A 56,819-nucleotide genomic window follows, 5' to 3' on the forward strand; every position below is an offset into this window, starting at 1 on the left:
GCCACCCTCGAGCATTCCGGCGCGGCCGGCAGCCGCCTCGGCGCTCGACATGCCAGAACTTCTGGCATCTCGGCATCCGTTGACCGGAACTTCTGGCGTCTCGGCGGCGGCGAGCGGATGCTGGGAGCCCGGGAGCCTCAGACCGCGAGGTCGCGCAGCTCGTCCCACAGCTCGGCCGGGATCGGCGCAGCGGCGTTCGCGACGAGCTCGTCGACGCGCTGGGGCGACGAGACGCCCACGACGGTCGAGGAGACCCGGGGGTCGCGCGTCGAGAACTGCAGCGCCACGGCGGGGAGCGAGACACCGTGCGCCGCGCACAGCGCGCGCAGCCGCTCGGTGCGCTCCACGATCTCGTCGCTCGGCATCCCGTACTGGTACCGCGGCCGGTCGGCGGCGGGCTTGGCGAGCATGCCGCTCGCGAACGGCGCCGCATTGACGTATACGAGGCCTGCGGCCAGCGCGTGGTCGATGAGGGCGTCGGCGCTGCGATCCAGGAGCGTGTAGCGGTTGTGGTTCAGCAGGATGTCGAAGGCGCCCGTGTCGACGTACCGGCGCATCGCGCCGAGGTCGCCGCCCGCGACGCCGATGCGATCGACGGCCCCGCGCCGCTTGAGCTCGACCATGGCGTCGACCGCTCCGCCGGGGGCGGACAGGTCGTCGAAGTCGAAGTGCTCGGGATCGTGCAGGTAGAACACCGGCACGCGGTCGAGCCCGAGGCGCTCCAGGCTCTCCTCGAACGACGCGAGCACGCGGTCGCCCGTGAACTCGCCGTCGCCCGGCACCGGGTCGGCCTTCGTCGCGACGACGAACCCCTCGGGAAGGCCGCCCGCGCGGCGGATCGCCTCGCCGATGCGCTTCTCGCTCTCGCCGCCGCCGTAGTTGTTCGACGTGTCGAGGAAGCCGATGCCGGACTCGAACGCGCGCAGCACCGTCGCGATCGCGCGCTCGGCCTCGACGTCGTAGCCGTAGATCTGCGGCATGCCGCCGAGCGGGCTCGTGCCGACGCACAGCTCGGTGACGACGGGCCCGCCGGGCCCGAGCTCTCTCGTGGTCATGTCGGGTCGTCCTCTCCGGCGCGCGGCGGCGCCGAGGTCGAGGCGCGCGGCGGCGCCGAGGTCGAGGCGCGCGGCGGCGCCGAGGTCGAGACGCGCGGCGGCGCCGAGGTCGAGGCGCGCACGACGAGTACGGGTCGCGCGGGCGGGGTCGGATCGGGCAGGCCCAGCACCTCGGCGACGCAGCGGCGCGCCTCTCCGGCCAGGTCGAGGTGCACCGTCGTGAGCGCCGGCCGGTAGAACGCGGCATCCGGATTATCGTCGAAGCCCGCCACACTGATGTCGCGCGGCACGTCGAGGCCCGCTTCGCGCAGCCCAGCGATGAGCCCCAGCGCCATCTGGTCGTTGGCGACGAAGACGGCTGTGGGTCCCAGCGGACCGCGCACGGCGTCGACGATCTCGGGAGCGAGGGCTGCGGCGGTGGCGGCCGACCAGTCGCCCTCCCAGCGCCCCGCTGCCTCGAGCCCGCGTGCCGACAGCGCCTGGCCGAACCCGCGCTCGCGGGCCGTCGCCTCGAGCCAGTCGGCGGGGCCCGCCAGCAGTGCGATGCGCCGATGCCCGAGCTCGGCGAGGTGCGCGACGGCGAGCGCCGCGCCGTCCTCCTGCACGCCGCCCTCGTGCGAGCCGTGGAGCACGCCGAGAGGCACGCCGAGGGGCCGCGCTGCGAGGCCCTCGAGCGACCTGGCGTGCGGCGCGAGCACGACGATGCCGTCGACACCCTGCGCGAGCAGGCGCTCGGCCGCGTCATCGACGGATGCCTCGTCCGCCGCATCGGCGTAGGCCGTCGCGACCCACCGCCCCGACTCGCGCGCGGCGGCCTCGAGCGCCGCGATGCCGACCGACGGGCCGTAGAGCGTCGCGTCCGAGGCGATGACGCCCAGCGTCCGCGTCGTGCGCGTCCCGAGGGCGCGCGCGGCGTTGTTGACGCGGTAGTCGAGCGCCTGCATCGCCTCGAGCACTCGGCGGCGGGTCTCAGGCCGGATGCTGGGATGCTCATTGATCACGCGCGACACCGTCTGCGACGACACGCCGGCCAGCTGCGCGACCTCGCGCACGCCGACGCGGCTCGTGCGCGTCCCGGCATCGCTCATGGGGTACACCGTAGCCGGGGCTGAAGGCGCCGAGATCGCGCGATCTGCGATCCCGTCGGGATCGGGACGGTCGTCCACGCGTTCTCGAGCCGGTCTGGCCTCGTCGCATGCGAGGCTGGGGGCATGGGCTCCCCCGCGCTCGATCCGGTCCGGCCGTCACGGCTCGCGGCGCTGCGCGCGCGGCTGCTCACGGCGGTCTCGGGCGACCCCGATGGGGCACCCAAGTGGGTGCTGGCACTCGCCGAGGGCGACGACGACGGGTACTTCGCCGAGGACGGGCCCGCCTGGACGGTCCACGAGGGGATGGCGACGTTCGTCGCCGGCATCCGGGCGCTGCTGCTCCAGGCCCTGCACCCCGGACCGATGGCCGGCGTCCACGACTTCTCGCGCTACCGCGACGATCCGCTCGGGCGGCTGTCAGGCACAGTCCGCTGGATCCTGTGCCTCACGTACGGCTCGCGCGCGCAGGCGGATGCCGAGACCGCGCGGGTCGCCCGCTTCCACTCCCGCGTCGAGGGCAGCTACGTCGACGCCGCTGGGACCGAGCGCGCCTACTCCGCCGCCGACGCGGAACTGTCGGACTGGGTCCACCTCGCCTTCACCGACGCGTTCCTCACGGCGCACACGACGTGGGGAGGGCCGATCCCGGGCGGACCCGATGCATACGTCGCCGACTGGGCGCTCGCGGGACGGCTCATGGGCGTCGCCGAACCGCCGGCGACCGTGGCCGAGCTCCACGCCCGCATCGACGGCTACCTCGAGCGCGGCGAGCTGCGCGGCGACGAGCGCGTCCACGACGTCGTCCGGTTCCTGCGCCGCCCTCCGTTCGAGGGACGGATGGGACTCGCCTACCGGATGCTGTTCGCCGCCGCCGTCGCGACGATCCCGCGTCGCTACCGACGCCTCCTCGGGGTGCGTCGCGCTCCCCTGCCTGTCGTGACCGCGACCCGCGTCGTGCTCGCCGTCGCCGAGCGCGCGCTCACGTCGGGCGGACCGCGCGCGAACGACCGCGCCCGCGAGCGGCTGCGCAGGCTCGAGCGCGAGGCGCGCGCCGCCGCGCCCTGAGCGACAGCATCCCGCCCCGCCGATCGGGACGTCCACCCCAACACGGGGCGACCAGTGGTCGGCTCCGTTCGGCGGAAGCGGCGCTTCCTCACCCCGAAACACTGTTTGCGGCGCACTCCGGGGTCGCGAACGGCTGCTTCACGCGCGGCGAACCCACCACATGCGACCCCGAACCTCCCCAACCCTCGAGATCGGGGTCGCGGACGGCTGCTTCACGCGCGGCGAACCCACCACATGCGACCCCGAACGATCCCGCGTGCCCGGAGGGACAGCATCCCGTCGCCCCCGCCCGGGCACACTGCAGCCGTGACAGGGTGGAGACATGCGCATCGCCCTCACCGGCTCTTCCGGAAAGCTCGGTTCCGTCGTCCTCCGCGAGCTGCGCGAGGCCGGTCACGACGTCGTCGGGATCGACGTCGTCGGAACCCGCGGGCCCGGCTTCCTCCAGGTCGACCTGACCGACTACGGCGCCGTCGCCGACGCTCTGTCGGGCGTCCACGGCGAGTCGGGCGGCTTCGACGCAGTCGTGCATCTCGCGGCGATTCCGGCGCCGAGCATCCGCAGCGACATCGCCACGTTCCGCAACAACATCCTCACGACGTTCGACGTGTTCTGGGCGGCGGTGCGGCTCGGCATCCGTCGCATCGTCTACGCGTCGAGCGAGACGGTCCTGGGGCTCCCGTTCGACGTCGACCCGCCGTACATCCCGGTCGACGAGGAGTATCCGGCGCGTCCCGAGTCGGTGTACTCCCTCGTCAAGCACCTCGAGGAGCAGCTCGCGATCGAGCTCGTGCGCTGGCATCCCGATCTGTCGATCACGGCGCTGCGCTATTCGAACGTCATGAATCCGGACGACTACGCCGAGTTCCCGTCGTTCGACGCCGACGCCCGCAAGCGCAAGTGGAACCTGTGGGGCTACATCGACGCGCGCGACGGCGCGCAGGCGGTCCAGAAGGCGCTGGATGCTGCTCCCCCCGGCTTCGACCGCTTCATCATCGCGGCGGCCGACACCGTCATGACCAGGCCCAACGCCGAGCTCGTCGCCGAGGTATTCCCCGGCGTGCCGCTCAAGCGCGAGCTCGGGGTGAACGACACGCTTCTGTCGATCGACAAGGCGCGGCGCCTCCTCGGGTTCGACCCGCAGCACTCCTGGCGCGACCACCGGAGCTGATCGGTCGGCTCGGCGTCTGGCCGGCGTCGAACATCCCGAAGTTCTGGCCTCTCGACGCCGAGATGCCGGAACTTGTGGCATCTCGCGCGGAACGCGGTGCTCCTCGGCGGGCGGATCCGATGCTCCCCGCGGCTGGGGCTGAGCTCCTCGGCGGGCCGGGCGCGACTCCGCGCGCACACCGCGGGATCGCTCCCACCAGCAATGTGATCGCTAACGTTCCAATCCGGGTTCACGCCGGGATCGAAACCGCAGATAGCGGCGATATCACGCCGCCGTTACCCAAATGTTATCGCTCACATATTGCGCGACCCTGAAATGTGAAGGCTAACATTCTGGTCATCGAGCCTCCCCCGACGGCTCGCATGGAAATCGCCGGCGCAGATGCCGGTCCCGAACAAGGAGGTTTTGGGTGAACAAGAAGTTCATGGCCGGCATCGCACTTCTCGGTGCGCTCGCACTCGCGGCCACGGGCTGCTCGAGCAGCTCGGGCACGGGCGGCGACGGCGGCGACGGCGGCGACGACGGCCCCGTCACCGTCGGCTTCGCGCAGACCGGCTCCGAGTCCGGCTGGCGCTCGGCGAACACCGAGTCGATGAAGGAGGCGTTCTCGGCCGAGAACGGCTTCGACCTCATCTTCAACGCGGCCGACAACGACCCCGCAGCCCAGATCGCGGCGGTCCGCGACTTCATCAACCAGGGAGTCGACGCCATCGTCATCGCCCCGATCGTCGAAGACGGGTGGGATGACGTCCTCCAGGAGGCAGCGGATGCCGGCATCCCGGTCGTCCTCGAAGACCGCACGGTGACCTCGCCCGAGGATCTCTACGCGAGCTGGGTCGGCCTCGACTTCAAGAAGGAAGGCACGACGGCCGGTGAGTGGGCCGCCGAGAACTTCGGCGACACCGCCACCAAGATGGTCGTGCTCGAGGGCACGACGGGCTCCGCGCCCGCCAACGACCGCGCGGAGGGCTTCGACGAGGCCATCGCCGGCACGTCCATCGAGAAGATCGACTCGCAGACGGGCGACTTCACGCGCGACGGCGGCAAGACGGTCATGGAGGGCTTCATCCAGAAGTACGGCATCGACGGCATCGACCTGCTCTACGCCCACAACGACGACATGGCGCTCGGCGCCATCGAGGCGATCGAGGCGGCGGGCGGCGTCCCGGGCGAGGACATCAAGATCATCTCCATCGACGCGGTGCACGACGGCATGCAGGCCCTCGTCGACGGCAAGATCAACTACATCGTCGAGTGCAACCCTCTGCTGGGCGAGCTCGCAGCCGGCCTCGTCACCGATGTGCTCGCGGGCACCGAGGTGGAGAAGAAGTACTACGTCGAGGACCAGAGCTTCACGCAGGAGCAGGCGGCCGAAGTCATCGACGAGCGCGCTTACTGAGCCTCAGCAGCACCAGGACGCACGCCACGTCCGCCGGGGGTGAGACCGTCACCCCCGGCGGACGTGCCGACGAGACCGAAAGGCCACCCGATATGCCCGCGGACGCCGCAGTCCTCCCGGTCGTCGACATGACCGGCATCACGATCCGCTTCCCCGGAGTCCTCGCCCTCGACGAGGTGGACTTCCGCCTGTTCCCCGGCGAGGTGCACTCGCTCATGGGCGAGAACGGCGCCGGGAAGTCGACCCTCATCAAGGCCCTCACCGGGGTCTACCCGATCGACCAGGGCGACATCGTCGTCGCAGGCAGCAGCCGCGTCTTCGGGTCGACCGCCGACGCGCAGGCGGCCGGCATCTCGACCGTGTACCAGGAGGTCAACCTCTGCTCCAACCTCTCGGTCGGAGAGAACGTCATGCTCGGCCACGAGTCGCGCACCTCCCGCGGCATCGACTGGAAGGCGAGCCACCGCGCCGCCGCCCAGCACCTCGAGAGCCTCGGATTGCACATCGACACCCGCTCGACTCTGTCGACGCACTCGATCGCGATCCAGCAGCTCGTGGCGATCGCCCGGGCGATGGTGCTGGACGCCAAGGTCCTCGTCCTCGACGAGCCGACCTCGAGCCTCGACCGCGGCGAGGTCGAGCGGCTCTTCACCGTCATCCGCGATCTCCGCGGCAAGGGCGTCGCGATCCTCTTCGTGAGCCACTTCCTCGACCAGGTCTACGAGATCTCCGACCGCATCACGGTGCTGCGCAACGGCCGGCTGATCGGCGAACACCTCGCCTCTGAGCTGTCCCGCGGGGAGCTCGTGACGAAGATGATCGGCCGCGAGCTGGACGAGCTGACGGCGCTGTCGTCGGTCGCCGACCGCGACATCGCGCGCGACGGCATTCCCGTGCTGCGCGCGACGGGCATCGGACGGCGAGGGATGCTGGAACCCCTCGACATCGAGGCCTACGAGGGCGAGGTCGTCGGCATCGCGGGCCTCCTGGGCTCGGGACGGACCGAGCTCGTGCGCCTCCTCTATGGCGCCGACCGGGCCGAGACGGGCGAGATCGAGGTGAAGGGGGTGTCGACGCGGATGACCTCCCCGAGGCAGGCGATCCAGAGCGGCATCGCCTTCTCGTCCGAGAACCGGCGTGCCGAGGGCATCATCGCGGACCTCACCGTCGCCGAGAACATCGTCCTCGGAATCCAGGCCCGCCGCGGTTCGATGCGGCCGATCCCGCGCGCGGAAGCGGAATCTATCGTCGTGGACTACATCGAGGCGCTCGGCGTGCGCCCGGCCGACCCCGGGATGCTGGCCGGGAACCTGTCCGGCGGCAACCAGCAGAAGGTGCTGCTGGCGCGCTGGCTCGCGACGGCACCCGCGCTGCTCATCCTGGACGAGCCGACGCGAGGCATCGACGTCGGCGCGAAGGCCGACATCCAGCGCAAGGTCGCCGAGCTGAGCGCTCAGGGCCTGTCGGTCGTCTTCATCTCGTCCGAGCTCGAGGAGGTGCTGCGCCTCGCGCAGCGCGTCGTCGTCATGCGCGACCGCCGCAAGATCGGCGAGCTGTCATCCCGTGACGTCGACCTCGACGGACTCATCGACTACATCGCGAACAAGACCGAGGACCCCGCGGCATGAAGAAGCTCATGAGACACCGGCTGTTCTGGCCCGTCGTCGCCCTCCTGACCCTCATCGTGATCAACACGATCGCCCGGCCGCAGTTCATCCTCGTGACGGTGCGCGACGGCGAGCTGTACGGCGCGCTCATCGACATCCTGCGCAACAGCGCTCCCCTCATGCTCGTCGCGCTCGGCATGACGATCGTCATCGCGACACGCGGCATCGACCTCTCGGTCGGCGCCATCATGGCCGTCTCGGGGGCCGTCGCGCTTACGATCATCGACGCCTCCGAGGATCCGGGAAGCCTCGGGACCGTCGCGGTCGCGGTGCTCGCCGCGATCGGCGTCTCGCTCCTCCTGGGCTCCTGGAACGGCCTGCTCGTCTCGGTCGTCGGGATCCAGCCGATCATCGCGACACTCGTGCTGATGCTCGCGGGGCGCGGCGTCGCCCTGCTCATCACCGGCGGCTTCATCACGACGGTCAACAGCGCTCCGTACTCGTTCATCGCGACGGGGTACCTCGTCGCCCTCCCCGTCGCCTTCCTCATCACGGTCGTCGCGATCGCGGTCCTCGCGCTCGTGGAGCGGCGCACGGCGCTGGGCGTCCTGACGGAGGCGGTCGGCATCAACCCCGAGGCGAGCCGGCTCGCGGGCGTCCGCGCGCGCGGCATCATCTTCAGCGCCTACGTCCTCTCGGGCGTGCTCGCCGGTGTCGCCGGGATCATCTACAGCGCGAACATCCGCGCCGCCGACGCCAACGCGGCAGGCCTGTTCATCGAGCTGTACGCGATCCTCGCCGTCGTGCTCGGCGGCACGTCGCTCCTCGGCGGCAAGTTCACGATCGCCGGCACCGTCGTGGGAGTCCTCACGATCCAGACATTGGAGTCCACCATCCTGTTCCTCGGCGTCCCCTCCGCCCAGAGCCCCGTCTTCTTCGCGATCGTCGTCATCGTCGTGGTCGTCGTGCAGTCCCCCCGGCTGCATGCGTGGGCTCGCAGCATCCTGAGATCCCGCTCGCGCGCCGGCGCTCCTCGCAAGGTGGAGGTGGCGTCGTGACCGCCGTCGACGCGCCCGTGCGCGGGGGTGCGACGATGTCGTCGCGCTACTCGACGTTCATGAGCCGCCACTCGTCGATGGTTCCGACGTTCGCGGCCGTCGTCATCCTCATCGTCCTGCTCGTCGGTGCCCAGCTGCGGTTCGAGAACTTCCTGACTCCGCGCAACCTCTCGGCGCTGCTCCTGGACAACGCGTACCTCGTCGTCCTCGCGGTCGGACTGACGCTCGTGATCGTCACGGGCGGCATCGACCTGTCGGTGGGCTCGGTCATGGCCTTCACCGGCATCCTGTGCGCGAGCCTCCTCGCCAGCGGCATGCCCGCGTACCTCGCGATCCCGATCATGCTCATGGGCGGCGCCGCGATCGGCCTGCTCGTCGGCATCCTCGTGCAGTACTTCAACGTGCAGCCCTTCATCGCGTCCCTCGCGGGGCTGTTCCTCGCCCGCGGCCTCGCGTTCGTCGTGAGTCTCTCGTCGATCCGCGTCGAGGACCCGGCCGTGCTGTGGCTGCAGCGCACGCGCTTCACGGTGGGCGACTGGTACATCACGCCCACGGGGATCATCGCGCTCGCCGTCGTCGCGCTCGGCGCGTTCGTCATGCAGTGGACGCGGTTCGGCCGCACGATCTACGCGATCGGCGGCGCGGAGCAGTCCGCGCGGCTGATGGGCCTGAAGGTCGGCCGGACCAAGGTCGTCGTCTACGTCGTGAGCGGAGTCTGCGGCGGGCTTGCGGGCCTGATCCTGACGGCGTACTCGGGTGCGGGCTATCCGCGCAACGGCATCGGCACCGAGCTCGATGCGATCGCCGCGGTCGTCATCGGGGGCACGCTCCTCACGGGCGGTGTGGGCTACGTGCTCGGCTCCCTCGTCGGCGTGCTCGTCTACGGCACGATCAAGAAGCTCATCTCGTTCATGGGCGCCGAGCAGTCCTGGATGCAGATCATCATCGGGGCGATCCTCCTGATCTTCATCGTCGTGCAGCGTGTCATCGTCGCCCGGTCGCAGCGTCGCACCTAGTGCTCGCACGTCGGGAAAGGCGGCGCCGCGCACCTGGGGTGCGTCGGCGCCGCGCTCTGCGCGCAGCGCTCGGGATAATGGCGTGATGGACACCGCCCCGCTGCTGCAGCTCATGGGCGGAACGGTGCGGTTCGGGGCGGATGCCGCGATCGACGGCGTCGACTTCCGCCTGTTCCCCGGCGAGGTGCACTCGCTCATGGGCGAGAACGGGGCCGGCAAGTCGACGCTCATCAAGGCGATCACCGGCGCGCTCCCCCTCGATGAGGGGGTTCTGATGCTCGGCGGGCAGACGGTGCGCTTCGCGACGCCGCACGAGGCGCAGCAGGCGGGCGTCAGCACCGTCTATCAGGAGATCGACCTCCTGCCGAACGTCTCGGTCGCCGAGAACATCTCGCTCGGGCGCGAGCCGCGCCGGTTCGGGCGCATCGACTGGCGCGAGATGCGCCGGCACGCGCGCGAGGTGCTGGGCGACCTCGGCCTCGACATCGACCCCGCCTCGATCCTCGACACGCACTCGCTCGCGGTGCAGCAGCTCGTCGCGATCGCGCGCGCCATCTCGACCGACGTCAAGGTGCTCGTGCTCGACGAGCCGACCTCGAGCCTCGACCTCGACGAGGTCGCCGAGCTCTTCCGGGTCGTGCGCGACCTCAAGCAGCGCGGCGTCGCGATCCTGTTCGTGTCGCACTTCCTGGACCAGGTCTACGAGCTGTGCGACCGCGTCACGGTGCTCCGGGACGGCCGGCTCGTCGGCGAGTACCTCACGCGCGAGCTGCTGCGCATCGATCTCGTCCAGGCCATGCTCGGCCGCAGCGCCGCGGCGCTGCAGACTCCGACGAAGGCCGAGCCTGAGGAGCACGGGATGCCGCTCCTCAGCGCGCGCGGCATCACGGTGCGCCCCGGCATCGCCGACGCCGACATCGACCTCTTCGATGGCGACGTGCTCGGCGTCGCCGGCCTCCTGGGCTCGGGCCGCAGCGAGACGGCGCGCGGGCTGACCGGGATCGACCGGCTCGACGCCGGTGTCATCCACCTCGAGGGCCGGGCGACGTCGTTCGGCAGCCCCCGCAAGGCGATGTCGCTCGGGGTCGTGTACTCCTCGGAGAACCGCCGCGCGGAGGGCATCATCGGCGACCTCAGCGTCGAGGAGAACATCACCCTCGCGCTGCAGGCCGACCGCGGCGTCTTCCGCCGCCTCCCGGCCGCCCGCCGTCGCGAGCTGGCGGCGAGCTGGGTCGAGGCCCTCGACATCCGCCCGCCTGACCTCGACCGGCCCGCCGGCACGCTCTCCGGAGGCAACCAGCAGAAGGTCCTGCTCGCGCGGCTGCTCGCGCTGTCGCCGCGCGTCCTCGTGCTCGACGAGCCCACGCGCGGGATCGACGTCGGCGCGAAGGTCGAGATCCAGAACCTCGTCGGCGAGATGGCCCGCAACGGCCTGTCGGTCATGTTCATCTCCGCCGAGCTCGAGGAGGTCCTGCGGGTCGGCAGCCGCGTCGCGATCCTCCGTGAGGGCCGCATCGTCGAGACGCTGGACTCGGACCAGCTGACGGTGGACTCGCTCCTGGCCCTCGTCGCGCGGCCGGAGGACACCGATGGCTGAGCCGCGCGGCACGGGCGCGGACGACGCGGCGGCCCGGCCCTCGAACATCTTCGACGTCGCGCGGCTCGCCGGGGTCTCGCACCAGACCGTGTCGCGGGTGCTCAACGATCTGCCGAACGTCCGCCCCGCGACCCGTGCGCGCGTCGAGCAGGCGATCGCGCAGCTGCGATACAGCCCGTCCCCCGCGGCGCGGGCGCTCGTGACCCGGCGCACCCGCACGATCGGCCTCGTGGCCCCCGGCGTCTCGGACTACGGCCCGACGTCGATCGCGATGAACTTCACGTTCGCGGCGCGTGCCGCGCGCTACAACGTCGAGACGGTGAGCTCGCTCGACGCCGACGTCGCGAGCGTCCGCGAGGCCGTCGAGGGCCTCCTCCGCCAGCGCGTCGACGCGATCGTTCTCGTCGTCGTCGACATCGCGGTGCTCGAGGCCGTCCGCGCCCTGGATCTCAGCATCCCCGTCGTCGCCGCCGCCTCGACTGCGCGCCGGAGCCCGCTCATCGTCTCGATCGACCAGTACCGCGGCGCGCGCTCGGCCGTGCGCCACCTCGCAGAGCTCGGCCACGAGCGGATCCTGCACCTGGCAGGACCCGCGCAGGCCTCGGACGCGTTCGAGCGCGTGCGCGGCTGGCGCGACGAGCTGGCGGCGCGTCGCCTGGCCGTCGTCGAGCCGCACCACGGCGACTGGAGCGCCGCGAGCGGGTACCGTCTCGGTTCGACCCTCGACATCGAGCCCGGGTCGGCGATCTTCGTCGCGAACGACCACATGTCGATCGGCGTGCTCTCGGCCCTGCGCGAGCGCGGACTGCGCGTCCCCGACGACGTCAGCGTCGTCGGCTTCGACGACGTCCCCGAGGCCGGCTACCTCTACCCGCCGCTCACGACCGTGCGGCAGGACTTCGCGGCCCTCGGCGAGCTCATCATGCAGAAGGTCCTCATCGCCGTCGAGGAGCCCGACAGCGCGACCGAGGACACGCCCCTCCCGACGCACCTGATCGTCCGCCAGTCCACGAGCGCTCCCCGCTGAGCCGCGCCCATGCTCCGAGGCGCACGTAGGCTCGGTGGCATGGGACGGATGCTGCGCCCATGAGCGACGATCCGCGCGAGGCCGCCGAGCGCTACCGCCTCGAGAAGTGGCAGCGCGAGCACGGGCTCGAGCCCGATGCCGCGCCGGCCGCTCCCGCGCGGGGTGCGACGGCGGCCGATCGCGCCGCGTTCGTCGAGACGGCGATCCAGCAGGCGATCCGGCGCGGCGAGTTCGACGACCTCCCCGGTGCCGGCAAGCCGCTCGAGGGACTCGGCGAGCGCCACGATCCGGACTGGTGGATCCGCCGCAAGATCGAGCAGGAGCAGCTGCGCGGCCTCGGTCCTCCGGCGCTCATGCTGCGCGTCGAGCACGCCGAGCTGGAGGCGCGCCTGGACGCCCTGTCGCGCGAGGACGAGGTGCGCGAATACCTCGACGACTTCAACCGGCGCGTCATCGAGGCGCGCCGGCAGCTCCTGGGCGGTCCGCCCGTCGTGACCCCGACCCGCGACGTCGACGCCGAGGTCGCCGCATGGCGCGCCCGCGCCGCCTCCCGCCGCGCCGCCGAGGCCGCCGCCCGCGCCGAGGCCGAGGCATCCGCCCCCCGCCGTCGCCGGCGCCGCCGCACCTGACGCGGTCGACGGCGGTTCGGTGGTCGCAGATCCACCGCATTCCCGCGGTTCACCTGGATCCGTGACAACCGAGCCGCACATCCGGTCGTTGAGCCAGGCCGCGCGAAGCGCGCCCGAGACGAAACGTCGGAGCCTTTCGGTCGCCCCGGCCTTCGTCCGCGCTGGGACGTTTCGTCTCGCTTCGCTCGCTCAACGACCGGGCTGGGTCGAGGAGCTGCTCGGCGGGGCGGCGGGATCAGGGGCGGGCGAGCCAGCGGGCGAGGATCGCGTCGGCGATCGTCGCGGCGGGGGCGTCGATGTCGACGATGAGGCCGTTCTCGTCGGGCTCGAGCGGCTGCAGCGTCGCGAGCTGGGAGTCCAGGAGCTCGAGGGGCATGAAATGCTCGGCGCGAGAGCCCATGCGCGACGCGAGGAGCTCGCGAGTGCCGTCCAGCTGCGCGAACAGCACGTCGCCGGCCCGCTCGCGGATCGTGTCGCGATAGGCGCGCTTGAGCGCCGAGCACGCGATGACGACCCGCTCCTCGGCGTGCTTCGCGATGACGTCGCCGACGTCTCGGAGCCACGGCATCCGGTCCTCGTCCGTCAGCGGGATGCCGGCGCGCATCTTCTCGACGTTGGTCGCGGGGTGCAGGTCGTCGGCGTCGATGTACGTCGCACCTGCGCGCTCGGCGACGAGCGCCGCGATCGTCGACTTCCCCGACCCGGACACACCCATCACAACCAGCGACACCCCTTCACGGTAGCCGACGACCGCGCGCCCCGACCGCCGCATGACGCACGGGTAGGCTCGCGGCATCCGTTCCTGCGAAGGGAGCCGCCGTGTCCGCAGCCGTCCCCGCCGAGGGCGCCCCGCACGACGACCTGGAGGCGCGCCGCGAACGGGCCGACCGTCTCAAGGAGCGCATCTACCTGTCGTTCGCGGCGCTCGCCGTCGTGCTCGCGATCAACGCGCACGGGCACGCCGACCCGCTCGACGCGTTCCTCACTCTCCTCGTCACCGTGCTCGGCACCCTGCTCGCGGTCTTCGTCGCCGACATCATCTCGTTCACGGTCGCGCACGAGCGGCCGATGAACCGCGCGGAGTTCCGGCACGCCGTGTCGGCGAGCTTCGGCACGCTCGGAGCCATCGCGGCGCCGTTCGCCTTCCTCCTGCTGGCCGTCGCGGGCGTGTGGGAGATCGAGACGGCGCTGCGCGCTTCGGCGATCGCGCTCATCGCGGCACTCGTCGTGATCGGGTGGGTCGCCGTGCGGAGGGTCAAGCTGACGTGGTGGCAGCGCCTCGTCGCGCTCGGCGGCGAGGCGGTGCTGGCTCTCGCTGTCATCGGGCTCCAGCTGCTCGCCCACGGCTGATCGCGACGAGTAGCCTTCGGAGCACACAGGACGGAGGACCGCATGAAGACGAATCCGAGCGGCGGGGTCGTGCTCGTCGGGGTCATCGCCTGGGTCTCGGGCATCCTGCAGCTGTTCTCCGGCGCCGTCATGCTCATCGCGGGCGAGTCCCCCGTGACCGGGTGGACGCACATCGTCGTCGGGCTCGTGACGTTCCCCGTGTGTCTCGGGCTCTTCCGCGCACGCAGGAGCGCCCGGCTCGTCGTGACGCTCGTGTTCCTCCTCGAGATCACGGCGGGCGTCATCGCCGTGATCGACCTGCAGGGGCTCGCCTATACGGCCGTCACCTCGGCGATCCTCGCCGTCTTCGGGCTCGTGCTGCTCTACACGCCGGCCGCCAACGCATCGTTCCGCGACGCGGCGACGGCACGGCGAGCCGCGAAGGCGACGGCGTAGCCAGGCCGTGACGCCGGGGCATCGGACTTCGGCCAAGGTGGATACATGTCGATCAAGGTCGCCCTCGAGCACACCACGACGTACGAGTTCGCGCGACCCGTCACCGTGATGCCGCACGTCGTGCGCCTGCGGCCGGCTCCGCACTCGCGCACGCCGATCGAGGCGTACTCGCTGGAGATCACGCCGAAAGAGCACTTCGTCAACTGGCAGCAGGACCCGTTCGGCAACTGGCTCGCGCGCATCGTCTTCCCGGAGAAGGTCTCACGGCTCGAGATCACCGTGGGGCTCGTCGCCGACATGATGGTCGTCAATCCGCTCGACTTCTTCATCGAGACGTATGCCGAGCGCTTCCCGTTCTCGTACGCGCCGGCCCTCGCCGCCGACCTCGCGCCGTACCTCCGGCCCGTCGCCGACAGCGACCGCGTCGAGGCGTGGATGGCGGGGCTCCCTGCACTCCCCGACGCCGGCGTGCCGACCGTGCAGTTCCTCGCAGACCTCAACCGGGCGGTGTTCCGGGATGTCGCGTACAGCCTCCGCATGGAGGCGGGCGTGCAGACCCCCGACCACACGCTCGAGGCGGGCATCGGCTCGTGCCGCGACAGCGCGTGGCTGCTCGTGAGCATCCTGCGCCGCTACGGCCTCGCCGCCCGCTTCGTCTCGGGCTACCTCGTGCAGCTCGCACCGGACCGCCCCGCGCTGGACGGAGCGGCCGGACCCCGCGAGGACTTCACCGACCTGCACGCATGGACCGAGGTCTTCGTCCCGGGCGCCGGCTGGGTCGGCCTCGACCCGACGAGCGCGCTCTTCGCCGGCGAGGGCCACATCCCGCTCTCCGCGACGCCGCACCCGAGCAGCGCCGCCCCCATCTCGGGAACGACCGAACCCGTCGAGGTGTCGTTCTCGTACCGCAACGAGGTGCGACGCGTGCACGAGGATCCGCGCACGACGCGCCCCTACACGCCGCAGCAGTGGACCCGGATCGACGCGCTCGGCGAAGCGGTCGACGAGCGCCTGGAGGCCAGCGACGTCCGGCTCACTATGGGCGGCGAGCCCACCTTCGTCGCCCTCGACGACCCCCGCTCCGCGCAGTGGCGGACCGCCGCCGACGGCCCCCACAAGCGCGAGCTTGCCAACGCCCTCGCAGAACGGCTGCGCGGCATCTACGCCCCCGGCGGCGCGGTCCACCGAGGGCAGGGCAAGTGGTACCCCGACGAGCCCGCACCGCGCTGGAGCATCGCTCTGCAGTGGCGCACGGACGGCGAGCCGCTGTGGGACGACCCGGCTCTCTTCGCCGACCCATGGGGACCGGATGCCGATCCCGACGCGACCGCGAACGCCGAGCGAGTCGCCGCACGCATCGCGGCGCTCCTCGGCCTCCCCCGCGCCCAGCTGCTCCCCGCCTTCGAGGACCCCCTCGCCGAGCTCTCGAACGACCTCCGCCGCCCCGAGGGCCCGCGCCCGGGCCTCGACGGGTTCGACCGTGCGGGCGTGGACACCGCGGCGTACGAGCCGCCCGCGCCCGCCGGCTGGGTCCTTCCGCTCACGACGCACGGCGAGTGGACGAGCCCCGCGTGGCGCTTCCGTCGCGGCCGGCTCGTCCTGCTGCGCGGCTCCAGTCCGCTCGGACTGCGGCTGCCCCTGGACTCCGTGTCGTGGCACGATCCCGAGCCCACCGGCGAGCCGTCGTACCTCGAAGCCGGTCCCCCGCTGGATGCCGGCATCCCGTCCGTCACGATCGTCGATCCCGAGGGCGCCCAGACGACGGCGCTCACGGTCGAGGCGCGCGACGGCCACGTCCACGTCTTCCTCCCGCCGACGCAGGAGGTCGAGGCGTACGTCGATCTGCTGCACCTCGTCGAGCGGGCGGCTCGGGATGCTGCCTGCCGCATCGTGCTCGAAGGCTACGGTCCCCCACCCGACGCGCGGCTTCGCCAGCTCGTCGTGACACCGGATCCCGGCGTGGTCGAGGTCAATCTGCAGCCGACGTCATCGTGGGCAGAGCAGCGCGACCTCACGACGACGCTCTACGAGACGGCGCGCGAAGTGCGGCTGACGAGCGAGAAATTCGACGTGGACGGCACCCACACCGGCACGGGCGGCGGGAGCCACATCACGCTCGGCGGCTCGCAGCCGATCGACTCGCCGCTCCTGCGCCGGCCCGATCTGCTGCCGAGCCTCCTGACCTACTGGCAGCGGCATCCGAGCCTGTCGTACCTCTTCTCGGGACGGTTCGTGGGCCCGACCAGCCAGGCGCCGCGCTTCGACGAGGGCCGCCCCGACGCCGTCTACGAGATGGAGATCGCCCTCGCAGAGATCCGGCGCCTGACCGACGAGGCCCAGGGCGGGAGCCTCCTGCCGTGGGTCGTCGACCGCTCCCTGCGCCACCTCCTCACCGACCTCACGGGCAACACGCACCGCTCCGAGTTCTGCGTCGACAAGCTCTACAGCCCGGACTCGTTCCGCGGCCGGCTCGGCCTGCTCGAGCTGCGCGGCTTCGAGATGGCGCCGCATCCGCAGCTGGCCCTCGTCCAGCTCCTCCTCGTGCGGAGCCTCGTCGCGATGTTCTGGGAGAAGCCGCTGACCGCTCCCCTCATCCGGTGGGGCACGCGCCTGCACGAGGACTTCCTGCTGCCCGAGGGCGCGATCCGCGACATCGGCGAGGTCGTCGGCGACCTGCGGGCGCACGGCATCGCCTTCGAGGAGACCTGGCTCGACGCCTTCACCGAGTTCCGGTTCCCGCGGATCGGGATGACGCGGATCGACGCGGGGGCGAACGGAGCGAGCGGTCCCGACGCCGAGGCTGCCTCCCCGACACGCCGGGTGATCGAGCTGGAGTTGAGGCATGCGATCGAGCCGTGGCACGTCCTGGGCGAGGAAGCCGGCAGGACGGGGACGGCGCGCTACGTCGACTCGTCCGTGCAGCGGCTCCAGGTGAGGGTCCACGGCATCGATCCGCACCGCCACCTCGTGACCTGCAACCAGGTCCCTGTCCCGCTCGCGCCGACGGGGCGTCTGGGCGAGTACTACGCGGGCGTGCGGTACCGCGCGTGGCAGCCGTGGTCGGCCCTTCACCCCATGATCCCGGTCCACGCTCCGCTCACCTTCGACGTCATCGACGCGGATGCCGCGGCCAGCCTCGGCGGGGCCACCTACCACGTCGTGCACCCGGGCGGGCGGGCGTACGAGCATCCGCCCGTCAACGCGAACGAGGCGGAAGCCCGTCGCGCCCGCCGCTTCGAGCCGCACGGGCACACATCCGGTACCGTCGACGTGGCGGCCCTGCGTGAGAAGGCCCGGCGCGCAGCCAACCCCGACTATCCCCGCACCCTCGACCTGCGGAGGGTCCCCTCCTCGTGACCGTTCTACGCGACTACGCCACCGCCCTCGCCCAGCCGACACTGCCCATCGGCGGCACCGAGGTGCGCTACGACGAGGTCGTCAGCCCCGACGGTTCGCTGCGGCCCGGGTGGAAGAGCCTCGCCGAGGCAGCGCTCGGGCTGACCCCTGAGGAGCTCAAGCGGGTCGGCGGCGAGATCTCGCGCTTCCTCGCCGACCACGGCGTCACCTACGTCCCGCGCGGCGCGACCGCGCAGCCGTGGCACCTCGACCCCATGCCCCTCGTGATGGAGGCGGCCGGGTGGTCGCGGCTCGAAGTGGGCCTCGCCCAGCGCGCCGAGCTGCTCAATGCCCTGCTCGTCGACCTCTACGGCCCCCAGGAGCTCCTGCGCGACGGCATCCTCCCCTCCGCCATCGTGTTCGGTCACTCGGGGTACGCGCGCCCGCTCGCCCGGCCGAGCGCCCACGATCCCCAGCCGCTCCTGCTGTCTGCGACGGACCTCGGACGCGACGCGGAAGGCGAGTGGCACGTCCTGGCCGATCGCGTGCAGGCGCCGTCGGGCCTCGGCTACGCGATGCAGAACCGCCGCGTCCTGTCGCAGGTCATGCCGGAGCTCTATCAGGAGACCGACCTGCACCGCATGGAGCCGTACTTCGCGGCTCTGCGATCGGCGCTGCTCAACTCCGCGCCGGAAGGCGTCACCGAACCGCGCGTCGTGGTCCTCTCACCCGGCACGCACTCCGAGACGGCGTTCGACCAGGCGTTCCTCGCATCGACCCTGGGCTTCCCGCTCGTGCAGGCGAGCGATCTCACGGTGCGCGGCGGCTGGGTGTGGATCAAGCCCCCGGGCTGGCCGAAGACCGGACCCGGCGAGCGCGTCGACGTCATCCTCCGGCGCGTCGACGCGGACTGGTGCGATCCCCTGGAGATGCGCGGCAACTCGCGCCTCGGCGTCGCGGGCCTGAGCGAGGCGGTGCGCCGCGACCGCGTCCGGGTCGTCAACGGCCTCGGCGCGGGCGTGCTCGAGAACCCCGCGCTCCTGCCCTTCCTGCCCGCGATCTGCCAGCACATCCTCGGCGAGCAGCTCCGGCTCCCGGCGGTGCCGACCTGGTGGTGCGGTGATTCCGAGGGCCTGTCGACCGTGCTCGACCGGCTCGGCGAGGACGAGGGCGACTTCATCGTCCGCCGCATCGACGAGCCGCGCAGCGCCTCCGCCGCGCTCTCGACGGAGGAGCTGCGCCGCCGCATCCTGGCGGGGCCGCACCGCTACGTGGGCCAGCAGCGCCTTCCGCTCTCGCAGGCGCCCGTGTGGTCGCCGGAAGGGCGCGCGGATGCTCATCCCGTCGTCATGCGGGCCTTCACGGTGCGTTACCGGTCGGCGTTCCGGCCGCTCCTGGGCGGGCTCGCGACCGTCATGACGCCCGCCGCGACGCCCGTGACGAAGGACGTGTGGATCGTCAAGGGCGCGCCGGAGGACCCCGACCAGGGCCTCGTCGACGTCGCGCCGCTCGACTTCCGCCCCAGCATCCCGGCCCTCGCGCCCCGCTCGCTCGAGGACATGTACTGGGCGGGCCGCTACGCCGAGCGCGCCGAGGACCTCCTTCGGCTGCTGATCACGGCCGACGCCCATCTCGAGGAGCTCGCAGCGCCGATCGAGTCCGAGCAGGCGGTCGCGGCACGCGCGCTCCTCGAGCCCCTCCGGCACCTCGCCGGCCGGCGGCCGGGCGATCCGCAGGCGGAATTCCGCTCGCTCCTGCTCGACCGCGCCCGCCGCGGCTCCGCCGCGTACTCGCTCGAGCGGCTGCGCGACGCGCTGGAGGGCGTGCGCGACCAGCTCTCCGACGACACGTGGCGCGTGTTCGCGCACACGGATCGGGCCATGAAGGCGCTGCGCGGGTCGGAGCGGCCGCACCGCATCACGGAGTCCGCGGGCCGCATGCTGACGGCGGTTCTGTCGCTGCAGGGTGTGACGGCGAGCATGATCCGCGACCCCGGCTGGCACATGATCGAGGCGGGCCGCTGCCTCGAGCGCGCGCTGCAGGTGTGCATCCTCCTGGGATCGACCACGACCGAGCGCCTCGGCATCGCCGCCGACCGCGACGTGCTCGAGGGCGTGCTCGTGGCGGCCGAGAGCTCGGTGACCTTCCGCCGCCGCTATCGCGGCAACGTCCGCACGAGCGGCGTGCTCGAGCTCCTGCTCGTCGACCGCGACAATCCGCGGTCGCTCGCCTTCGCGTTCCGGGAGCTCCGCGGCCACCTCGCGGCGATGCCCGCCTCGACCGGATCGACGCGGCCCGAGCGCCTGCTCGAGCACCTCGAGACGGCGATCGACAACCTCGATCTCACGGCCCTCGCGACGCCGTCCGGCCCGCGGCGCCCGCGACTGCAGCGCTTCTTCGACAGCACGCGCTCCCAGATCGAGCAGCTCTCCGACGCGATCGCCGACGTGCACTTCGCGAGCGGCCCGCCGCCGCAGCCGCTGTCGTCCATGTCGGTCATCGAGCTCTCGGGGGTGAACCCGTCGTGAAGTACGTCGTCTCGCACCGCACCGCGTACACCTACAGCTCACCGGTCCGCGACAGCCGCGGGCTCTACCATCTGTCGCCGCGGCCGCTGCCGTGGCAGGAGGTCGCGACCCACACAGTCACGGTCGAGCCGCTGCCCATCGATCTGCACCGCGATACGGACTGCTACGGCAACGCCGTGACGTACTTCCAGGTGACCGACGCGCACCGCGAGCTCGTCATCGAGTCCACGAGCGACGTCACAGTCGTCGAGCCGCGCTACGACGAGGACGCACTCGCCGTGCCATGGGAGCGCGCGCGCCCTCTTCTCCACGCCGACGCCCCGGATGCCTGGGCCGCCGTCGAGTTCGCCCTCGAGTCAGCGCGCGCGGCGCACGCGGACGGCGTCGCGGAGTATGCCGCGGCATCCCTCACCCGCGGTCGCCCCATCGGCGAGGCGGCGACCGACCTCATGCAGCGGATCTACCGCGACTTCGACTACGACAGCACCGCGACGACCGTCACGAGCACCGTCGACGATGTGCTGCGCAAGCGCGCCGGGGTCTGTCAGGACTTCGCCCACTTCGCGCTCGCGTGCCTGCGCAGCCACGGCATCGCGGCCCGCTACGTGAGCGGATACCTCGCGACGCAGCCGCCGCCCGGCAAGGAGCGCGTCGTGGGCGCCGACGCGTCGCACGCGTGGCTGTCGGTATGGATGCCGGGATCCTCGGACTGGCTCGCGATCGACCCGACGAACAACCAGTGGGCGAACGAGCGCTACGTGACGGTCGCCTGGGGCCGGGACTATGGCGACGTCTCGCCGGTGAAGGGCGTCATCTTCACGAAGTCGAAGAAGTCGACGCTCCGCGTCAACGTCGACGTCGCGCCCGTCGGCTGATCCCGCGCCCCGCTGTGCTCCCCCGGCGCCGAGATGCCAGAAGTTCCGGTATCTCGAGCCCCGGATGCCAGAAGTTCGGGCATCTCGCGGGGTCGCGGTGAACCGGGGCGGCGGGATGCTGGGCGGTCAGGCGGTGTCGAGGGCGTAGCGGTCGAGCCCCAGCATCCCCTCCACGGCGCGGTGCAGGACGGAGCCGCGCGCGCGGTCGGCGCTCCAGCGCACGAGGGCCTGCGCGTTGAGGCCGTCGATCATGCCGAGAAGCTGCCACGCGACGTCGGCCGCGTCGTCCACGGCGAACTCACCCGCCTCGACCCCGTCCTCGACGAGCCCGCGGACGACGAGTTGCCAGGCATCCATCTCCTGCCGCACCGCCACAGCCAGCGTCTCGTTGCGGCGGCCGAGCGCCCACGCCTCGACCCAGACGAGGGTGACGTCGTCGCGCGTGCCGTCCAGGAGCGTGTCGACGAGCGCGGCGACCCGCGCCGTGGGCCGAGTCTCGGCCGCGAGCACGCCGCGGATGTCGTCGAGCTCCGCCGCGACGACGGTCGCGAACGTCGAGGCGACGAGGGCGTCCATGTTCGGCTCGTAGTGGGCCACGAGCGCAGGCGCGACGTCGATGCGCGACGCTACGGCACGGAGCGTCACGGTCGAGAGGCCCTGCTCGAGCGCGAGATCCCGGGCCGCGTCGGCGATCTCGGCGGCGCGCTCGGCGGGCGACTTGCGGGCGGCCTTCTTCCGAGTGCTTGACATGGTCATCTCCGGGAGGATATCGTCGCGGAATCTTATTGATCGCTTGATCAACAATATCCATCCCGACATCGACGAGGAAGTCCCATGCGCGAAGAAGCCATGACAACCGCCCCTCCCGAGCCCGCCGCCGACCGCGCGGGGCACATCGAGACGCACGGCGCCGACTACATCCCGCCCGCCGACCGGCACGGCCGTCCGCGCGAGCTCTTCTGGGTCTGGATGTCGGCGAACGTCATCTACCTGTACTTCGTCATCGGCGGAGTCCTGATGCTCCTGGGCCTGTCGCTGTGGGAGGCGCTGGCGATCACGATCGTCGGAAACCTCTGGTGGGCGGCCGTCGGGTGGCTCGCGATCAGCGGTCCGGCATCCGGGACCCCGTCCGTCGCGATCATGCGCGCGATGTTCGGCGTCCGAGGCAGCCGCGTCTTCGGCGCGGGCCTGGGCGTCGTGATCGGAGTGTTCTACGAGATCATCAACATCGCCTTCGCGACCCTCGCCGCCCTCGCCCTCGTCGAGTGGTTCGGGATCGCGCTGCCCGCGGGCGCCGAATGGATCGTGCTGGCCGGGATCGGCATCCTGAGCTTCATCATCAGCGTCTACGGGCACGCGACGATACTCAAGCTCGCGCCGTGGTTCTCCGCCGCGCTCGCGGTCGTCTTCATCGTCCTCGCCGGCTTCGTCTTCGGCGCCGCGGACTTCGCCTACGCACCCCCGCCGCTGGACCCGTCCGAGCACATCGCGATGATCCTGCTGGGGTTCGCCGTCGTCGCATCGAGCCCGCTGTCGTGGGGCACCGGCGCGGACTACGCCCGGTACCTGCCCGAGAGCGTCTCGAAGGCGCGCGTCGCGCTGTGGACGGCACTGGGCGGGTTCGTCCCGGCCGTCGCGATCGGCGTGCTCGGCGTCGTCGCCGGCACCGCGATCGACATGACCGACCCGCAGCTGACCGTCGCCGAGATCGTGCCCGCGTGGTTCATGCCCGTCTTCCTCGGGATGATCGTGCTGTCGAGCGTCGCCAACAACGTCCTCGTCGCGTACTCGACGGGCCTGTACGCGCTGGGGCTCGGCTTCCGCGTCTCGCGCGTCGCGACGATCGTCATCACGGGCGTCGTGTCGACGGCCGCAGCCGCGTGGTTCCTCTTCCTCGCGCCGGCCTTCCTCGACACGCTCAACTCGTCGCTCGAGCTGGCCGTCACGGTGCTCGGCCCGCTCGTCGCGGTCTACGCCGTCGACATCCTGCTGCGCCGCAACCGGTACGACGGCCGCGCCCTGGCCGACGAGCGCCGTGACGGACCGTTCTGGTACACGCACGGCGTCTTCTGGCCGGGCGTCATCGCGATGTCCGTCGCGACGACGACCGCCGTTTTGATGGCCAACACGACGCTGTACGTCGGGCCGCTCTCCGTCGCACTCGGCGGCGCCGACCTCTCGGCGATCGTCGGTCCCCTGCTGGCCGGCGGCCTGTACGCCCTACTGTGGCTCACGTGCGCGCCGTACCGCGATCCGGCGGCACGACCGACCGCCCACGCGCCCGCCGAAGCGCGGGCGATCCACGAGGAGGTGCCGGCGTGAGCTGGACGATGCCCGCCGAGACCGCTCGGCACGACCGCACCTGGATGGCCTTCCCGCGCGAGGGGATCACGCTGGGCGACACGGATGCCGAGCGCGAAGAGGGCTACGCCGCCTGGACCGCCGTCGCCCACGCCGTGGCCGAGTTCGAGCCCCTCACGATGGTCGTCGATCCGTCCGAGGCAGACCGCGCGCGACGGATGCTGGGCTCGCACATCGACGTCGTCGAAGCCCCGCTCGACGAGTTCTGGATGCGCGACGTCGGCCCGAGCTTCGTGCTCGACGCCGAGCGGCCGGGCGTTCTGGGCGCGGTGGACTGGACCTTCAACGGCTGGGGCGCGCCCGCCTGGGCCGAGTGGCAGTTGTCCGCCGAGCTCGGCCGCGTCGTGGGCGCCGCCGCCGGCGCCGAGGTGGTCAGCTCGCTCCTGGTCAACGAGGGCGGCGGCATCCACGTCGACGGCGAGGGCACGGTCCTCGTGACCGAGACCGTGCAGCTCGATCCGCGCCGCAACGCCTTCGCCGACAAGGCGCGGGTCGAGGCGGAGCTCGCCCGCACGATCGGCGCGACGCGCGTCGTGTGGCTCCCCCGCGGCCTGACGCGCGATTACGACGACTTCGGCACGAACGGCCACGTCGACATCGTCGCGACGATCGCGTCGCCCGGCCGCGTTCTGCTGCACGCGCAGCAGAACGCCGCCCACCCCGATTTCGAGGTCACGCGCGAGCTGCGCGCGCACCTTTCGGAGCAGACGGATGCTGTCGGCCGCCGCTTCGAGATCATCGACCTGCCGGCGCCCGAGACCCTTAAGGATCACGAGGGGTTCGTCGACTGGAGCTACGTCAACCACTCCGTCGTCAACGGCGGCGTCGTCGCGTGCGGCTTCGGCGAGGAGAAGGCGGATGCCGCGGCCCGTGAGATCCTCGCCGACGCCTACCCGGGCCGGCGCGTCGTGACCGTCGACGCGCGGCCCATCTTCGCGCGGGGCGGCGGCATCCACTGCATCACGCAGCAGCAGCCGGCGGTGACCCCGTGACCGGGGAGGCTCGGCGCGTTTCGTCTCGCTTCGCTCGCTCGACGACCGCGGCTGCGTGGATCTCGGCCGCTGAGCGAGGGAGCGCAGCGACCGAGACGAAACGCACTGAACTCGGAGGAAACCAATGATCGACGTCGTCGCCCTTCGATACGGCCGCTTCGCCGCCTACTCAGGAACCGCCGCAGCCCAGCTGATCGGGAACACCGATGTTTGAAGTCACTGAATGTTCCATCGCCGAGCTCCGCCGCGCGCTCGAGTCGGGCGACGCGACCGCCGTCGGGCTCGTCGAGGCCTACCTCGCCCGCATCGACGCGTACGACCCGCCGAGCACCGAGACCGCACTCAATGCGGTCGTCGTGCGCAATCCCGACGCGATCGCGGAGGCCGCGGCATCCGATGCCCGCCGGCTCCGCGGCGAGACGCTCGGGCCGCTCGACGGCATCCCGTACACCGCGAAGGACAGCTACCTCGTCACGGGGCTCACGGCGGCCGCGGGGAGCCCCGCCTTCGCCGACCTCGTCGCGCAGCGCGACGCCTTCACGATCGAGCGGCTGCGCGGCGCGGGTGCGATCTGCCTCGGCCTCACGAACATGCCGCCCATGGCCAACGGCGGGATGCAGCGCGGCGTCTACGGCCGCGCCGAGAGCCCCTACAGCGCCGACTGGCTCACGGCGCCGTTCGGATCGGGATCATCGAACGGCTCGGGCACCGCGACGGCCGCGAGCTTCGCGGCCTTCGGCCTCGGTGAGGAGACGTGGTCGAGCGGGCGCGGCCCCGCCTCGAACAACGCACTGTGCGCATACACCCCGTCGCGGGGTGTCATCTCGGTGCGCGGAAACTGGCCGCTCGTGCCCACCATGGACGTCGTCGTGCCGCACACGCGGACGATGGCCGACCTCCTCGAGGTGCTCGACGTCATCGTCGCGGACGATCCCGAGACGCGCGGCGACTTCTGGCGCGCGCAGCCCTGGGTCGCGCTGCCGGCGGTCGCCGACGTGCGGCCTGCGTCCTACCCCGCGCTCGCCGGCGGCGAGGCCCTCGCCGGCCGGCGGATCGGCATCCCGCGGATGTACGTCGATGCGGATCCGGATGCCGGCACCGGAACCGGCATCGGCGGCCCGACGGGCGAGCGCATCCAGACGCGCGAGTCCGTCCTCGCACTGTGGGAACAGGCGCGGCAGGACCTCGAATCCGCCGGCGCGACGGTGGTCGAGGTCGACTTCCCCGTCGTCTCGAACTACGAGGGCGACCGCGCCGGGGCTCCGACGATCGCGACGCGCGGGCTCGTGACTCCCGGGTACCTGCACCGCGAGATCATCGACCTCTCGGCGTGGGGCTGGGACGACTTCCTCGCCGCGAACGGCGACCCCGCGCTCTCGACCCTCGCCGACGTCGACGGCGCCCGGATCTTCCCGCACCCCGAGGGCGCGGTCCCCGACCGCTACACGGGCTTCGACGACGACATCGCCGAGTACCCGGGCTGGGTGCGCGATCACCCGGGTGCGACCCCCTGGACCGACATGCCCGAGCTCGAGGCGGGCCTGCGCGGCCTCGAAGAGACGCGTCGCCTCGATCTCGAGGAGTGGATGGACGGCCTCGGGCTGGACGCCGTCGTCTTCCCCGCCGTCGCCGACGTGGGCCCCGCAGACATGGACCGCGTCGAGACGTCCGCCGATCTCGGCTGGCGCAACGGGGTGTGGGTCGCCAACGGCAATCTCGCGATCCGGCATCTCGGCATCCCGACCGTCACGGTGCCGATGGGGACGATGGCCGACATCGGGATGCCGGTGGGCCTGACCTTCGCGGGCCGCGCGTACGACGACTCGGCGCTGCTGCGGCTCGCGGCGGCGTTCGAGGCGACGGGCGACCGACGCACCGAGCCGCCGCGGACTCCGCGCTTGCCGTAGCGTCGAGCCGTGCCGTCGCTCGACTTCTCCCGCGCCCTGGATCGCCCCGACCTGCTGTCCGAGCCGGTCCGGCGCGGGCTCGAGGCCCTGCCGCCGGGCATGGCGGCGACCGTCCGTGTGACGCCGATCGACCCGTCGCTCGCCGACACGGCGGCGTTCTGCGAGGCCTACGGCGTCGGGATGGACGAGGGCGCGAACTGCATCGTCGTCGCGGGCGCCCGCGGCGAGGTCACGACCTACGCCGCGTGCCTCGTGCTCGGCACGACGCGCCTGGACGTCAACGGGATCGTCCGGAGGTTCCTCGGCGCACGGCGGGCGAGCTTCGCGCCGATGGACGACGCCGTCGCCCTCACCGGCATGGAGTACGGCGGCATCACGCCGATCGGCCTGCCTGACGACTGGTCGATCCTCGTCGACGCGAAGGTCGCCGAGCTGCCCTGGGCGATCGTGGGTGCCGGCATCCGCGGTGCGAAGCTGTCGCTTCCCGGCGCGGTGCTCGCCGCGCTCCCCGGAGCCGAGGTCATCGAGGGCCTGGGCCGCGAGGTTTCCGCGGCGTCCTGAGGTCGCCCGCGGGCTCGCGCTCCACGCTCCGCCGTCGGTTCGTCTCCGTCGAATGTCGACTTTCCGTGGCGGAAGTCCGGCGTTCGACGGAGACGAACTCAAGGGCAGCGGGGGCCGAGGACCAGCCTCAGCGGGCGACGGCGTGCTCGCGGATCCCCCAGGGCTGGCCGTAGCCTCCCTCGGCCGCGGGGCGGGCCATGAGGTCGAGGAAGGGCACCGCGTCGAAGGCCTCGGGCCCGAGGACTCCGGCGCCCGACCATGAACCCGCCGCGAGGAGCTCGAGTGCGATGACGGGGTTGAGCGCCGTCTGCCAGACGACGCACTGGGCCTCGTACTCGGCCATCGTCCACTCGTTGTCGGACACGTGGTACAGGTACGTCTCGCGGGGCTGCCCGTCCTTGCCCGTGCCCGTGACCCACAGGCCCGCGCACGTCTTGCCCGTCATCCGCGGGCCGATCGTCGCAGGGTCGGGCAGGGCCGCTGCGACGACGTCGCGCGGCGCGACCTCGACGGGGCCCGCGGCCGACCGGACGCGCACCGGCGCCGTCCTGTCGAGGCCGAGCAGATTGAGCATCCGCAGAACGTTGATGAACTCGGCACCGAGCCCGTACTTGAACGTCACGCGCTTCGCGTCGACCCAGCGCGGCATGAGGAGGACCTCCTCGTGCTCGACGTTGACGCACTCGACCGGACCGATGCCCTCTGGGAAGTCGAACACTTCGGGCTCGCTGAACGGCGGCGTCGTGAACCAGCCGCGTCCCTCCTCGTACACGACGGGCGGGTTGAGGCACTCCTCGATCGTCGTCCAGATCGAGAAGGACGGCGCGAAGATCTCGTTCCCGTCGTCGTCGCGGACGACGAGATTCGCGCCGTCGCGCACACCGAGCTCGTCGATCTCGCTGAAGAGGTGGTCTGCCGCGTACCGGGCGAACACGTCCGACAGGCCGGGCTCGACGCCCATGCCGACGAGGGCGAGGCGACCGGCATCCCTCCAGTCCTGCTCCTGCGCGAACTGCGCGTCGCCGAGCTTGACACCCGTCTGCGCGTAGGGCTGGTCGGGATGCCGCTCCGACAGGCTCATCGCCATGTCGAGGTAGTCGCAGCCCGCCGCGAGCGCACCCTCGAAGATCGTCGGGACGAAGCGCGGCTCGACCGCGTTCATGACGTGCGTCGCGCCGTGCTCGCGCGCGACGGCGGCGACGGCCGCGGCATCCGACGCGTCGACGCGCGCACTCGCGAACCGCTCGGCGACCTCCTCGCCGTGACGCGCACGGATCCACGCGACGGTGCGCGCCGCGCGGGCCTCGTCGTAGTCGCTCACGATGATGCGCTCGTAGAACGACCGCCGTGCCGCGATCTTGGCAATGGCGTCGCCGACGCCGCCGGCGCCGATCAGCAGGACTCGCATGATGCTCCTTCGGGCGCGCTCGGCGCCACGTCGTGGGGTGGGGTCGATGAGGGGCCTCGGAGAGGCGGCCCGGAGCGGCGCGCTCAGGAAGGGTGGACGTCGACGCGATCGGCGAGCGCCTCGGCCGCCGTGCGGTCGGGCTGCGCGCCCACGCCGCCTGCGCCGCGCGTCGATGCGGTGCCGCACGCGACGCCGAGCGCGAGCGCGCGCTCGACCGGCTCGCCGGAGAGGAGCCCCGCGAGGAAGCCGGCGGCGAGGCTGTCGCCCGCACCGACCGTGTCGACGAGCCGGCCGTCCAGCTCCGGCACACCCGCGTGCACGCGCACCGTCGCGCCGCCGTCGCGGCGGGCCGCGACGGCGCCGTCCGCGCCGAGCTTGCAGACGACGACGGCGCCCGCCGGCATCCGGTCCAGCAGCGACTCGACGGCGTCGTCGGCCGTCGCCGTGCGTGCGATCCCGGTCAGCTCCTGCTCGTTCGCGAAGAACACGTCGGTGTGGACGAGGACGCTCAGGATGCCGCGATCCCACTCCTCGTCGGGGTCGAAGTTGCCGTCGAGCGACGTCGTGAGGCCCGCGGCGCGGGCGTCGGCATAGAGCGCCGGCGCCTCGGCCCACAGCGACCGCTGCAGGAAATAGCTTCCGATGTGCAGGTGCCGAGCCGACGCGAGCGCGTCGGGAGAGGCATCCGCTCGGCGCACTTCGCCGATGGAGCCCATCGCGGTCAGGATCGCCCGGTCGCCGTCGGGGCGGGTCAGGTGCGTGGACGAGCCGGTCGGCAGCGATTCGTCGATGCGGATGCGCGACGTGTCGACACCGCGGGACGCGAGCTCGCGCACGATGTAGTCGCCGAAGTCGTCGCGTCCGACGACGCCGACCATCGTCGTGCGCACGCCGGCGGCGGCCGCGCCGCACGCCGTGATCGCCGACGAGCTGCCCATCGTGAGCGTCGTGGACGGGACGAGCTGCTCGTGCTGGCCGAATCGGAGTTCGCCGTCGAGCGCGACGATGATGTCGACGCACAGCTCGCCGACGACGAGGAGGTCGGTCATGCGACCGCCGGCGTCGACGTCAGCCATTCGCTCCACACTCCTTCGTGCTCCACGGCGTGCGCGCTCATCCAGGAGCGGACGGATGCCTCGGTCGCCGCGCGTGCCGCATCCATCTTCGCCGTCCCGCGGTCGCTGCCGTGGATCGTGACGACGGGCCACGCGACGGCAGCAGCGGCGGATCCCGACACGGCCGTCGGGCCGGCGGAGACGAACGTCGCGATGACGTCGCCGTCGCCGAGGCCGAGCGCCTGCGCGACGGCGTCGGCGACGGCCGAGACGAGCCCTGCCGCATCGGGATGCGGTTCGGCGAGCACCGTGACGACGGGCATCAGCCGGCCGCGAGGACGGAGCGGTTGAGGAAGGGAGGGCTGTCGGGGTTGCGGCCCGCCTCGCGAGCGAGCGCGAGGGCGAGGCGGTGCACGAGGACGAGGTGCGCCTGCGGGTCGAGGTCGTCGACGTGGATGACGGCGCCCGTCGCCCGGATGTCGGCCGCGACGACCTCGGGCAGCGGTCCGAGCGACCACACGAGCGAGCCGGGGCCCGCGCACGAGATCGGGCCGTGCTGGTACTCCCACACGGGGTAGGCCTCGGTCCAGGCTCCCGCTGACTCGCGGATCTTCAGCGCCGCCTCCTGCGCGAGGCCGACGGTCCACCGGTGGCCGAGGAAGACGACCTGCCGGACGCCCGCCGGGTCGGCGGGCAGGTCTCGCTCGAGCGCGGCGCGGGCATCGGCGACGAGCTCGTCGGGCGCGAGACCGATCGAGGCGCGCAGCGTCGTGAGCACCGTGGTCGCGAAGCGCGTCTGCACGATGGAGGTCTCATCGGCGAAGCCGAGGTGCACGATGCGCTCGCACAGCTCGCCGAGCGGCGTGTCGACGTCGCCGAGGATCGCCGTGATCCGGTGGGACCCGCGGTACCGCTCGACGATCTCGACGACGTCGGCCGTCGTGCCGGAGCGCGAGATCACGACGATGTGCTCGTCGTCGTCGACCCACGTGAGCTCGGTCGGGATCGCGGCGCGCGTGCGCCCGATGCCCGCGTCGTTGCGCAGGTACGCGTACGCGTCGCCGATGTAGTACGACGTGCCGCAGCCGACGACGAGCACCTTCTCGCCAGCGGCGGGGAGCAGTCCCAGCTGCTCGGCAGGGAGTGCGAGTGCCGTCGACCACACATCGGGCTGACTCGACAGCTCTCTCTCCGTGACGATGCCCAGCTCGGCGCGGTCGTTCATGCGGTTCCTCCAGGTGTAGACCTCGAGACGTCGTCCCGAGTGAAGTAAGCACATTCAATCAGAAATGAGCAGAGTATGGAAGTTCTTGACTATTTCGGTGATGATGTTGAATACTTTCCTCACCAAGAGGCGCGACGCAGCACCGCGGAGGCGCCCCACGAACCCGAAGGGATCGCAGCGTGATTCTCAGCACCAAGCGCGTGTTCGGCGCCACCGTCGTTCTCGGCGCAGCCACCCTCGCCCTGGCCGGCTGCGCCGGCTTCGGCGGAGGCGGAAACAGCTCCGGCGACGACAGCGACGGCGGGTCGCAGACCCTCACGTTCACGACGTGGGCCAGCGAGAGCGAAGAAGCCGCCTTCACCGAGCTCATCGACCAGTTCGAGTCCGAGCACGACGGCGTGACCGTGGACCTCAACGTCGTCCCCTACGACCAGATGTTCTCGAACATCGACGCGCAGCTCTCGTCGGGCGACGCGCCCGACATCTTCCGCGTCGACTACGGCAACCTCGGCGTCTACTCGAGCCAGGGCCAGCTTCTGGACCTGTCGTCCTACTTCAGCGACGACGAGATCTCGGCCTTCGTCCCCGCCATGTGGGAGGCCGTCTCGTACGACGGCACGCCCTACGGCGTCCCCCACCAGACGGACGTCTCGGCCCTCCTGGTCAACCTCGACATGCTCGAGGAGGCCGGCTTCGACACGAGCACCCTCCCCACGTCGCAGGACGACGCGTGGACGTGGGAGGAGTTCGCCGACGTCGCGACCGAGCTGCGTGCGGCGCTCCCCGACGACAAGTACCCCTTCGTCTACAACTGGCAGCAGTTCGGCGCGGCCCGCTGGCTCAGCTGGCTGTTCCAGGCCGGCGGCAGCTTCCTCGGCGAGGACGGCACGACCGCGACGATCGACTCGCCCGAGGGCGAGAAGGCGCTCGACTTCACGAAGAGCTTCTTCGACAACAACTGGGTGCCGCCCACGAGCTCGACGAAGGCGACCGCCTACGCGGACTCGCTCTTCGCCGAAGGCACGACGGCGATGGCCTTCGTCGGCTCGTTCCTCGTGCCCGACATGGACTACTTCAACAAGTTCGAGTGGACCAGCATCCCGATGCCCCGCGACGAGCGCGGCGCGACCGACCTCGGCGGCAACGCCCTCGTCGCGACGAAGGACGCCTCGAACCCCGACCTCGCGGCGGAGTTCCTGAAGTTCATGGTCTCGGCCGACGCGATGACGTCCTTCGTCGCCGCGACGAACGAGCTCCCGACGCGCACCGACATCGCGGCCGACTCGATCGACTTCGCCGTCCGCCCCGACGTCATGCCCGCCTTCGTCGAGCAGGCCACGACGATCGAGCCCGAGGACGTCAAGCAGCTGACGTCGCCGGCCATGGCCGCGATCAACACGGCGCTGCAGGATCAGCTCGAAGCCGCCTTCATCGGCGGCCAGTCGACCGCCGACACGCTCGCCAACCTGTCCGCGGCGATCGAGGAAGCAGCCAACTGATGACGACGACGACCGCACGCGGCCAGGAGAGCGCGCTCGCCGCGCCCTCCCGGCCGCGGGCGGCGCGCCGCGCGGCGCGGATGCGAGAGGGCCTGGTCGGCTGGGGGTTCCTGACCCCGAACCTGATCTTCCTCGTGACGTTCCTGTTCGTGCCGATCGTGATGGCGATCCAGCTGTCGTTCCAGGAGACCCGCGGGTTCGGCGACCCCGAGTGGGTCGGGCTCGACAACTACGTCAAGCTCGTGAACGACCCTGTGTTCTGGCAGAGCCTCGGCAACACGATCGTCTTCACCGTCGTCACGGTGCCGATCGAGCTCGCCGCGGGACTCGGTCTCGCGGTGCTCCTGAACTCCGTGCTGCCGGCCCGCGGCGTCTGGCGGACGATGATCGTCCTGCCGATGGTCATCTCGGGCGTCGCGTCGGGCATGATCGCGGTGATCATCTTCTACCAGACCAACGGCATCATCAATAAGGTGCTCGCGGCGCTGGGTCTCCAGCCCATCGCGTGGCAGTCCGACCCCGTCCCCGCGATGGTGTCGGTCATGATCGTGTCGATCTGGCTCCGCGTCGGCTTCAACATGATCATCTACCTCGCCGGCCTTCAGAGCATCTCGCCGGAGCTGTACGAGGCCGCGAAGATCGACGGCGCGAACCGGTGGCAGCAGTTCCGCTCGGTGACCGTCCCGCTCGTGGGCCCGAGCACGTTCTTCCTCCTGATCATGAACGTCATCGCGTCGTTCCAGGTCTTCGACGTCATCTTCGTCATGACCGGCGGCGGCCCCGGCAACTCGACGTCCGTCCTCGTGACGTACGCGTACCGCAACGGCTTCCAGATCCGCGAACCCGGCTACGGAGCCGCGATCGGCGTCGTCATCCTTCTCATCACGCTCGCCTTCACCTTCATCCAGTGGAAGACGAGCCGCACCCGCGACCTCGTGGGCTAGGAGCACCCCATGGCACAGACCACGACACTCCTCGCGATCGCCGAGGCCGACGAGCTGGGCGAGCGCAGAGCCGCCCGGCTCCGTCGCCGGCGGGCGTCGCGCATGGGCGATCGCAAGGGCATCGTGTGGCGCACGATCCTCGCCGTGATCGTCTGCGCGATCGTGATGTTCCCGCTGTACTGGATGATCGTCGTCGCCTTCTCGCCGCGCGACGAGGTGTTCGACACCGAGCTGCGCTTCTGGCCCAGCACCTGGACCACCGCGAACTTCGTGAAGCTCTTCGAGCAGTACCCCATGGTCACGTGGTTCGGGAACTCGGTCGTGATCGGCATCTTCGTCACAGTGCTCACGGTCATCGTGAACCTGCTCGCCGGCTACGCGTTCGCGCGGCTGCGCTTCCGCGGACGCAACGCGATCTTCCTCCTCGCCCTCGCGACGATGATGATCCCGGTGCAGGCGATCATGGTCGCGCAGTTCAAGCTCGTCGCGGGCCTTGGCATCTACGGCACCTACTGGGGCGTCATCCTTCCCGGTGCGGCCGCGGCGTTCGGCATCTTCCTCGCGCGGCAGTTCTTCATCGGCATCCCGGACGAACTGATCGAGGCGGCGCGCATCGACGGCGCGGGGCACGTCCGGATCTTCCTCCAGGTGGTGCTCCCGCTGTGCAAGCCGCTCATCGCGGTGCTGACGCTCCTGACGCTCATGGGCAGCTGGAACGACTTTGCGTGGCCGCTCATCGCACTCAAGCAGAACGACCTGTTCACGCTGCCGATCGGGCTGCTGTACCTCAAGGGCCAGACGGCTCCCGACTACAGCGCGATCATGGCGATGGCGCTCGTGTCGGTCATCCCGATGGTGCTGCTGTTCCTCTTCTTCCAGCGGTACTTCGTCCAGGGCTTCGCCCGGAGCGGCATCCGATGACCCTCACCTACCTCTGCACCCTCGACCTGCCCGAGGAGTGGTTCGCCGAGCTCGCCGAGCGCGTGCCCGACGTCGAGGTGCACCGCGTGACCGGCGGCGGCTCCCCCGAGCCCGACGTGCTCGCGCGCGTCGACCTGCTGCACACGAGCGAGTGGTTCCCGGATGCCTCGGCAGCCCCTGCGCTGCGCTGCGTGCAGCTGGACACGTCGGGTGTCGACCACGTGCGACGCACGTCCCTGTGGGAGACCGGCATCCCGATCGCGACGCTCGGCGGGATCGCACCCGTGCCGATGGCGGAGTACGCGCTCATGACGGTGCTCGAGCTCGCGCACCGGATGCCCCGCATCCAGCAGCTGCGCGACGGCCGCGAATGGCCGTCCGACGCGGAGCGGCTCGCGACCCTCACGCCGCGACTGCTGTCCGGTGCGACGCTCGGCATCGTCGGGTACGGGCGCATCGGCCGCGAGATCTCGCGGCTCGCGTCGGCGTTCGGGATGCGGGTCCTCGGCCTCAAGCGGTCGATCGAGGCTGCCCCCGCCGGCGCCGAGAAGTTCGACACGGGGCGTCTCGGCGCGGCCGACGACCCGACGGAGCTCTTCCCGATGGACCGCCTGGACGAGGTGCTCCGGCAGAGCGACATCCTGGTCGTCGTCGTTCCGCTCACGGATCTGACGCGCGGCATGATGGGCGCAGCGCAGCTGGATCTGCTGCCCGCGGGCGCCCTCTTCGTCAACATCGCGCGCGGCGGGATCGTCGACGAGGCGGCCCTGCTCGAGCGCCTGCGCGACGGACGGATCGGCGGAGCCGCCCTCGACGTCTTCGACGACGAGCCGCTCCTCGCGGACTCGCCGTGGTGGTCGGAGCCGCAGGTCCTCGTCACGCCTCACGTCGCGGGGCTCGCGCCGCAATATCATGCACAGACGCTCGACCTCGTGGTCGAGAACCTGACCCGGCTCGCCGAGGGGCGTCCGGTCCTGAATGAGGTGGATCGTGTCTCCGGCTACTGAACCCCTGCTCGGCCCCAAGCGGCAGCGCGAGCTGCTGAACTACATCCGCGCGTACGGCACGAGCTCGGTCAACGAGATGGCCAAGCTCCTCGGCGTCAGCACCTCGACGGTCCGGCGCGATCTGAACGAGCTGCAGGACCGCGGCCTCATCGAGCGCATCCACGGCGGCGCCGCGCACGTGAGCGACGACGTCGAGCCGCTGCGCCCCCTCCGCGAGGTCGCCTTCGCCGACGAGAAGCGGCGCATCGGCCAGGCCGCCGCGACCCACGTCGCCGACCACTCGACCGTCCTGATCCTCGGCGGCACGACGACCGAGGCGATGCTGCCGTTCCTCGGCACGGTGCGCGCGCTCACGGTCCTCACGAACAGCCTCATGGTCGTCAACCGCCTCTCGCAGATCAGCGACATCGAGATCATCGTCCTCGGGGGTCTCCTCCGGCGGACCGAGATGAGCCTCCTCGGGCACCTGACGATCGCGGGCCTGGACGAGTTCGGAATCGACCAGGTGTTCTCGGGCGCCTTCGGCATCGACCCCGAGATCGGAGTGACGGGCACGAACCTGAGCGAGACGCAGACCGACCGCTCGCTCGCCTCCTCGGCGCGCGAGCTCGTCATGCTCGCCGACCACAGCAAGCTCGCGCAGCGCGGGCCCGCCCGGCTCGTCCCGACGACGGCGATCTCGACCCTCATCACGGACGACGACGCGGACTCCGACGTCCTCGCCCAGTTCCGCGCGGCGGGGGTGAACGTCGAGACATGCTGACGACAGCATCCCGCCTCCTGGGAGGCGGGGCAGGCGGGAGCCTGCCCGCAATCGGGGCGTTCAACGTCATCACCCTCGAGTATGCAGAGGGCATCGTCCTCGGCGCCGAGCGCGCGGGTCTTCCCGTCCTGCTCTCAGTGAGCCACAACGCGGTGCGCTTCCACGGCGCGCTCGCCCCCATCGCCCGGGGAAGCCTGGCCCTGGCGGAGGCGGCATCCGTCCCCGTCGGCCTGCATCTGGACCACTGCGAGGATGCCGCGCTCGTCCTGGAGGCCGCGCGCCTCGGGTTCGGCTCGGCGATGTTCGACGCCTCGACGCTGCCCTTCGAACAGAACGTCGCCGAGACCGCCGACGTCACGGCACGCGGCCACGAGCTCGGCATCTGGGTCGAGGCCGAGCTCGGCGAGATCGGCGGAAAGGACGGCGCGCACGCCCCGGGTGTGCGCACCGATCCCCGCGAGGCCGCGGACTTCGTCGCGGCTACGGGCGTGGACGCGCTGGCCGTCGCGGTCGGGACGTCCCACGCCATGACGCACCGGACGGCCCACCCCGACCTCGACCTCATCGCGAGGCTGGCGCACGCCGTCCCCGTCCCGCTCGTGCTGCACGGCTCGTCGGGCGTCGCGGACGACGGCCTCCGGGCCGCCGTCGGCGCCGGCATCCGCAAGGTCAACGTCGGCACCCAGCTCTCGATCGCGTACACCGACGCCCTGACGGCGGGCCTGGGCGGCGGCCCCGACCCCCGCAAGGCACTCACCTCCGCGCGCGAGGCTGTCGCGGCATCCGTCGAGCGACTCCTGCACGCGATCTCGGCACCCGTGCCGTCCCTCACCTGAAACTCCCGGAAGGAGTCCCATGTCTGCGACCGTCTCCGGTCCGTCCTCGCACGAGGGCGAGCCGACGCCGGCCGAGCTGCTCGCCGCGGGCGACATCGTCGGCCTCATGCGCGCGTGCCACGACCGCCGCCTCGAGCGCGAAGGCATCCCCATGGTGCTCGGGTTCGCCGACGAGCGCGGCCCCATCCCCGTCAACGCGGATCCCGCGCAGCGCGCCGAGGGCCAGACGTTCCTCGACGTGTTCGACCGCTACTCCGCGGCGCTCGTGCCATTCGCGCGCGACGACGACGAGGGTGCCGTCATCACGGCGATGCAGGTGCTCGCGTACACGCACTTCGCGCCGGGCGCGGCGCCCATCGGATCGGTCGCCGCGGCGGCTTCGGAGGAGGACTGACATGACCCAGCCGTCGTTCACGACGCAGCGCGAGCAGCTCGCCCGCGGCCACTTCATCCGCGTCGTCAACTACCACTCGACGCCCCACGGCGCGCGAGACGAGCTCGCCCGCGAGCTCGCGGGATTCGCGCGGGACTACGCACCGGTGACGCTCGAGGACCTCGACCGCCTCTTCGAGACGGGCACGTGGCACAAGGACAAGCCCGGCCTCATCCCCGTCTTCTACGAGGGCTACCGCAACTCGGCGACCGTCGCCGCTCCCCTGTGCGACGAGTTCGGGCTCACGGGCTGGTTCCCGATCGCGACGTCGTTCGTCGACTGCGACCCCGAGTACCAGGAGGCCTTCGCGCGGGCCCACTGGATCTCGCTCGTCGAGGAGGACACGAAGGGCGGCCGCATCGCGATGGACTGGAACGAGGTGCACGACCTCTCGCGGCGGCACGTCGTCTACCCGCACACGGCCCACCACGAGGGGTTCGACACGGTCTTGTCGGATGCCGACATCGAGCGCGAGGTCGTGGAGTCGAAGCGGCAGCTCGAGGCCGTCACGGGACAGCCTGCGCCCGCCTTCGTGTGGCTGCACGGCTCGTCCTACGGGCAGAGCCCGCGGCACGACGCGGCCGTCAAGGCGGCCGGCTACCGCTACCAGTTCGCCAACACGATGATCCACCGGGTCAACTGAGGGGCGGCGCAGCGGCTCGCCCGTTGGTCGGAGCTTCGCCCGATCGTCGGAGGATCGCACGTCGATCCTCCGACATCAGGGTGATCCTCCTTCGGCGGGATGCTGGGCGCGACCGATCAGGCCGGTGCGTAGCGCAGCAGCACGACGCCCTGCGGGAGCTGCTCGGAGCCGACGAGCGCCAGGTCGGGCCGGAAGCCGGCGGCGAAGTAGGGCCTGCCCGTGCCGAGCACGACGGGCTGCACGTACAGGAGGTATTCGTCGATGAGCCCCGCGGCGCCGACCGCCGCGGCCAGCTGCGCGCCGCTCACATCGATGTCGCCCTCCGTCTCGGCCTTGATCCGACGCACCGCCTCGACGGCGTCGTCCCGGATCAGCGTGACACCTGGCGGAACCTCCGTGAGCGTCGTCGACACGACGACCTTCGGGGTTTCCTGCCACAGCGCGGCGAACTCCTCGCCGACGGCGTCGCGATCGGGATCGGGTTCGCCCCAGTACTGCATCACCTCCCACATGCGCCGTCCGTAGATGCTCAGCGCCGTGCGCCGCATCACGTCGTTGAAGTGCCGGTGAAGCTCGGCCTCGGGCACGGGCAGCGTGATGTCACCGCCCTCCTCGGCGATGAAGCCGTCGAGCGACAGGAGCATTCCGTAGGAGAGGCGACCCATCGCCCCATCCTCGCGGCGACATCAGGCGAAGGGAACCCCGAGATGACGGATGCTGCCATCCGCGCCGCGCCACGTCAGCTCGGTCATGCCGCCGCTGCGGGTCGAGACCGTGCTGCGTGCCGTGCCGGGTTCGACCGTCTCGGCCGGGACGCCGGCCGCCGTGACGGCGTCGGCGGCGTCGATCCCGAGCGACGGGCCGCCCTCGGCCGGCAGCCACACGCGCGAGGGATAGCCGCGCGGCGGCGAGACCAGGCCGCGCATCGCACCCTCGACGTCGCGGATCGCGACCCGGACGGTGCCGCGGTCGTGATCGGCGGCGAACGCGGCGACGCCGGTCGCGGCATCCGTCACGCGGCGCTGGAACCCGGGTCCCGGCGACCAGTACCAGCTCTCCAGGATGCCGCCCGCGGCGAGCGCGAGCACCTCCAGGTGATCGGGGCCGAGGGTCGACTGCAGGATCTGCGCCTCGACGTACCGCCTGCCCGCCGCGAACCGCAGGCCCGCGCTCCACGAACCCGGGGGGACGTCCGGTGTCTCGAGCGGGTCCGTGTCGAGGTCGGCGTTGAACCAGAAGACCCAGAGTCCGTCGGCGGCGTCGCACGCGACGAGCTCGAGGTTCCCGCGAGCGCCGTACGCGCCCTGGGTGAGGCTCGGCACACCCGAGGTGTGGATGTGATCGGCACCGACGACGGCAGGTTCTGAATGCATGTGCTTATTCTTGCTCATTTCTGCACACTTGTGACAAGATGCTGAGAGCGCTGATCCGAAGGAGAGTCATGAGAATCGCCCGCACCGTCGTGGACGGCACCCCCCGCATCGTGGTCAAGGACGCGGCATCCACCCGGATCGCCCCCGTCGACCACCCCGACGACGCGCTGGCGGCCATCGACTCCGTGCGCTCCGGTGCGTCCGCGGGATGGGATGTCGCGGACGAGGCATCCCTCTCCCTCGTCTCGCCCGTCCGCACCGCCGGGAAGATCGTCGCCGTCGGGCTCAACTACGCCGACCACACGAGCGAGACCGGGTTCACGCAGCCCGAGCGCCCGCTCACCTTCGCGAAGTACTCGACGTCGATCACGGGGCCGCAGGGCGACATCGTCATCCCCGGCGGGATCACGCAGCAGGTCGACTACGAGGCCGAGCTGACCCTCGTCATCGGCCGCCGCTGCGGCGGCGCGACGCCCGCGACGATCGACGACGTCGCCGGCTACACGGTCGGCAACGACGTGTCGGCCCGCGATGTGCAGTTCGGCGACACGCAGTGGACCCGCGGCAAGTCGTTCGACACCTTCACGCCGCTCGGCCCGTGGCTCGTGACGGCCGACGAGCTCGGCGATCCCGCCGGCCGCCGGATCTACACGGCCGTGAACGGCGAGACGCTGCAGGACGACACGACGTCGTCGCTCATCTTCGACATCCCGAGCCTCCTCGCCTTCATCTCGGACGGCGTGACGCTCGAGCCCGGCGACCTCATCATGACGGGCACGCCCGCAGGCGCGGGCGCGTTCCGCTCCCCCGCGCGCTACCTTCAGGACGGCGACGAGGTCGTGTGCGGCGTCGAGGGCATCGGCGAGCTGCGCAACCGCGTGGTCGTGCGCTGAGCGGAAAGGACCCACTCATGACCGACAACCGCGTCCTCGTCCTCATCGGCGCCGGCTCCGCCGTCTTCACGCGAGGCCTCCTCGCCGACCTCATCGGAGCCACCGACCTCGGCGCGTGGGACATCCGCCTCGTCGACGTCGATGCCGAGAACCTGAACATCGCCGCCGATCTCGCCGAGGCCATGGTCGCCGCGCGCGGGGTGGGCGACAGCATCCGGGTCACCCGCTCGACGGACCGGCGCGCCGTGCTCCCCGGAGCCGACTTCGTCGTCACGTGCGTCGGCGTCGGCGGACGCCCCGCCTGGCAGCTCGACCACGAGATCGTGCAGCGCCACGGCATCCACCAGCCCGTCGGCGACTCGATCATGCCCGGCGGCATCTCCCGCCTGCTGCGCACGACACCGGTGCTCGTCGAGATCGCGCAGGACATCGCCGAGCTCGCGCCCGACGCGTTCTTCTTCAACTACTCCAACCCCATGACCGCCAACGTGCAGGCGATCCACCAGCAGACGGGTCTCGACGTCGTGGGGCTCTGCCACGGCATGCACCACATCCAGCGCGAGCTCGCACAGCTCATCGACGCGCCGTTCGAGCGCACGTCGACGCTCTACGCCGGGATCAACCACCTGACGTTCATCTACGACTTCCGCCTGGACGGGAAGGATGCCTGGCCCCTCGTCCGCGACCGCGTGCGGCGCGAGCTCGCCGAGGCGCCGGACCCGGCCGACATCGGCAACATCTTCTACGACACCCCGACGGCGTGGCACAACCCGTTCGCGTGGGAGCTGTTCGAGCGGTACGGCGCCTTCGCGGCGGCCGGTGACCGGCACGTCGTGGAGTTCTTCCCGGAGCGCTTCGCGAACGGCGACTACTACGGCAAGAAGCTCGGGATCGACGCCTTCTCGCTCCCCGAGATCCTGGAATGGGGCGAGAACCGCTACCAGGGGATGCGACGCCAGGCGACGGGCGAGGAGCCCCTCGACCAGTCGATCTTCGAGCGCTCCGGCGGCGAGCAGGAGCAGCTCATCGCGATCATCCGGTCGATCACGTTCGATTCGCGCGAGATGTTCTCGTGCAACGTCGTCAACAACGGCCTCGTGCCGGGCCTGCCCGACTGGTCGGCCGTCGAGATCCCCGGCGTCGCGACGGGCCGCGGCATCCGTCCCGTCTCGGTCCCCGACCTCGGCAAGCCGCTCACCGCGATCCTCGCCCGGCGCCTCAGCTCGGTCGACATCGCGGTCGAGGCCGCGTTGAAGGGCGATCGCGACCTCGTCGTCGAGGCGATGATCGCCGACGGTGCGGTCTTCAACGCCGACAAGGCGGCCGCCCTCACCGACGACCTCATCGCCGCCCAGGCGCAGCACCTGCCGAGGTTCGCATGAGCGCGCGGAACCTCGGCAAGGAGGAGCGCGAGGCGGCCGCTCGGGCCGCCGCCGACTCGGGCGCGGCGCCGGTGGATTCGGCGACCGGCGTCCCGACGAGCGACTGGGGCGAGGGACTGCGCAGCCAGGTCTGGTTCGCAGACCCCGGCAAGACGGGGTTCATGCACCGATCGTGGCTGCGCAGCGAAGGGCTGCCGGACGACACGTTCGAGGGCCGGCCCGTCATCGGCATCGCGAACTCGTGGTCCGAGCTCACGAGCTGCAACATCCACCTGCGCGCCCTTGCGGAGCACGTCAAGCGCGGCATCTGGCAGGCGGGCGGTGTGCCCTTCGAGTTCCCGACGACGTCGGCCGGCGAGCCGCTCGTGCGCCCGACGGCGATGCTCCTGCGCAACCTCATCGCGATGGACCTCGAGGAGACGCTGCGGATGAATCCGCTCGACGGCGTCATCCTCCTCGCGGGCTGCGACAAGACGACGCCCGCGTACATGATGGGCGCGGCATCCGTCGATCTGCCGACGCTGCTCATCACGGGCGGCCCCATGCTCAACGGCAAGTACCGCGGCACCGACATCGGCTCGGGGACTTCGGTGTGGCGCTTCACCGAGGCGTATCGCGCGGGCCGGATCTCGGCGGGCGACGTCCGCGAGGCCGAGGCCTGCATGGCCCGCAGCCAGGGGCACTGCATGACGATGGGCACCGCGTCGACGATGGCGTGCGTGTCGGAGTACATGGGCCTCCAGCTGCCGGGCACCGCGGCGCTCGGCGCGACCGACTCACGACGCGCGACGGCAGCGCACCTCGCCGGACGCCGCATCGTCGAGATGGTCCGGGAGGACCTGCGCCCGTCCAAGTTCCTGACGCGCGAGGCCTTCGAGAACGGCGTCCGCGCCAACGCGGCGCTCGGGGGTTCGACGAACGCCGTCATCCACTTGCTCGCGCTCGCCCGCCGCGTGGGGGTCGAGCTGACCCTCGACGACTTCGACACGCTCGTGCGCGACATCCCGGTCCTCGCGGATCTCATGCCGTCCGGCCGGTTCCTCATGGAGGAGTTCCAGGATGCCGGCGGCACGGCGGGTCTCGCCGAGACGCTCGGCGACCTGCTGCACCGCGACACGCTCACCGTGACCGGGCGCACGCTCGGCGAGAACTACGAGGGCGCTCCGGTGTGGGACCGCGAGGTCATCCGGCCGCTCGACAACCCGGTCAAGCCCGTCGGCTCGGGGATCGCGGTGCTCCGCGGCAACCTCGCGCCGCGCGGGGCGGTCATCAAGCAGTCGGCGGCCGCGCCCGAGCTCATGTCGCACCGCGGCCGGGCGCTTGTGTGGGACTCGTTGCAGGACTACCTCGCCGACGCCGACGACGACTCGCTCGACGTGAAGCCCGACGACATCCTCGTCGTCCGCAACGTCGGCCCGAAGGGCTACCCCGGCATGCCGGAGGTGGGCAACCTGCCGCTCCCGCGCAAGATCCTCGAGCAGGGCATCACCGACATGGTGCGCATCTCCGACGCCCGCATGAGCGGCACGTCGTACGGCACGGTCGTGCTGCACGTCGTTCCCGAGGCCGCCGCCGGCGGACCTCTCGCGCTCGTCCGCACGGGCGACACGATCGTGCTCGACGTGCCGGGCCGCAGCCTCTCGATGGAGGTCGCCGACGACGAGCTCGAACGACGCCGTTCGCACTGGTCGCCGCGGGCGGTTCCCGGCTCGGACCGCGGCTGGACGTGGCTGTACACGCGGCACGTGACGCAGGCCGACGAGGGCGCCGACCTCGACTTCCTCCAGGGCCGCAGCGGCGCCGCCGTGGGACCCCAGGCGTTCTGACGTGACGCGCACGGTGCTCGTGATCGGCGGGACGGGGATCCTCGCCCCCGCCGTCGGTTCCCTGCTCGCAGCAGCGGACGACGTCGTCGTGGTGGGACGGATGCCGCGCCCGACCCGGGCGCCGCGCGCGACATGGGTCGACGCGCGCGATGCGGCCGCCCTGTCGTCCGCCCTCGCCGGCGCGACGTGGGACGACGCCGTCGTCTACGGACCGGCCGTGTCGGACGAGTCGCTGCGCTCGCTGCGGAGCCTGACGCCGGGCCGGCTCGTGCTCGTGCGCACGAGCGCGGCCGCCGACCCCGCGCTCGGCATCCTCGTCGTGCCGCGCGACACGCTCCAGCTCGGCTGGCGCGAGGACGGCGCCGAGCCGCGCTGGCACTCGCCCGAGGAGGTGTCTCGCGCCGCCCTCGCCGTGCTCGCCGACGGCGCGGCGCGCACCCTCGGCACCGTGCGGCCGTGGAGCGACCGGCCGTGATCGTCGCGCTCGCCCTCTCGCCGAGCCTCGACGTGACGTACGAGGTCGACCGCCTCGAGCTCGGCGGCATCACGCGGCCCCGGACCGTCACGCGGGTCGCGGGCGGCAAGGCACTCAACCTTGCGCGCGCCGCCCGGCAGCTCGGTGCGCACGTGTCCGCCGTCGCCGCGCTGGGCGGTCCGACCGGCGCCTGGATCGCGGACCTGCTCGAGTCCGACGGCGTGCCGACGACCGTGGTCGGGCTCGCGAGCACGACCCGCTCGTGCTTCGCGATCGCGGAGGAGCACGGGGCGGGGTCGAGCACCGACGTGTACGAGCCCGCGACGCCGCTCTCCGAGGATGAGTGGGAGGCGTTCGCTCGCGGCGCGGCAGAGGTGGCCCGCCGTGCGGAGCCCGGAGCCTGGGTCGCGCTGTCGGGATCGCTGCCGTCCGGCGCTGGGCCGGACGACGTGGCGGGGCTGCTCGCAAAGCTGCGGAGCATGGGTTGCCGCATCGCGGTCGACGGCTCGGGTGCGGGCCTGCGCGCGACGGCGCCGCACGCCGACCTGCTGAAGATCAACCGTGCGGAGGCCGCGGATGTGCTCGGCGAGGAGTTCGCGGATGCCGCGAGCGCCGCCCGCGCGCTGCACGAGCGTTGGGGCGTGGATGCTGTCGTGACCGACGGCGTCCGGGGCGGCTTCGCGCTGCTGCGCGCCGCCGAGTTCACCGTCGCGCCGCCGGCGAGCCCCGGGCGCTTCTCGGCGGGCAGCGGGGACGCGTTCCTGGGAGGCCTGCTGACCGGGCTGGACCGCGGCGACTCCCCCGCCGACGCGCTCGACCTCGCGCGCTCCGCCGCGGAGCGCAACGCCGCCTGCCCCGGTCAGGGCGTCCTCGCGCCCCTCTGACCGCCGTCCCTCGCACGACGGCATGCCGCCCTGGTGAGTTCGTCTCCGTCGAATGTCGACTTCCGAGGCGGCTACCCGCGTTCCACGGAGACGAACTCGGGGAGGAGAGATCGAAGCGGTGGAGTCAGGCGAGGGTGTCGAGGATCGAGGTCAGCAGCTCGAACGTCGTGAGCGGGCTGATGATCGCGAACCGCAGGACGGGCTCGCCGGCGTGCGAGCTCGGCACGACGAAGGCGTGCTGCTCGTCCAGAAGCTTCTCCGACCACGCCTGGTAATCGGCGAGCGTCCACCCGTCGCGGCGGAACACGACGACCGACAGCTGCGGGTCGCGCACGAGCGAGAGCCCCTCGCGCGCGCGGATCTCGTCGGCGATGCGGTGCGCGAGGTCGATCCCGTACGTGATCGCGGTGCGGTACTCCTCCGTGCCGTACGTCGCGAGCGAGTACCACAGCGGCAGGCCGCGCGCGCGCCGCGTGAGCTGCACGCCGAGGTCGGAGGGGTTCCAGTCCGCCTTCTCGGTGATCGTGTCGAGGTACTCGGCCTTCTGCGTGTGGGCGCGCAGCGCGACGGGCGGGTCGCGGTAGATGAGCGCGCACGCGTCGAACGGCGCGAAGAGCCACTTGTGCGGGTCGACGATGACGGAGTCGGCGTGCTCGACGCCCGCGAAGAGCGGCCGGGTCCGCTCCACGAGCATCGCGGCCAGGCCGTAGGCACCGTCGATGTGCAGCCACACCCCGCGCTGGGTCGTGACGGCCGCGATCGAGGCGATGTCGTCGACGATCCCGAAGTTGGTCGTGCCGCCCGTCGCCACGACGGCGAACACGGCGTCGCCGTGCGCGTCGAGCGCCGCGGCCACGGACTCGCCGTGCAGGCGGCCCTCGGCATCCGGAGCCGCCTTCGCGACGTCGACGTCCATGACCTCCGCCGCCGACGCGATCGAGGAGTGCGCCTCGGCGCTGCACACGACGACCCAGCGCGCCGGGTCGGGGCGCCGCGCCTCGCGGTTGCGACGGCGCGCCGCGTCGCGCGCCGCGACGAGCGCCGAGAGGTTGCCGATCGTCCCGCCCTGGACGAAGACGCCGCCCGAGCCGGCCGGCATCCCGAACTCGCTCGCGAGCCAGTGCAGGACCTCGTTCTCGGCGAAGATCGCGCCGGAGCCCTCCATCCACGAGCCTCCGTAGATGGCGGATGCCGACACGATGAGGTCGAACGCGATCGAGGCCTTCGTCGGGGCCGAGGGGATGAAGGACAGGTACCCCGGGTGGTCGGTCGAGACGCAGGCCGGTGCGAGCACGTTCTCGAACAGGGCCGCCGCTCGCCGGGCGCCGATGCCCTCGGGCGTGATCGATCCCGACGCGAGGCGCGCGAGGTCCCGCGGAGTGAGCGGCTTGTCGAGCGGGACATCCGCGTAGAGCGCGCGCCGCCGCGCGTAGTCGAGCACGACGTCGACGGTCGCGCGCGTCTCATCGGAGAGCGCGTGCATGCGCTGGGGCGAGGTTTCGGTCACTGGAGCCTCCCGAGGTCGACTCCCATTCTGGGCCCCGATCCCGGTCGTTGAGCGAGCGAAGCGAGACGAAACGCCAGCTCGCCGGGTCGCGGCGGTTGTCGAGTAGGGCGCTCTGCGCCCGTATCGAGACACGTCTCGGGCGCGCTTCGCGCGGCCTCGCTCAACGACCGGGTGGGCCCGGGTCAGCGGGGCGAGCGCAGCCCCACGCGCTCGAGGTGCGCGTTCGAGAACCGGCCCTCGGGGTCGAGGCGGTCGAACACGGCGCGGGCGTCGCCGAGCCGCGGGTGCACGCGCTCGAGCGCCTCGCGGTCGAACCCGTGCACCTTGCCCCAGTGCGGGCGCGCCGCGAAGGGCCGCAGCGCGTCCTCGATGCGCGGGATCAGCGCCGCGACGTCGTCGGGGTGGTCGTACCACGTGAAGTGGATGATCACGATGTCCTGCTGGTACGCGCCGCTCAGCCACAGCTCGTCGCGCGCGGCGGTGCGGATCTCGCTCCACACGAGATGCGGACGGATGCTGTCCCCCAGCGCCCGCACCGCGTCCAGCGCCGCGACGCCGTGCTCGCGGCGCACGAAGTACTCCGTCTGGATCTCGTCGCCGAACGAGGGCTCGCGGTCGAGCCGGAAGTGCGGGAGGCGCAGCATCCAGGGCCCCGGCACTCCGCCGACCTCTGTGACGTTGTCGCCGATGCCGAGCGGCGAGTCCCGTCCCTCCACGCGCCGCCCGTCCAGGAGCGTGTCGGCCACGGGGTCGTCGTCGTGCTCGAGCCGCGTCTTGACCCACACGAAGCCGGCCGTGTCGGAGTCCCAGCGCGTGAAGAGCGACACGCTGTAGCCCGCACCGGTGAGCGTCGCGAGATCGGCGAGCGCGGCATCCCACGTCACTCCGCTGTAGATGTCCTGCCGCGCGCGGAAGGCCGGCTGGATGTCGAGGGTCAGCTCGACGAGGATGCCGAAGGCGCCCGCGCCCACCGCGAGCGCCGCGAAGTCGGGGTCGCCGCGCTGCACGTCGTGCACCTCGCCGTCGGCGCCGACGTACCGGATGCCGCGCACCGCGGTCGTGAGGACGCCGTTGCCGTCGCCCGAGCCGTGGGTCGCGGTCGCCGTCGCCCCGCCGACCGAGATGTGCGGCAGCGACCCCATGTTGTGCAGCGCCCAGCCGCGCTCGTCGAGGGCTGCTGCGACGAGGCCGTACCGGGTCCCGGCGAGGACGGTGGCCGTCCGGGCCTCCTCGTCGATCGTGAGGTCGCCGGCGAGACCCGACACGTCGATGAGCGTGCCGTCGGTGTCGGGCAGGTCGGTGAACGAATGGCGTGTGCCGAGGGCGTGCACGCGCCCGCCCTCGCGGATGATGCGCTGCACCTCCTCGACCGTCGAGGCCGCGACGATCCGCGGGGCCGTGTATTCGTAGGTTCCCGCCCAGTTGCGCGGCATCCGCTCTCCTTCTGTCCGAGTCGCCCGTGCCGGTGCCCGGCGGACGGTCAGCGTGCTGCTTCGGCGGCGACGCGCGCGGAGGCCGTCGCCATGTGCACGGCCATCGCGGAGGCCGCGGCATCCTGATCCGCGCGCTCGATCGCACGGTAGACGGCGTCGTGCTCGTCGATCGCGGTGCGGGCGGCACCCTCGTCGTGCACGGCGCGGTCGGCGTAGACCTGCAGCAGCGAGCGCACGACGTGCAGCATGTCGACGAGCATGGCATTGTCGGCAGCCTGCGCGAGCGCGTCGTGGAAGTCGAGGTCGGCCTTCGCGAAGGCCTTGAGCGCGCCCATGCTCTCGCGCATGCGGTCCAGGCTCGCGCTCAGGGATTCCAGATCGGATGCCTCGGCCCGCGCGGCCGCGAGACGCGCGACGTAGATCTCGAGGCCCGAGCGCAGCTCGAGCAGCTCGGCCGTGTTGCGCTCGCCGATGAGCAGGCCCCAGCGCAGCGTCTGCGGGAGGAGCTCGCTCGCGTTGCCGCGGAGATACGTGCCCGAGCCGGGACGGACGTGGACGATGCCGAGGATCTCGAGCGCCGCGAGCGCCTCGCGCACGGCGGAGCGCCCCACCTCGAGCGTCGCGGCGAGCTGCCGCTCCGGGGGCAGCCGCGTGCCGGGCGCGATCGAGCCGCTCGTGAAGAGGTCCAGGAGACGGCGCGCGACCTCCGAGACGGGCGTGCCCGACGGCAGCGCGCCGAGGGCGGCGGTGATCTCGGCGGATCGATCGCCGGGGTACGCGGGCATGGTGACAACCTACAGGCGATTATCGACGGCCGGTATTGCAATTGGTCAACCGGTTTGTCATACTTGCGGAAGTCTTGAGGAGGCAGAGAAGCCATGACGCGCCTGTGGAACGAGCCGGCGGACTTCGCCGATGAGATGATCGACGGCTTCGTCGCGGCCAACGGCCGGTATGTGCGGCGGGTGCCGGGTGGTGTGGCGCGGTCGACGGTGTCGCCGGCGGGTCAGGTCGCGGTCGTGATCGGCGGCGGCTCGGGCCACTACCCCGCGTTCGGCGGCCTGGTCGGGCCGGGGCTGGCGCACGGCGCGGCGATGGGCAACCTGTTCGCGTCGCCGTCGACGCAGCAGGTGTACGCCGTCGCGAAGGCCGCTGACAACGGCGGCGGGGTGTTCTTCAGCTACGGCAACTACGCCGGCGACGTTCTCAACTTCGACGCCGCGCAAGAGCGGCTGCGCGGCGACGGGATCGCGTGCGAGACCGTCACGGTGACCGACGACATCTTCAGCGCTCCGCCTTCCGAGAGGCAGAAGCGGCGCGGGATCGCGGGCGACCTCACGGTGTTCCGCGCCGCCGCGGCGGCCGCCGAGGCCGGGTGTGACCTCGCCGAGGTGACCCGGGTCGCGCGGCATGCGAACGAGCGCACGCGCTCGTTCGGGGTCGCGTTCACCGGCTGCACGCTGCCCGGTGCGGAGCAGCCGCTGTTCACGGTCCCGGAGGGGCGGATGGCGATCGGCCTGGGGATCCACGGCGAGCCGGGCATCGACGAGACCGGCATCCCGACCGCGGATGGCCTGGCCGAGCTGCTCGTGGAGAAGCTCCTCGAGGAGCTCCCGGACGGTGTCACGCCGGGCGCGGCGCGGGTCGTGCCGGTGCTCAACGGGCTCGGGTCGCTGAAGTACGAGGAGCTGTTCGTCGTCTACCGCCGCGTCGCCGAGCTCCTCGAGGCTGCGGGGATCGCGATCGTCGACCCGCATGTGGGCGAGTACTGCACGAGCTTCGACATGGCCGGCGTCTCGCTGACCCTGTTCTGGCTCGACGAGGAACTCGCCACCCTGTGGGAGACCCCCGTCGACACCCCCGCCTACCGCCGCGGCTCGGTCGCACCCAGGCAGACCCGGGATGCCGCAGCCGAAGCCGCCGTCGCGGAAGAGGCGATCCCGCCCACCGACGAGGACTCGCGCGCGGCCGCGGCGACCGTCGTGTCGGTGGTCCAGGCGATCGTCGCGACGATCGACGAGCACGTCGACGAGTTGGGCCGGATCGACGCCATCGCCGGCGACGGGGACCACGGCATCGGCATGCAGCGCGGCTCGCACGCCGCCCTGGTCGCGGCGCAGCGCGCGTATGACGCCGGGGCGGGTGCCGGGACGGTGCTCGCGCACGCCGCCGACGCCTGGTCCGACAAGGCCGGCGGGACTTCCGGCGCGCTGTGGGGCGTCATCCTGTCGTCCGTCGCCGGCGCGATCGGCGACACCGGCCGCCCCACCGGCCACGCCCTCGCGACCGGGGTCGCCGCCGGGCGGGCCGGCGTCATGGCCTACGGCAAGGCCGAGGTCGGCGACAAGACGCTCGTCGACGTGCTCGTGCCGTTCAGCACCGAGCTCGGCCGGCAGCTCGACGCCGGCTCACGCCTGGCCGACGCGTGGCGCGCCTCCGCCGAGGCCGCGGCCCGCGCCGCCACAGCGACCGCCGACCTCCTCCCCCGCATCGGCCGTGCCCGCACGCACGGCCAGAACAGCGTGGGCACCCCCGACCCGGGGGCCGTCTCCCTCGCACTCATCGTGACCGCCGTCGCCGACGTCCTGGCGTCGACGGCTGCCGAAAGGAACTGACATGGCTGAACCCCTCCGCATCGTCGTCGGCTGCGACGACGCCGGATACGAGTACAAGGAGGCCCTGAAGAAGGACCTCGAGAACAACCCCGGCGTCGCCGAGGTGTTCGATGTCGGCGTCGGCGCCGACGGCCACACCCCCTACCCCAAGGTCGCGATCGAGGCGGCGCAGCGCGTCGCCGCCGGCGAGGCAGACCGCGCCCTGCTCATCTGCGGGACGGGCCTGGGCGTCGCGATCAGTGCGAACAAGGTGCCCGGCATCCGCGCCGTCACCGCGCACGACTCCTTCTCCGTCGAGCGCAGCGTGCTCTCCAACGACGCCCAGGTGCTCACCATGGGCCAGCGCGTCGTCGGCCTCGAACTGGCCCGGCGCCTCGTCCGCGAGTGGCTCACGTACCGGTTCGACCCCGCCTCGGCGTCCGCCGCCAAGGTCGCCGCGATCAGCGAATACGAGACCACGGGATCCTGCTGATGCCGAAAGCCACAGTCGGAGTCAGCCTGAAGACCTACTTCGGTCACGCTCAGGCTGCCCAGTGGTGCGCGCGCGTCGCCGAGCGCGTGCGCACGCACCCGGCCGTGGCCTCCGGCGACGTCGAGGTCTTCGTCATCCCCACCTACCTCGGCATCCTCCCCGCCCTGGACGCGTTCGCCGGCACTCCGGTGCGCGTCGGCGCGCAGGACGTCTCAGCGTTCGAACCCGGTGCGTACACCGGGGAAGTGTCCGCCGCCGAGCTCGCCGAGACCGGGGTGCGGGTCGCCGAAGTCGGGCACGCCGAACGGCGCCGCCTATTCGGCGAGACCGACGAGGTCGTCGCCGCCAAGACCGCCGCGGCGCTGCGGCACAGGATCACCCCCGTGCTGTGCGTCGGCGAGACCGCGCGCCTGGAAATCACGGACGACGCGCCCGCCCCACTCGGCGCCCTCGCCGCCGCGGCGGCCACCGTCGCGCAGCTGCACACCGACCTCGAAGGCGCGCCCGCCGGGCCGGTCATCGTCGCGTACGAGCCGGTCTGGGCGATCGGGGCACCCGAGCCCGCCCCCGTCGAGCACATCGTCACGGTCGCCCGTGCGCTCCGCGACGCGCTCGACCTGCTCCCCGACCGCGACGGCAGCACCGTCATCTACGGCGGCTCCGCCGGTCCGGGCCTGCTGACCGAGCTCGGCGACGCCATCGACGGGCTCTTCCTCGGCCGCTTCGCCCACGACATCGACAACCTCCTCGCCGTCCTCGACGAGGCCGCGGCGCATGCCGCGCGGGATGATTCGGCGAGACTGCGATGGGGCACCGAGACTGCGCCCGACACCCGCAGTCTGGGGGCCCCGATGCAGTCTCGCGATCAGGGCGGGGGGGTGGGCGTGTGATCGGCCTCGGCACCTACGCCTTCTTCTGGCAGCATTCCGACCGCTCGCCGGAGCCGCTGTCGCTGCGTGGAGCGTTCGAGGCGACGCGCGCGATGGACATCGACCTCTTCCAGATCTGCGACTTCGCGCCGCTGGACGCGATGTCGGATGCCGAGATCGCGGAGGCCGCCGCGGCGGGGCGCGACCTCGGACTCACGATCCAGCTCGGCACGAAGGGCGTCGAGCCCGCGCGCCTCGAGCGCTACCTGGGCCTCGCGGCGGCGTTCGACGCGCAACTCGTCCGCAGCATGCTCTACGGCCCCGAGTCGCGGCCCACGCTCACCGAGGCATCCGTCTGGCTGCGCGAAGCGCTCCCCGCCTACGAGTCCGCCGGAGTCACGCTCGCCCTCGAGACGTATGAGCAGGTCGCGACCGCCGATCTCGTGGGGCTCGTCGAGTCGTTCGGCAGCCGGCAGCTCGGCATCTGCCTCGATCCCGCGAACGTCGTCGCGCGCCTCGAGCTGCCCCGCGACTGCGTGGAGCTGACCGCCGACCTCGTCGCGAACGTCCACGTCAAGGACTTCGCCTTCGCCCGCCAGCCCGGCTGGGTCGGCTTCACGTACAGCGGCGCCCGCATGGGCGACGGCCTGCACGACTACGCGCACCTGCTGGAGACCGTGCGTCCGCGCGAGCGCGGCATCGACGAGATCGTCGAGCACTGGCTGCCCTGGCAGGGCGACCCCGAGACCACCATCCGAACCGAGCGGGAATGGACCCGCGCCACCGTCGAACACCTGAGGAGCACATCATGAGCACCACGACAGAGACCTACAAGATCGCCGTTGTCGGCGCCGGCGGGAAGATGGGGATGCGCGTCTCCAACAACCTCGTCAAGACCGACCACGACGTCACCTACGTCGAGAACTCCCCGGCCGGCCGGCAGCGCACGCTCGACGCGGGCCGCGAGCTGACGGATGCCGCGACCGCCGTCGCCGACGCCGACATCGTCGTCCTGGCCGTCCCCGACCTGGCCCTCGGTCCCGTCACTGCCGACCTCGTGCCGCAGCTGAAGTCCGGCGCGATCGTCCTGACGCTGGACCCGGCCGCCGCCTACGCGGGCCTGCTCACGACGCGCGACGACGTCATCCAGGCCGTCGCGCACCCGTGCCACCCGTCGGTGTTCCTCGAGCGGACGACGAAGGAGGAGTGGGCCGACACGTTCGGCGGCATCGCGGCCCCGCAGGACGCGATCGCGGCCGTCGAGAGCGACGACCCCGCGCACAAGGCCATCGTCGAGGCGACGGTCCGCGCGATCTACGCGCCCGTCATCGACGTGCACTTCGTCACGATCAAGCAGCTCGCGCAGCTCGAGCCGACCCTCGTCGAGACCGTCGCGTGCATGATCGGCGCCCTCCTCAACGAGGCCCTCGAGGAGGCCATCAACACGATGGGCGTCCCGGAGGCGGCCGCGCGCAGCATCCTGTACGGCCACACGCAGGTGGCGCTCGCGAACGGCCTGCGCGGCGACAACCCGTTCTCGGACGCCTGCCTCATCGCGATGGACTACGGACGCGAGAGCATCATCAAGGAAGACTGGAAGAAGATCTTCCGCGACGACGAGCTCGACAAGAACCTCGCGCGGATGCTCCACCTCGACCACATCGAGCGCTGACGCCGCGCGAGCGGCATCGACGACCGACACTGACGCCGCGCGAGCGGCATCCGGAAGGGCATTCGACCATGGGACAGCTTGAGGGCAAGACCGCGCTCATCACGGGTGCGGCGCTGGGGATCGGCCTCGCCGTCGCGCAGCGCTTCGCCCGCGAGGGGGCGCGCGTCATCCTCGCCGACCGCAACGGCGAGGGCGCGGCGAAGGCAGCCGCCGACATCGGCGACAGCGCACGCGCCGTGACGATGGACATCTCGGACGAGGATGCTGTCGCCGCGGCCTTCGCCGAGGTCGAGGCGGACGGCTGGGCGCCGGACGTCGTCGTCGCCAACGCCGGCGTGCAGCTGTTCGGCCAGGACGCCCCGGCCGGCGACCTCGACCTCGACGTGTGGCGCCGGACGATCGACATCAACCTGACGGGTACGTTCCTCACCGTCAAGCACGCCGTCCGCTCGATGGTCCCGCGCGGCGGCGGCTCGATCATCCTGACCGGCAGCCCCACAGGGGTGAACGGCGAGGGGAAGGACTTCACGGCGTACAGCACGTCGAAGGCCGGCATCCACGGCCTCGGACGGACTGTCGCGGCGGCATATGCCTCGAAGGGCATCCGCGTCAACACGGTGCAGCCCGCCTACACCGAGACCCCGCTCGTCGCAGCGATCAGCGAGGACCCCGAGTCACGCGCCGCGATCATCGGCCGCATCCCGATCGGTCGCGCCGGAACCCCCGACGACGTCGCGGGGATCATGGTCTACCTCGCCAGCGACGACGGCTCGTTCGCGACGGGGGCGCTGTTCCAGGTCGACGGCGGGATGACCTCGCTCTAGCAGACCCGCCGCGCAGGCAGAGGAAGGAATCGATGACCGACGCCTGGCATGCATCGCACAGCCCGTCCCGCTTCTGGCGGGGCGGGCACTGGGCGCTCGAGCTGCGCGACGACGAGCTCGCCGACCTTTCGTACGACGGGCGGACGGTGCTGCGCAGCATCCGGGCCGTCGTGCGCGACCGCGACTGGAATACGGCCGGCTGGGTCGTCGAGCAGGTCGCCGAGTCCGACTCCATACTCGAACTCGTCCTGCACACGGCGGGGTACGGCGCCGAGCTGCGCGGCACCGTTCGCGTCGACGCGACCGACGACCTCCTCGTCGTGAGCTTCGACGCCGTGTCGACGACGGCGTTCGAGACGAACCGCACGGGCCTCGTCGTGCTGCACCCGCCGCAGCTCGCCGGCGCGGCGCTGACGATCGCGCACAGCGACGGATCCGTGGAGGAGTCGTCGTTCCCGCAGGCGATCAGCCCGCACCAGCCCGCCTTCGACATCGCGGGGCTCGCGTGGGCGCACGACGGCCTCGACGTCGACGTGCGCTTCATGGGCGACGTCTTCGAGATGGAGGACCAGCGCAACTGGACGGATGCCTCGTACAAGACGTACAGCCGTCCGCTCTCGCTCCCCTTCCCCTACCCGCTCGCGCCGGGCGAGCACGTGCGGCAGTCGATCGCCGTGCGCGTGTCGCCGGGCGTCGACGCCGCGCCCGCACCGGATCCCGACCGCCTCGTGCTCTCCGACGCCGGCACCGCGTTCCCCGCGCTCGTGGTCGGAGCCTCCAGCGCCCCCGATCCGGCTCCCGCGTTCGAGCCCCTCGCCGAGACGCTCCTCCTCGAAGTCGACCTCGCCGCGCCGAACCGGCACGCGGCGCTGGGCCGGGGCGCGGCATCCGGTCGCCCGCTGGACGTCCGACTCGTCGTCGATCCGGCCGCCCCCGAGACGCTCGACGGGTTCGTCGCCCTGCTCGCGGACCTGCCCGTCGTTCGGCTGGGCGCGTTCGATCCCGTGACCCACGTCACCGATGAGCCCATCGCCGCCGCGCTCCGCGCGGCCGTCGCGCGCGCCGGCCTCGATCTGCCGCTCGTGGGCGGCGCGCGATCGCACTTCACCGAGCTCAACCGCGAGCAGCACCGCCTCGCGGACGAACTCGACGGCATCGTGTTCAGCGTCACGCCGCTCTTCCACAGCCTGACGACGGAGCAGCTCGTCGAGTCGGTCGCGATGCAGCGCCTCGTCGCGGAGCAGGCGGTCGCGATCGCCGGCGGAGTGCCCGTCCACGTCGGGCCCGTCACGCTCCGCCCCCGCTTCAACGACGTCGCGACCGTGCGACCGCCCCTCCCGCCCGACACCGACCTCGCTCGCGGCTACGGCCCGCACCACGCCGACGCCGACGACGCGAGACAGGATGCCGTGCAGCTGGCCGCCTGGACCGTCGCGAGCGCCGCAGCCCTGGCTGTGCCCGGCGTCGCGAGCATCGCATACTTCGAGGAATCGGGCCCGCGCGGCGCCGTCGACTCCTCGGGCGCGGAGCGGCCGGTCGCGGGCGCTCTGCGTGCTCTCTCCCGGCTCGCCGGCGGCCGCCTCGTGAGCGGGCAGAGCCCGGACGGCCGCGTGTGGGCTGTCGGAGCCGAGTCGTCCGGCGAGCTGCCGGTCCTCGTCGCGAACCTGGACACGACGGCGCGGGAGCTGACCCTCGTCGTCGACGGCGCCGAGCTGACAGCATCCGTCCCCGCCGAGGGCTGGACCACCGTGAACACCTGACCGGATCCCCGGTCGTTGAGCGAGCGAAGCGAGACGAAACGCGTCAGCCGCGCGCAAGGCGTTTCGTCTCGTCGCTTCGCTCCTCGCTCAACGACCGGCAGGAGGACCACTCCACACCCCACGACCGAACACCCCCACAGGAGCAACGATGCACGAACGCTGGGCCCGCCTTCTCGAGGCCTACATCCACGAGAGCGCGCAGGAGATGACGCGCGAGCCGGAGGGGATCCTCGCGCACCCGTACACGGTGCCGTCGAGCCCCGGATCGCCGTACTACTCCAGCGCCCTGTGGGACTGGGACTCGTGGACCATCAGCATCGCGCTCGGGCAGGTCGAGGCCGACACGGAGCAGGCGGGCCGGTTCTTCGCGTACGAGAGCGGCAGCATCCTGAACTTCCTCGATCACACCGACGAGGACGGCGTCATGCCGATCCAGCTGAGCCCCACGGGGTCGCTCACGCACGGCGATGCGGGCCGCGCCGGCGGGTTCGCGCAGAACATGCACAAGCCCGTCCTCGCGCAGCACGCGGCCCTGCTCGTGCAGCGACGCGGCGACATCGAGTGGGTCCGGCCGCACCTCGGCACGATCGGCCGATTCCTCGACCGGTATCTCGAGAGCCACGTCCACGCCGAGACGGGGCTCGCGTACTGGCAGACCGACTTCGCGGTCGGCGTCGACAACGATCCGTCGGTGTACTACCGGCCCGACAAGAGCACGGCATCCATCTACCTCAACAGCCTGCTGTACCGCGAGCTGCTCGCGTACGGGTACCTGCTCGAACTGTCCGGCGACGCGCCGGCCGCCAACGTCGCGCGTGGCAAGGCGCAGGACCTCGTCGACGCCCTCAACCGCTTCGCGTGGGACGAGCGCGACGGCACCTTCTACAGCGTCGACCTCGGCCTGCGCGCGATCGACCCCGAGGACTGGCTGCACCGCGGTGCGCCGCGCCGGTGGTCGTCGATCCCGCTGCGCGTCGACAACTGGTCGAGCTTCCTGCCGCTGTGGGCGGGCTTCGCGTCGCAGGAGCAGGCCGAGCGCATGG

The 56,819-nt window shown here is 71.7% G+C and carries 52 protein-coding genes (1 of these 52 only partly in view); 39 read left to right on the forward strand and 13 right to left on the reverse strand.

What is annotated here, in order from left to right; genetic code table 11:
* Positions 1-137 precede the first annotated feature (137 nt).
* Both ABZ477_RS14955 and ABZ477_RS14960 read right to left on the reverse strand, forming a co-directional pair.
* A complete protein-coding gene (locus ABZ477_RS14955; RefSeq protein WP_360134633.1) occupies positions 138-1,055 on the reverse strand; it encodes an aldo/keto reductase in 918 nt (305 codons plus the stop codon).
* Positions 1,052-2,143 carry a LacI family DNA-binding transcriptional regulator gene (locus ABZ477_RS14960; RefSeq protein ID WP_360134636.1) on the reverse strand — a complete coding sequence of 364 codons (1,092 nt, stop codon included), beginning with the start codon at positions 2,141-2,143 and terminating at the stop codon, positions 1,052-1,054. Before ABZ477_RS14960 ends, ABZ477_RS14955 begins: the two co-directional genes overlap by 4 nt.
* Positions 2,144-2,266: 123 nt before the next feature.
* Between ABZ477_RS14960 and ABZ477_RS14965 the strand changes: the two genes are divergently transcribed.
* From ABZ477_RS14965 to ABZ477_RS15005, 9 genes are all read left to right on the forward strand, one after another.
* Positions 2,267-3,208 (forward strand): oxygenase MpaB family protein, encoded by a 942-nt coding sequence (locus tag ABZ477_RS14965; RefSeq protein ID WP_360134639.1) that lies wholly within the window; start codon positions 2,267-2,269, stop codon positions 3,206-3,208.
* A gap of 322 nt (positions 3,209-3,530) precedes the next feature.
* On the forward strand, positions 3,531-4,379 hold the full coding sequence (locus ABZ477_RS14970; RefSeq protein WP_360134642.1) for an NAD(P)-dependent oxidoreductase: 849 nt from the start codon (positions 3,531-3,533) through the stop codon (positions 4,377-4,379).
* 409 nt (positions 4,380-4,788) lie between these two features.
* Positions 4,789-5,778: an ABC transporter substrate-binding protein gene (locus tag ABZ477_RS14975; RefSeq protein ID WP_360134645.1), complete on the forward strand. Its 990-nt coding sequence runs from the start codon at positions 4,789-4,791 to the stop codon at positions 5,776-5,778.
* Positions 5,779-5,870: 92 nt separating this feature from the next.
* Positions 5,871-7,406 (forward strand): sugar ABC transporter ATP-binding protein, encoded by a 1,536-nt coding sequence (locus ABZ477_RS14980; RefSeq protein ID WP_360134648.1) that lies wholly within the window; start codon positions 5,871-5,873, stop codon positions 7,404-7,406.
* A gap of 8 nt (positions 7,407-7,414) precedes the next feature.
* Complete coding sequence (locus ABZ477_RS14985; RefSeq protein WP_360134651.1) at positions 7,415-8,443, forward strand: ABC transporter permease; 1,029 nt, start codon at positions 7,415-7,417, stop codon at positions 8,441-8,443.
* On the forward strand, positions 8,440-9,459 hold the full coding sequence (locus ABZ477_RS14990; RefSeq protein WP_360134654.1) for a sugar ABC transporter permease YjfF: 1,020 nt from the start codon (positions 8,440-8,442) through the stop codon (positions 9,457-9,459). The genes ABZ477_RS14985 and ABZ477_RS14990 overlap by 4 nt, the downstream gene beginning before the upstream one ends.
* Positions 9,460-9,544: 85 nt before the next feature.
* Positions 9,545-11,056 carry a sugar ABC transporter ATP-binding protein gene (locus ABZ477_RS14995; protein ID WP_360134657.1) on the forward strand — a complete coding sequence of 504 codons (1,512 nt, stop codon included), beginning with the start codon at positions 9,545-9,547 and terminating at the stop codon, positions 11,054-11,056.
* Positions 11,049-12,083 carry a LacI family DNA-binding transcriptional regulator gene (locus tag ABZ477_RS15000; protein WP_360134660.1) on the forward strand — a complete coding sequence of 345 codons (1,035 nt, stop codon included), beginning with the start codon at positions 11,049-11,051 and terminating at the stop codon, positions 12,081-12,083. Before ABZ477_RS14995 ends, ABZ477_RS15000 begins: the two co-directional genes overlap by 8 nt.
* Before the next feature lie 59 nt (positions 12,084-12,142).
* Positions 12,143-12,712, forward strand: coding sequence for a DUF1992 domain-containing protein (locus ABZ477_RS15005; RefSeq protein ID WP_360134663.1), 570 nt, complete (start codon positions 12,143-12,145; stop codon positions 12,710-12,712).
* 235 nt (positions 12,713-12,947) lie between these two features.
* Here ABZ477_RS15005 and ABZ477_RS15010 read toward each other — a convergent pair whose 3' ends face one another.
* Positions 12,948-13,442, reverse strand: a complete 495-nt coding sequence (locus ABZ477_RS15010; protein WP_360134666.1) for a gluconokinase — start codon at positions 13,440-13,442, stop codon at positions 12,948-12,950.
* A gap of 89 nt (positions 13,443-13,531) precedes the next feature.
* On the opposite strand from ABZ477_RS15010, the gene ABZ477_RS15015 reads away from it, so the two are divergent.
* Genes ABZ477_RS15015 through ABZ477_RS15035 form a run of 5 tightly spaced genes read left to right on the forward strand, consistent with a single transcriptional unit; the run spans position 13,532 to position 21,236 of the window.
* Positions 13,532-14,062: a hypothetical protein gene (locus ABZ477_RS15015; RefSeq protein WP_360134669.1), complete on the forward strand. Its 531-nt coding sequence runs from the start codon at positions 13,532-13,534 to the stop codon at positions 14,060-14,062.
* Positions 14,063-14,104: 42 nt separating this feature from the next.
* The gene (locus ABZ477_RS15020; protein ID WP_360134672.1) at positions 14,105-14,497 is read left to right on the forward strand and encodes a hypothetical protein; all 393 of its coding nucleotides are present in this window, start codon (positions 14,105-14,107) and stop codon (positions 14,495-14,497) included.
* Positions 14,498-14,542: 45 nt separating this feature from the next.
* Complete coding sequence (locus ABZ477_RS15025) at positions 14,543-17,854, forward strand: transglutaminase family protein (RefSeq protein ID WP_360134675.1); 3,312 nt, start codon at positions 14,543-14,545, stop codon at positions 17,852-17,854.
* Positions 17,851-20,361, forward strand: a complete 2,511-nt coding sequence (locus ABZ477_RS15030; RefSeq protein WP_360134678.1) for a circularly permuted type 2 ATP-grasp protein — start codon at positions 17,851-17,853, stop codon at positions 20,359-20,361. Before ABZ477_RS15025 ends, ABZ477_RS15030 begins: the two co-directional genes overlap by 4 nt.
* Positions 20,358-21,236 carry a transglutaminase family protein gene (locus ABZ477_RS15035; RefSeq protein ID WP_360134681.1) on the forward strand — a complete coding sequence of 293 codons (879 nt, stop codon included), beginning with the start codon at positions 20,358-20,360 and terminating at the stop codon, positions 21,234-21,236. Before ABZ477_RS15030 ends, ABZ477_RS15035 begins: the two co-directional genes overlap by 4 nt.
* A gap of 126 nt (positions 21,237-21,362) precedes the next feature.
* Here the strand turns inward: ABZ477_RS15035 and ABZ477_RS15040 are convergent, their stop codons facing one another.
* Positions 21,363-21,992, reverse strand: a complete 630-nt coding sequence (locus ABZ477_RS15040) for a TetR family transcriptional regulator C-terminal domain-containing protein (protein ID WP_360134684.1) — start codon at positions 21,990-21,992, stop codon at positions 21,363-21,365.
* Positions 21,993-22,085: 93 nt separating this feature from the next.
* On the opposite strand from ABZ477_RS15040, the gene ABZ477_RS15045 reads away from it, so the two are divergent.
* The 4 genes from ABZ477_RS15045 to ABZ477_RS15060 all read left to right on the forward strand — a co-directional run bounded on the left by ABZ477_RS15045 (position 22,086) and on the right by ABZ477_RS15060 (position 27,057).
* The gene (locus ABZ477_RS15045) at positions 22,086-23,558 is read left to right on the forward strand and encodes a cytosine permease (RefSeq protein WP_360134687.1); all 1,473 of its coding nucleotides are present in this window, start codon (positions 22,086-22,088) and stop codon (positions 23,556-23,558) included.
* The gene (locus ABZ477_RS15050; protein WP_360134690.1) at positions 23,555-24,589 is read left to right on the forward strand and encodes an agmatine deiminase family protein; all 1,035 of its coding nucleotides are present in this window, start codon (positions 23,555-23,557) and stop codon (positions 24,587-24,589) included. Before ABZ477_RS15045 ends, ABZ477_RS15050 begins: the two co-directional genes overlap by 4 nt.
* Before the next feature lie 206 nt (positions 24,590-24,795).
* On the forward strand, positions 24,796-26,496 hold the full coding sequence (locus ABZ477_RS15055; protein ID WP_360134693.1) for an amidase: 1,701 nt from the start codon (positions 24,796-24,798) through the stop codon (positions 26,494-26,496).
* A gap of 9 nt (positions 26,497-26,505) precedes the next feature.
* Complete coding sequence (locus ABZ477_RS15060) at positions 26,506-27,057, forward strand: YbaK/EbsC family protein (RefSeq protein WP_360134696.1); 552 nt, start codon at positions 26,506-26,508, stop codon at positions 27,055-27,057.
* 127 nt (positions 27,058-27,184) lie between these two features.
* On the opposite strand, the gene ABZ477_RS15065 is transcribed toward ABZ477_RS15060, so the two are convergent.
* From ABZ477_RS15065 to ABZ477_RS15080, 4 genes are all read right to left on the reverse strand, one after another.
* A complete protein-coding gene (locus tag ABZ477_RS15065) occupies positions 27,185-28,465 on the reverse strand; it encodes a saccharopine dehydrogenase C-terminal domain-containing protein (protein ID WP_360134699.1) in 1,281 nt (426 codons plus the stop codon).
* Between the two features lie 83 nt (positions 28,466-28,548).
* Entirely contained in the window at positions 28,549-29,541 is a 993-nt protein-coding gene (locus tag ABZ477_RS15070; protein ID WP_360134702.1) for a carbohydrate kinase family protein, read from the reverse strand.
* Positions 29,511-29,843: a hypothetical protein gene (locus tag ABZ477_RS15075; RefSeq protein ID WP_360134705.1), complete on the reverse strand. Its 333-nt coding sequence runs from the start codon at positions 29,841-29,843 to the stop codon at positions 29,511-29,513. Before ABZ477_RS15075 ends, ABZ477_RS15070 begins: the two co-directional genes overlap by 31 nt.
* Positions 29,843-30,745 (reverse strand): sugar isomerase, encoded by a 903-nt coding sequence (locus ABZ477_RS15080; RefSeq protein ID WP_360134708.1) that lies wholly within the window; start codon positions 30,743-30,745, stop codon positions 29,843-29,845. The genes ABZ477_RS15075 and ABZ477_RS15080 overlap by 1 nt, the downstream gene beginning before the upstream one ends.
* Before the next feature lie 179 nt (positions 30,746-30,924).
* Between ABZ477_RS15080 and ABZ477_RS15085 the strand changes: the two genes are divergently transcribed.
* The 8 genes from ABZ477_RS15085 to ABZ477_RS15120 are packed head-to-tail and all read left to right on the forward strand — an operon-like array spanning position 30,925 to position 37,791.
* Positions 30,925-32,244: a sugar ABC transporter substrate-binding protein gene (locus ABZ477_RS15085; RefSeq protein WP_360134711.1), complete on the forward strand. Its 1,320-nt coding sequence runs from the start codon at positions 30,925-30,927 to the stop codon at positions 32,242-32,244.
* Positions 32,244-33,188 carry a sugar ABC transporter permease gene (locus ABZ477_RS15090; RefSeq protein ID WP_360134714.1) on the forward strand — a complete coding sequence of 315 codons (945 nt, stop codon included), beginning with the start codon at positions 32,244-32,246 and terminating at the stop codon, positions 33,186-33,188. Before ABZ477_RS15085 ends, ABZ477_RS15090 begins: the two co-directional genes overlap by 1 nt.
* Positions 33,189-33,197: 9 nt before the next feature.
* A complete protein-coding gene (locus ABZ477_RS15095; protein ID WP_360134717.1) occupies positions 33,198-34,109 on the forward strand; it encodes a carbohydrate ABC transporter permease in 912 nt (303 codons plus the stop codon).
* Positions 34,106-35,116, forward strand: coding sequence for a D-2-hydroxyacid dehydrogenase (locus tag ABZ477_RS15100; protein ID WP_360134720.1), 1,011 nt, complete (start codon positions 34,106-34,108; stop codon positions 35,114-35,116). The genes ABZ477_RS15095 and ABZ477_RS15100 overlap by 4 nt, the downstream gene beginning before the upstream one ends.
* Positions 35,100-35,879, forward strand: a complete 780-nt coding sequence (locus ABZ477_RS15105) for a DeoR/GlpR family DNA-binding transcription regulator (RefSeq protein ID WP_360134723.1) — start codon at positions 35,100-35,102, stop codon at positions 35,877-35,879. Before ABZ477_RS15100 ends, ABZ477_RS15105 begins: the two co-directional genes overlap by 17 nt.
* The gene (locus ABZ477_RS15110; RefSeq protein WP_360134726.1) at positions 35,873-36,715 is read left to right on the forward strand and encodes a class II fructose-bisphosphate aldolase; all 843 of its coding nucleotides are present in this window, start codon (positions 35,873-35,875) and stop codon (positions 36,713-36,715) included. Before ABZ477_RS15105 ends, ABZ477_RS15110 begins: the two co-directional genes overlap by 7 nt.
* Positions 36,716-36,734: 19 nt before the next feature.
* Positions 36,735-37,109 (forward strand): hypothetical protein, encoded by a 375-nt coding sequence (locus ABZ477_RS15115; protein ID WP_360134729.1) that lies wholly within the window; start codon positions 36,735-36,737, stop codon positions 37,107-37,109.
* A 1-nt stretch (position 37,110) separates the two neighbouring features.
* Positions 37,111-37,791, forward strand: a complete 681-nt coding sequence (locus ABZ477_RS15120) for a polysaccharide deacetylase family protein (RefSeq protein ID WP_360134732.1) — start codon at positions 37,111-37,113, stop codon at positions 37,789-37,791.
* A gap of 116 nt (positions 37,792-37,907) precedes the next feature.
* Here ABZ477_RS15120 and ABZ477_RS15125 read toward each other — a convergent pair whose 3' ends face one another.
* Positions 37,908-38,456, reverse strand: a complete 549-nt coding sequence (locus ABZ477_RS15125) for a dihydrofolate reductase family protein (protein WP_360134735.1) — start codon at positions 38,454-38,456, stop codon at positions 37,908-37,910.
* 21 nt (positions 38,457-38,477) lie between these two features.
* Positions 38,478-39,164, reverse strand: coding sequence for a hypothetical protein (locus tag ABZ477_RS15130; protein WP_360134738.1), 687 nt, complete (start codon positions 39,162-39,164; stop codon positions 38,478-38,480).
* A 68-nt stretch (positions 39,165-39,232) separates the two neighbouring features.
* On the opposite strand from ABZ477_RS15130, the gene ABZ477_RS15135 reads away from it, so the two are divergent.
* The 5 genes from ABZ477_RS15135 to ABZ477_RS15155 are packed head-to-tail and all read left to right on the forward strand — an operon-like array spanning position 39,233 to position 44,624.
* Positions 39,233-40,057 carry a fumarylacetoacetate hydrolase family protein gene (locus ABZ477_RS15135; RefSeq protein ID WP_360134741.1) on the forward strand — a complete coding sequence of 275 codons (825 nt, stop codon included), beginning with the start codon at positions 39,233-39,235 and terminating at the stop codon, positions 40,055-40,057.
* A 17-nt stretch (positions 40,058-40,074) separates the two neighbouring features.
* Positions 40,075-41,439, forward strand: coding sequence for a hypothetical protein (locus tag ABZ477_RS15140; protein ID WP_360134744.1), 1,365 nt, complete (start codon positions 40,075-40,077; stop codon positions 41,437-41,439).
* The gene (locus tag ABZ477_RS15145) at positions 41,436-43,265 is read left to right on the forward strand and encodes an IlvD/Edd family dehydratase (RefSeq protein WP_360134747.1); all 1,830 of its coding nucleotides are present in this window, start codon (positions 41,436-41,438) and stop codon (positions 43,263-43,265) included. The genes ABZ477_RS15140 and ABZ477_RS15145 overlap by 4 nt, the downstream gene beginning before the upstream one ends.
* 1 nt (position 43,266) lies before the next feature.
* Complete coding sequence (locus tag ABZ477_RS15150; RefSeq protein ID WP_360134749.1) at positions 43,267-43,740, forward strand: hypothetical protein; 474 nt, start codon at positions 43,267-43,269, stop codon at positions 43,738-43,740.
* The gene (locus ABZ477_RS15155) at positions 43,722-44,624 is read left to right on the forward strand and encodes a PfkB family carbohydrate kinase (RefSeq protein WP_360134752.1); all 903 of its coding nucleotides are present in this window, start codon (positions 43,722-43,724) and stop codon (positions 44,622-44,624) included. Before ABZ477_RS15150 ends, ABZ477_RS15155 begins: the two co-directional genes overlap by 19 nt.
* 124 nt (positions 44,625-44,748) lie before the next feature.
* On the opposite strand, the gene ABZ477_RS15160 is transcribed toward ABZ477_RS15155, so the two are convergent.
* From ABZ477_RS15160 to ABZ477_RS15170, 3 genes are all read right to left on the reverse strand, one after another.
* Positions 44,749-46,107, reverse strand: coding sequence for an aminotransferase class V-fold PLP-dependent enzyme (locus tag ABZ477_RS15160; RefSeq protein ID WP_360134990.1), 1,359 nt, complete (start codon positions 46,105-46,107; stop codon positions 44,749-44,751).
* 206 nt (positions 46,108-46,313) lie between these two features.
* The gene (locus ABZ477_RS15165) at positions 46,314-47,564 is read right to left on the reverse strand and encodes an FAD-binding protein (RefSeq protein ID WP_360134755.1); all 1,251 of its coding nucleotides are present in this window, start codon (positions 47,562-47,564) and stop codon (positions 46,314-46,316) included.
* Positions 47,565-47,611: 47 nt separating this feature from the next.
* Entirely contained in the window at positions 47,612-48,349 is a 738-nt protein-coding gene (locus ABZ477_RS15170) for an FCD domain-containing protein (RefSeq protein WP_360134758.1), read from the reverse strand.
* A gap of 93 nt (positions 48,350-48,442) precedes the next feature.
* On the opposite strand from ABZ477_RS15170, the gene ABZ477_RS15175 reads away from it, so the two are divergent.
* The 8 genes from ABZ477_RS15175 to ABZ477_RS15210 all read left to right on the forward strand — a co-directional run.
* Positions 48,443-50,179, forward strand: a complete 1,737-nt coding sequence (locus tag ABZ477_RS15175) for a dihydroxyacetone kinase family protein (protein WP_360134761.1) — start codon at positions 48,443-48,445, stop codon at positions 50,177-50,179.
* A 1-nt stretch (position 50,180) separates the two neighbouring features.
* Entirely contained in the window at positions 50,181-50,651 is a 471-nt protein-coding gene (locus ABZ477_RS15180) for a ribose-5-phosphate isomerase (RefSeq protein ID WP_360134764.1), read from the forward strand.
* Positions 50,651-51,541 carry a triose-phosphate isomerase family protein gene (locus ABZ477_RS15185; RefSeq protein ID WP_360134767.1) on the forward strand — a complete coding sequence of 297 codons (891 nt, stop codon included), beginning with the start codon at positions 50,651-50,653 and terminating at the stop codon, positions 51,539-51,541. Before ABZ477_RS15180 ends, ABZ477_RS15185 begins: the two co-directional genes overlap by 1 nt.
* The gene (locus ABZ477_RS15190; protein ID WP_360134770.1) at positions 51,538-52,332 is read left to right on the forward strand and encodes a TIM barrel protein; all 795 of its coding nucleotides are present in this window, start codon (positions 51,538-51,540) and stop codon (positions 52,330-52,332) included. The genes ABZ477_RS15185 and ABZ477_RS15190 overlap by 4 nt, the downstream gene beginning before the upstream one ends.
* Positions 52,329-53,192 carry a phosphogluconate dehydrogenase C-terminal domain-containing protein gene (locus tag ABZ477_RS15195; protein WP_360134773.1) on the forward strand — a complete coding sequence of 288 codons (864 nt, stop codon included), beginning with the start codon at positions 52,329-52,331 and terminating at the stop codon, positions 53,190-53,192. The genes ABZ477_RS15190 and ABZ477_RS15195 overlap by 4 nt, the downstream gene beginning before the upstream one ends.
* 68 nt (positions 53,193-53,260) lie before the next feature.
* Positions 53,261-54,016 carry an SDR family NAD(P)-dependent oxidoreductase gene (locus ABZ477_RS15200; RefSeq protein WP_360134776.1) on the forward strand — a complete coding sequence of 252 codons (756 nt, stop codon included), beginning with the start codon at positions 53,261-53,263 and terminating at the stop codon, positions 54,014-54,016.
* A gap of 32 nt (positions 54,017-54,048) precedes the next feature.
* Positions 54,049-55,776: a hypothetical protein gene (locus ABZ477_RS15205; RefSeq protein WP_360134779.1), complete on the forward strand. Its 1,728-nt coding sequence runs from the start codon at positions 54,049-54,051 to the stop codon at positions 55,774-55,776.
* A 148-nt stretch (positions 55,777-55,924) separates the two neighbouring features.
* A protein-coding gene (locus ABZ477_RS15210; RefSeq protein ID WP_360134782.1) for a trehalase family glycosidase crosses the window boundary here: on the forward strand, positions 55,925-56,819 show its 5' portion. Its footprint extends 371 nt past the window's final position; the window shows 895 of its 1,266 coding nt (coding positions 1-895); it begins with the start codon at positions 55,925-55,927; the stop codon falls past the right edge of the window.

It is taken from the genome of Microbacterium sp. NPDC019599, assembly GCF_040632175.1.
In the GTDB taxonomy this organism is placed as follows: domain Bacteria; phylum Actinomycetota; class Actinomycetes; order Actinomycetales; family Microbacteriaceae; genus Microbacterium.

Bases quoted from the DNA above. Each gene is read 5' to 3' on its own strand.
- ABZ477_RS15145 (WP_360134747.1), top strand. From the start codon at position 41,436: ATGAGCGCGCGGAACCTCGGCAAGGAGGAGCGCGAGGCGGCCGCTCGG.
- ABZ477_RS15165 (WP_360134755.1), bottom strand. From the start codon at position 47,564: ATGCCGCGCAACTGGGCGGGAACCTACGAATACACGGCCCCGCGGATC.
- ABZ477_RS15125 (WP_360134735.1), bottom strand. From the start codon at position 38,456: ATGGGTCGCCTCTCCTACGGAATGCTCCTGTCGCTCGACGGCTTCATC.
- ABZ477_RS15130 (WP_360134738.1), bottom strand. From the start codon at position 39,164: ATGCATTCAGAACCTGCCGTCGTCGGTGCCGATCACATCCACACCTCG.
- ABZ477_RS14955 (WP_360134633.1), bottom strand. From the start codon at position 1,055: ATGACCACGAGAGAGCTCGGGCCCGGCGGGCCCGTCGTCACCGAGCTG.
- ABZ477_RS14965 (WP_360134639.1), top strand. From the start codon at position 2,267: ATGGGCTCCCCCGCGCTCGATCCGGTCCGGCCGTCACGGCTCGCGGCG.
- ABZ477_RS15110 (WP_360134726.1), top strand. From the start codon at position 35,873: ATGCTGACGACAGCATCCCGCCTCCTGGGAGGCGGGGCAGGCGGGAGC.
- ABZ477_RS14995 (WP_360134657.1), top strand. From the start codon at position 9,545: ATGGACACCGCCCCGCTGCTGCAGCTCATGGGCGGAACGGTGCGGTTC.
- ABZ477_RS15205 (WP_360134779.1), top strand. From the start codon at position 54,049: ATGACCGACGCCTGGCATGCATCGCACAGCCCGTCCCGCTTCTGGCGG.
- ABZ477_RS15180 (WP_360134764.1), top strand. From the start codon at position 50,181: ATGGCTGAACCCCTCCGCATCGTCGTCGGCTGCGACGACGCCGGATAC.
- ABZ477_RS15065 (WP_360134699.1), bottom strand. From the start codon at position 28,465: ATGCGAGTCCTGCTGATCGGCGCCGGCGGCGTCGGCGACGCCATTGCC.
- ABZ477_RS15100 (WP_360134720.1), top strand. From the start codon at position 34,106: ATGACCCTCACCTACCTCTGCACCCTCGACCTGCCCGAGGAGTGGTTC.
- ABZ477_RS15020 (WP_360134672.1), top strand. From the start codon at position 14,105: ATGAAGACGAATCCGAGCGGCGGGGTCGTGCTCGTCGGGGTCATCGCC.
- ABZ477_RS15005 (WP_360134663.1), top strand. From the start codon at position 12,143: ATGAGCGACGATCCGCGCGAGGCCGCCGAGCGCTACCGCCTCGAGAAG.
- ABZ477_RS14985 (WP_360134651.1), top strand. From the start codon at position 7,415: ATGAGACACCGGCTGTTCTGGCCCGTCGTCGCCCTCCTGACCCTCATC.
- ABZ477_RS15070 (WP_360134702.1), bottom strand. From the start codon at position 29,541: ATGGCTGACGTCGACGCCGGCGGTCGCATGACCGACCTCCTCGTCGTC.
- ABZ477_RS15160 (WP_360134990.1), bottom strand. From the start codon at position 46,107: ATGCACGCGCTCTCCGATGAGACGCGCGCGACCGTCGACGTCGTGCTC.
- ABZ477_RS15045 (WP_360134687.1), top strand. From the start codon at position 22,086: ATGACAACCGCCCCTCCCGAGCCCGCCGCCGACCGCGCGGGGCACATC.
- ABZ477_RS15200 (WP_360134776.1), top strand. From the start codon at position 53,261: ATGGGACAGCTTGAGGGCAAGACCGCGCTCATCACGGGTGCGGCGCTG.
- ABZ477_RS15025 (WP_360134675.1), top strand. From the start codon at position 14,543: ATGTCGATCAAGGTCGCCCTCGAGCACACCACGACGTACGAGTTCGCG.
- ABZ477_RS14970 (WP_360134642.1), top strand. From the start codon at position 3,531: ATGCGCATCGCCCTCACCGGCTCTTCCGGAAAGCTCGGTTCCGTCGTC.
- ABZ477_RS15090 (WP_360134714.1), top strand. From the start codon at position 32,244: ATGACGACGACGACCGCACGCGGCCAGGAGAGCGCGCTCGCCGCGCCC.
- ABZ477_RS15000 (WP_360134660.1), top strand. From the start codon at position 11,049: ATGGCTGAGCCGCGCGGCACGGGCGCGGACGACGCGGCGGCCCGGCCC.
- ABZ477_RS15195 (WP_360134773.1), top strand. From the start codon at position 52,329: ATGAGCACCACGACAGAGACCTACAAGATCGCCGTTGTCGGCGCCGGC.
- ABZ477_RS14980 (WP_360134648.1), top strand. From the start codon at position 5,871: ATGCCCGCGGACGCCGCAGTCCTCCCGGTCGTCGACATGACCGGCATC.
- ABZ477_RS15095 (WP_360134717.1), top strand. From the start codon at position 33,198: ATGGCACAGACCACGACACTCCTCGCGATCGCCGAGGCCGACGAGCTG.
- ABZ477_RS14960 (WP_360134636.1), bottom strand. From the start codon at position 2,143: ATGAGCGATGCCGGGACGCGCACGAGCCGCGTCGGCGTGCGCGAGGTC.
- ABZ477_RS15140 (WP_360134744.1), top strand. From the start codon at position 40,075: ATGACCGACAACCGCGTCCTCGTCCTCATCGGCGCCGGCTCCGCCGTC.
- ABZ477_RS15185 (WP_360134767.1), top strand. From the start codon at position 50,651: ATGCCGAAAGCCACAGTCGGAGTCAGCCTGAAGACCTACTTCGGTCAC.
- ABZ477_RS15115 (WP_360134729.1), top strand. From the start codon at position 36,735: ATGTCTGCGACCGTCTCCGGTCCGTCCTCGCACGAGGGCGAGCCGACG.
- ABZ477_RS15055 (WP_360134693.1), top strand. From the start codon at position 24,796: ATGTTTGAAGTCACTGAATGTTCCATCGCCGAGCTCCGCCGCGCGCTC.
- ABZ477_RS15080 (WP_360134708.1), bottom strand. From the start codon at position 30,745: ATGAACGACCGCGCCGAGCTGGGCATCGTCACGGAGAGAGAGCTGTCG.
- ABZ477_RS15040 (WP_360134684.1), bottom strand. From the start codon at position 21,992: ATGACCATGTCAAGCACTCGGAAGAAGGCCGCCCGCAAGTCGCCCGCC.
- ABZ477_RS15120 (WP_360134732.1), top strand. From the start codon at position 37,111: ATGACCCAGCCGTCGTTCACGACGCAGCGCGAGCAGCTCGCCCGCGGC.
- ABZ477_RS15170 (WP_360134758.1), bottom strand. From the start codon at position 48,349: ATGCCCGCGTACCCCGGCGATCGATCCGCCGAGATCACCGCCGCCCTC.
- ABZ477_RS15135 (WP_360134741.1), top strand. From the start codon at position 39,233: ATGAGAATCGCCCGCACCGTCGTGGACGGCACCCCCCGCATCGTGGTC.
- ABZ477_RS15175 (WP_360134761.1), top strand. From the start codon at position 48,443: ATGACGCGCCTGTGGAACGAGCCGGCGGACTTCGCCGATGAGATGATC.
- ABZ477_RS15075 (WP_360134705.1), bottom strand. From the start codon at position 29,843: ATGCCCGTCGTCACGGTGCTCGCCGAACCGCATCCCGATGCGGCAGGG.